This is a genomic window from Kocuria varians, from assembly GCF_006539885.1.
Taxonomy (GTDB): Bacteria; Actinomycetota; Actinomycetes; order Actinomycetales; family Micrococcaceae; genus Kocuria; species Kocuria varians.
The window spans coordinates 1-42,509 of sequence record NZ_BJNW01000025.1 but is presented as its reverse complement, the minus strand read 5'-3'; the positions used below and the strand labels follow the sequence as shown (position 1 = coordinate 42,509).

Annotated in this window: 34 protein-coding genes and 1 pseudogene; 24 read left to right on the top strand and 11 right to left on the bottom strand. The window is 71.3% G+C overall.

Going from position 1 to position 42,509, the window contains the following annotated elements:
- A partial coding sequence (locus KVA01_RS11675; protein ID WP_141270414.1) for a MarR family winged helix-turn-helix transcriptional regulator occupies nt 1-467 on the bottom strand: 467 nt, incomplete at its 3' end.
- A 66-nt stretch (nt 468-533) separates the two neighbouring features.
- On the opposite strand from KVA01_RS11675, the gene KVA01_RS11670 reads away from it, so the two are divergent.
- The 4 genes from KVA01_RS11670 to KVA01_RS11655 all read left to right on the top strand — a co-directional run bounded on the left by KVA01_RS11670 (nt 534) and on the right by KVA01_RS11655 (nt 4,358).
- Nucleotides 534-1,898, top strand: coding sequence for a CoA transferase (locus KVA01_RS11670; RefSeq protein ID WP_170221163.1), 1,365 nt, complete (start codon nt 534-536; stop codon nt 1,896-1,898).
- A 139-nt stretch (nt 1,899-2,037) separates the two neighbouring features.
- Nucleotides 2,038-3,003, top strand: a complete 966-nt coding sequence (locus tag KVA01_RS11665; RefSeq protein ID WP_170221162.1) for a type IV toxin-antitoxin system AbiEi family antitoxin — start codon at nt 2,038-2,040, stop codon at nt 3,001-3,003.
- Complete coding sequence (locus KVA01_RS11660) at nt 2,981-3,814, top strand: hypothetical protein (protein WP_141270408.1); 834 nt, start codon at nt 2,981-2,983, stop codon at nt 3,812-3,814. The genes KVA01_RS11665 and KVA01_RS11660 overlap by 23 nt, the downstream gene beginning before the upstream one ends.
- Nucleotides 3,815-3,974: 160 nt before the next feature.
- On the top strand, nt 3,975-4,358 hold the full coding sequence (locus KVA01_RS11655) for an MmcQ/YjbR family DNA-binding protein (RefSeq protein WP_068470343.1): 384 nt from the start codon (nt 3,975-3,977) through the stop codon (nt 4,356-4,358).
- Between the two features lie 67 nt (nt 4,359-4,425).
- Here the strand turns inward: KVA01_RS11655 and KVA01_RS11650 are convergent, their stop codons facing one another.
- Nucleotides 4,426-5,610: an aminotransferase-like domain-containing protein gene (locus KVA01_RS11650; RefSeq protein WP_068470341.1), complete on the bottom strand. Its 1,185-nt coding sequence runs from the start codon at nt 5,608-5,610 to the stop codon at nt 4,426-4,428.
- Nucleotides 5,607-6,644 carry an agmatinase gene (speB, locus tag KVA01_RS11645; RefSeq protein ID WP_068470339.1) on the bottom strand — a complete coding sequence of 346 codons (1,038 nt, stop codon included), beginning with the start codon at nt 6,642-6,644 and terminating at the stop codon, nt 5,607-5,609. The genes KVA01_RS11650 and speB overlap by 4 nt, the downstream gene beginning before the upstream one ends.
- 217 nt (nt 6,645-6,861) lie before the next feature.
- Here speB and KVA01_RS11640 point away from each other — a divergent pair, with 217 nt between their 5' ends.
- From KVA01_RS11640 to KVA01_RS11630, 3 genes are all read left to right on the top strand, one after another.
- Entirely contained in the window at nt 6,862-8,307 is a 1,446-nt protein-coding gene (locus KVA01_RS11640; RefSeq protein ID WP_068470337.1) for a sodium:solute symporter family protein, read from the top strand.
- Nucleotides 8,304-9,965: a thiamine pyrophosphate-binding protein gene (locus KVA01_RS11635; protein WP_068470335.1), complete on the top strand. Its 1,662-nt coding sequence runs from the start codon at nt 8,304-8,306 to the stop codon at nt 9,963-9,965. The genes KVA01_RS11640 and KVA01_RS11635 overlap by 4 nt, the downstream gene beginning before the upstream one ends.
- A gap of 198 nt (nt 9,966-10,163) precedes the next feature.
- The gene (locus KVA01_RS11630) at nt 10,164-10,649 is read left to right on the top strand and encodes a DUF3800 domain-containing protein (RefSeq protein ID WP_267899947.1); all 486 of its coding nucleotides are present in this window, start codon (nt 10,164-10,166) and stop codon (nt 10,647-10,649) included.
- Nucleotides 10,650-10,921: 272 nt separating this feature from the next.
- On the opposite strand, the gene KVA01_RS11625 is transcribed toward KVA01_RS11630, so the two are convergent.
- The gene (locus KVA01_RS11625; RefSeq protein WP_068470333.1) at nt 10,922-11,485 is read right to left on the bottom strand and encodes a P-loop NTPase family protein; all 564 of its coding nucleotides are present in this window, start codon (nt 11,483-11,485) and stop codon (nt 10,922-10,924) included.
- Between the two features lie 308 nt (nt 11,486-11,793).
- On the opposite strand from KVA01_RS11625, the gene KVA01_RS11620 reads away from it, so the two are divergent.
- Both KVA01_RS11620 and KVA01_RS11615 read left to right on the top strand, forming a co-directional pair.
- Complete coding sequence (locus tag KVA01_RS11620; protein ID WP_141270404.1) at nt 11,794-13,419, top strand: nucleobase:cation symporter-2 family protein; 1,626 nt, start codon at nt 11,794-11,796, stop codon at nt 13,417-13,419.
- Nucleotides 13,403-13,897 (top strand): nucleoside deaminase, encoded by a 495-nt coding sequence (locus KVA01_RS11615; RefSeq protein WP_068470331.1) that lies wholly within the window; start codon nt 13,403-13,405, stop codon nt 13,895-13,897. The genes KVA01_RS11620 and KVA01_RS11615 overlap by 17 nt, the downstream gene beginning before the upstream one ends.
- A gap of 19 nt (nt 13,898-13,916) precedes the next feature.
- Here the strand turns inward: KVA01_RS11615 and xdhC are convergent, their stop codons facing one another.
- The 3 genes from xdhC to KVA01_RS11600 are packed head-to-tail and all read right to left on the bottom strand — an operon-like array spanning nt 13,917 to nt 18,611.
- Complete coding sequence (xdhC, locus tag KVA01_RS11610) at nt 13,917-14,711, bottom strand: xanthine dehydrogenase accessory protein XdhC (protein WP_141270402.1); 795 nt, start codon at nt 14,709-14,711, stop codon at nt 13,917-13,919.
- A gap of 1 nt (nt 14,712) precedes the next feature.
- Nucleotides 14,713-17,091, bottom strand: coding sequence for a xanthine dehydrogenase molybdopterin binding subunit (gene xdhB / locus KVA01_RS11605; RefSeq protein ID WP_141270400.1), 2,379 nt, complete (start codon nt 17,089-17,091; stop codon nt 14,713-14,715).
- Nucleotides 17,088-18,611, bottom strand: a complete 1,524-nt coding sequence (locus KVA01_RS11600; protein ID WP_068470325.1) for a xanthine dehydrogenase small subunit — start codon at nt 18,609-18,611, stop codon at nt 17,088-17,090. The genes xdhB and KVA01_RS11600 overlap by 4 nt, the downstream gene beginning before the upstream one ends.
- A 348-nt stretch (nt 18,612-18,959) precedes the next feature.
- Here KVA01_RS11600 and KVA01_RS11595 point away from each other — a divergent pair, with 348 nt between their 5' ends.
- The 10 genes and pseudogenes from KVA01_RS11595 to lysX all read left to right on the top strand — a co-directional run bounded on the left by KVA01_RS11595 (nt 18,960) and on the right by lysX (nt 30,357).
- Complete coding sequence (locus KVA01_RS11595; protein ID WP_068470323.1) at nt 18,960-20,177, top strand: sarcosine oxidase subunit beta family protein; 1,218 nt, start codon at nt 18,960-18,962, stop codon at nt 20,175-20,177.
- 37 nt (nt 20,178-20,214) lie between these two features.
- Entirely contained in the window at nt 20,215-20,496 is a 282-nt protein-coding gene (locus KVA01_RS11590) for a sarcosine oxidase subunit delta (protein WP_068470321.1), read from the top strand.
- A complete protein-coding gene (locus tag KVA01_RS11585; RefSeq protein WP_141270398.1) occupies nt 20,493-23,405 on the top strand; it encodes a sarcosine oxidase subunit alpha family protein in 2,913 nt (970 codons plus the stop codon). Before KVA01_RS11590 ends, KVA01_RS11585 begins: the two co-directional genes overlap by 4 nt.
- Nucleotides 23,398-24,099 carry a sarcosine oxidase subunit gamma gene (locus KVA01_RS11580; RefSeq protein ID WP_068470317.1) on the top strand — a complete coding sequence of 234 codons (702 nt, stop codon included), beginning with the start codon at nt 23,398-23,400 and terminating at the stop codon, nt 24,097-24,099. The genes KVA01_RS11585 and KVA01_RS11580 overlap by 8 nt, the downstream gene beginning before the upstream one ends.
- 90 nt (nt 24,100-24,189) lie before the next feature.
- Nucleotides 24,190-25,116, top strand: a complete 927-nt coding sequence (gene purU, locus KVA01_RS11575) for a formyltetrahydrofolate deformylase (RefSeq protein ID WP_082810421.1) — start codon at nt 24,190-24,192, stop codon at nt 25,114-25,116.
- Nucleotides 25,117-25,304: 188 nt separating this feature from the next.
- Nucleotides 25,305-26,012, top strand: a complete 708-nt coding sequence (locus tag KVA01_RS11570) for a GntR family transcriptional regulator (RefSeq protein WP_068470315.1) — start codon at nt 25,305-25,307, stop codon at nt 26,010-26,012.
- Nucleotides 26,009-26,626, top strand: a complete 618-nt coding sequence (locus tag KVA01_RS13060) for an alpha/beta fold hydrolase (protein WP_231860683.1) — start codon at nt 26,009-26,011, stop codon at nt 26,624-26,626. Before KVA01_RS11570 ends, KVA01_RS13060 begins: the two co-directional genes overlap by 4 nt.
- A gap of 54 nt (nt 26,627-26,680) precedes the next feature.
- Entirely contained in the window at nt 26,681-26,932 is a 252-nt protein-coding gene (locus tag KVA01_RS13055; RefSeq protein WP_231860682.1) for an alpha/beta fold hydrolase, read from the top strand.
- A 127-nt stretch (nt 26,933-27,059) separates the two neighbouring features.
- Nucleotides 27,060-28,619, top strand: a pseudogene (locus KVA01_RS13050) (phosphatidylglycerol lysyltransferase domain-containing protein); the annotation flags it as partial.
- Between the two features lie 424 nt (nt 28,620-29,043).
- A complete protein-coding gene (lysX, locus tag KVA01_RS13045) occupies nt 29,044-30,357 on the top strand; it encodes a bifunctional lysylphosphatidylglycerol synthetase/lysine--tRNA ligase LysX (protein WP_231860681.1) in 1,314 nt (437 codons plus the stop codon).
- A 32-nt stretch (nt 30,358-30,389) separates the two neighbouring features.
- Here lysX and hchA read toward each other — a convergent pair whose 3' ends face one another.
- Complete coding sequence (gene hchA, locus KVA01_RS11555) at nt 30,390-31,247, bottom strand: glyoxalase III HchA (protein ID WP_068470313.1); 858 nt, start codon at nt 31,245-31,247, stop codon at nt 30,390-30,392.
- A 4-nt stretch (nt 31,248-31,251) separates the two neighbouring features.
- A complete protein-coding gene (locus KVA01_RS11550; protein WP_082810420.1) occupies nt 31,252-32,697 on the bottom strand; it encodes an acyltransferase family protein in 1,446 nt (481 codons plus the stop codon).
- Nucleotides 32,698-32,854: 157 nt separating this feature from the next.
- Here KVA01_RS11550 and KVA01_RS11545 point away from each other — a divergent pair, with 157 nt between their 5' ends.
- The 5 genes from KVA01_RS11545 to KVA01_RS11525 all read left to right on the top strand — a co-directional run bounded on the left by KVA01_RS11545 (nt 32,855) and on the right by KVA01_RS11525 (nt 39,758).
- Nucleotides 32,855-34,771, top strand: coding sequence for a sensor histidine kinase (locus tag KVA01_RS11545; protein ID WP_082810419.1), 1,917 nt, complete (start codon nt 32,855-32,857; stop codon nt 34,769-34,771).
- Between the two features lies 1 nt (nt 34,772).
- Nucleotides 34,773-35,429, top strand: coding sequence for a response regulator transcription factor (locus tag KVA01_RS11540; protein ID WP_141270396.1), 657 nt, complete (start codon nt 34,773-34,775; stop codon nt 35,427-35,429).
- An 8-nt stretch (nt 35,430-35,437) separates the two neighbouring features.
- Nucleotides 35,438-36,934, top strand: a complete 1,497-nt coding sequence (locus KVA01_RS11535; RefSeq protein WP_141270394.1) for a DUF4097 family beta strand repeat-containing protein — start codon at nt 35,438-35,440, stop codon at nt 36,932-36,934.
- Nucleotides 36,935-37,214: 280 nt separating this feature from the next.
- Nucleotides 37,215-38,438, top strand: coding sequence for an MFS transporter (locus KVA01_RS11530; RefSeq protein WP_233438871.1), 1,224 nt, complete (start codon nt 37,215-37,217; stop codon nt 38,436-38,438).
- A 36-nt stretch (nt 38,439-38,474) separates the two neighbouring features.
- Nucleotides 38,475-39,758, top strand: a complete 1,284-nt coding sequence (locus KVA01_RS11525) for a cytochrome P450 (protein ID WP_068469792.1) — start codon at nt 38,475-38,477, stop codon at nt 39,756-39,758.
- A gap of 93 nt (nt 39,759-39,851) precedes the next feature.
- On the opposite strand, the gene KVA01_RS11520 is transcribed toward KVA01_RS11525, so the two are convergent.
- Both KVA01_RS11520 and KVA01_RS11515 read right to left on the bottom strand, forming a co-directional pair.
- Nucleotides 39,852-41,636, bottom strand: a complete 1,785-nt coding sequence (locus KVA01_RS11520; RefSeq protein ID WP_233438870.1) for a M23 family metallopeptidase — start codon at nt 41,634-41,636, stop codon at nt 39,852-39,854.
- Nucleotides 41,637-41,818: 182 nt separating this feature from the next.
- Nucleotides 41,819-42,343 (bottom strand): mycothiol transferase, encoded by a 525-nt coding sequence (locus tag KVA01_RS11515; protein WP_068469789.1) that lies wholly within the window; start codon nt 42,341-42,343, stop codon nt 41,819-41,821.
- Between the last annotated feature and the right edge of the window lie 166 nt (nt 42,344-42,509).

Genomic DNA, 42,509 nt, shown 5'->3' with positions numbered 1-42,509 from the left:
ACGCCCCCGCCCTGCGAGCGGGCGAGCTTGGCGAGCACCGGCAGTGCGGCGTCGAGGGCGTCGAGCTCCCTCTGGGACAGCTCACCCAGCACGTCCGCCACACGGGCGCTGCGGTGCCGGTCCTCCTGGGCGAGGACCTCCGTGCCGTGGGGCGTGAGGCACACGAGGACGGCGCGGGCGTCCGTGGGGTCCGGGTCCCGGCGCACGTACCCCGCCCGGCTGAGCCGGTCCACGCTCTGGGTGGCCGTGGACACCCGCACGCCCATGTTCGCGGCGATCGTGGTGATGCGCTGACCCCCGGAACGCAGCATGGTGAGAAGGCTGATCTGCTGGCTCGTCAGCTCCCGGGCCCCCTCCATGCGCCGCAGGAAGTAGACGCTGTAGCGCATCACCTCCCGCAGGCGGTGGGCGCGCAGCACGGCGCGTGCGCGGTCGTCGTCGGGCGTGGGTCCGGCGCTGTCGTTCATGAGAGCCATTCTAATCGGACGGGAGAGAGTGGACCCCCGACCGGCCCGCGCCGGATAATGAACGGCATGCGGGAGATCTTCACAGCACTCGACGGCGTGGTGGACGGTCTTCACGTCGCCGCCGCCACGGCGGTGCGTGGAAGGGGCACCTTCTGGCCGGGACCCCTGGACCCGCAGACCCTGGCGGTGTCGAGCGTGGGGCTCGCCGCGGCGTCGGCGGAGGAGTTCGCGCGCCGCACCGGGCGGCGTCGTCGCACCGTCACGGCACGCCTGCCCGAGGTGATCGCCACGTTCGGGTCCATCTCCCGGCTGCGGATCGACGGCCGGCCGGTGGCCGGCTTCGCGCCCTGCTCCGGCTTCTTCCCCACCGCCGACGGATGGCTGCGCACACACGCCAACTATCCGCACCACCGGGCGCGCCTGTTCGACGCCCTCGACATCGACGACGACGCCGCGCTGGCTCCGGCACTCGCGCAGCTCTCCTCGCTCGAGGCCGAATCCCGCATCATCCGCGCCGGTGGAGTGGCGGCCGCCGTCCGGGACGAAGCCGAGTGGAGGCGTGACGCCACCACGACACCGGGACCGTGGATCCACGTCCACCCGCACTCCACGGACGTCTCCTCACGCACCATGGCCCCGCGCGCATCCCGGGGACCGTGGCGAGCGGCACCGCCGCCCCGGGACGCTGCACTTCCCTTGAAGGGCATACGGGTGGTGTCCCTGACGCGGGTCATCGCGGGTCCCACCGCGGCCAAGTTCCTCGCCGCGCTGGGAGCGGATGTTCTCCGTATCGACCCGCCGGCCCTGCCGGAGCTCCTCGGCCAGCACCTGGACACGGACCTGGGCGTCCGGTGCACCTCCCGGGATCTCTCTTCGCCGGCTTCGGCCGCCGAGTTCGCGGAGGCCCTCGACTCCGCGGACGTCCTGCTGACCGGGTACCGCCCCGGATCGTTGACCGCACTGGGTCTCGGCTCGGCGCAGATCCGCGAGCGCTTCCCGCCCCTCGTGCACGTGGAGCTCAGCGCGTGGGAGCCCTCCGGGCCGCGCGCCGGGCAGCGGGGTTTCGACAGCATCGTCCAGGCGGCCACGGGAGTGGCCTCCCACTACGGCAAGCACGACGACGACGGCTGGCGGCCGGGGGCCCTGCCCGTGCAGGCCTTGGACCACGCCACGGGCTACGGGATGGCGGCCGCGGCCTGCGCTCTGCTGGCTTCCGTCCGCGCCGGGCATGCGCGACTGTCCCTCGAACGCACTGCCCGGGTCCTGCTCGACGCCGAGCACCCGCACCGGGAGGAAGACGGAGAGGCCGGCCTGGACAGCCCCACGCGGTCGGTGACGCTGAGCTCTGCCCGCGGGACGATCACGTGCGTTCCGGCTCCCGTGCGGGTGGACGGTCGTCGGCCCCCGGTGACCCCGCCCATCGAGTGCTGACGCCTCCCCTGAGGAAGTCTTCGGAACGTCCCCCATACCAGATGTTCAGTTTTTCTAGATGTTCATTTATACTGAACGTGATACAAAAATGAACGGAGGGGCTGTGGAAAGCACCATACGTACCGCGCTGGAGAACCACTTGGCCGAGTACGACCTCGGAGTCGACGACCCCGCCCGGCTTCGCAACCTGGCCTGGGACATCCCCGCGCCTCTTCGCATCAGCCACCCGCTGGGAACCCACAAGTTTCGTGCTGTCTTCACCGACACGCCTACCCTCACCCACGCACTGCAGCTGGAGGTCGGAGCCGGTGAGTCACTTCTCCTGCTCGCCCCGGTGATCCATTCCCGCAGCGCAGATGGCCTGCGGTCAGCGGGCATCCAATTTCTTGACGCCGCAGGCAACGCCTACTTCCGGTTCGACGGGGCCGTCATCGATGTGCGAGGCCGCAGGCCCAGCCCGCCCATTGCGCAGGGTCACCGTCCGCCCCGGTCCTCGGCGGGTCTCCTCACTCCTCGGCGTGCACAGGTCATTTTCGCGTTGCTTTCCTGGCCCGTGCTCCTGGGTGCCCCCGTCAGAGCTCTTGCGGCGGCCGCGAACGTATCGGTGGGGCAGGCTCAATCCACCCTGAAGCTCCTCGACGAGCAGGGATTTCTCGACCGCTACAGCAGGACCCTGTTGCGCACGGAGCGCCTGGCCGAACAGTGGGTGGACGCATTTGCCACGGGGCTCGGCCCCAAAACACTCGCGCACACGTTTCACGGGGATCCCCTGCGCATGGACCTCGCAGACTGTGGACCCGTCTACGTCAGTGGCGAGAAAGCAACCCCGTGGATCAAGCAGCCTGAAACCGCCACGCTCTACATGGCGGAATTCTCACCCAAGGTAGTCTTCAACAACCGCTGGCGAACGGATGGGGTCGCGAACATCATGATCCACACGTCTTTCTGGACTGCCCAAGACCATGACACCCAGCAGCCCCCTCACTTTCCTGCTCCCGCGCCTCCCCTCCTGGTGTATGCCGATCTGAAATCCACAGGAGAAACTCGCCAGTTGGAGGCCGCGCAGCGCGTCAAGGACGACCATGCTCACATTTGGCACCCCTGACCCCCAGATCTTGGACACCGTCCGCGCAGTCGTCGGGCGCCTCGAGAACGACACGGGCATATGGTCATCACAGGTCATGGTGGTGGGCGCGCACGCACGAGATGCCATCCACTCCGGCTTGGGGCGCGCTGGCTTCTTCCGGGCAACGGATGATGTGGACCTTGCTCTGGCGCTCTCCGGGTGGGACGCCTATCAGCCCGTCACGAAGACCTACACCCGCCTGGGCGACAGCGACATGCGCTACGCAGTGGACGGCGTTCCCGTGGACTTCTTGCCCTTCGGCCCCCATATCGAGGAGCCTCCGGGTACGGTCACTCCACCACCGCGCAAAGAGGGGTGGACCGTCGCCGGTTTTCAGGATGTCTACAACCATTCGCAAACCGTCAGGCTGACGCCTCGTGGAAACACCGTCCAGGTTCCCTCGCCCGCTGGCTACACGGCGCTGAAGTTGCGCTCCTGGGCCGACCGAGCAGCGAACTACGACACCAAGGACGCCCGGGATTTGGCTCTGGCGTGCTCCTGGTACACGTCGTCCACGTGGGTTGAGGACCAGCTCTACAACACCGCTCACGGCCAGAAGCTGCTGGAAAACTGCAGCTTCGACCAAGAACTCGCTGCCGTGGGATTCCTGTCCCACGAGGTGGCCGCCGTCTTTTCCCACTCTGTAAAGACAAACTTAGCCAGCGATCTCAGAGCTGCCAATCGGAGTCTGTTTGCCAGGGAATTCACCACCTCATCCAGGTTCTTGGATGAAGAAAACAGGTCTCACAGGGAATCCCTGATCTCGGCACTGTTCTCGGCAATCGTGTGACACTGACCTCGGTCCACGGAGCGATCACGTGTGTTCCGGCTCCCGTGCGGGTGGACGGTCGTCGGCCCCCGGTGACCCCGCCCATCGAGTGCTGATGCCTCCCCCGCCATCAAGGGACGCCGCCGCCCCTACCCAAGACCCACCACCCCGGAAGGACTCCATGAACGGCACGGACATCCAGGAGCAGACGGCGCAGCGCGCCCTGGAGCTGCCGGCCTCGGAACTCACCCACCCCTTCGACGAGCACTGGGACGTCTACAAGGTGCGGGGCAAGGTGTTCATGCTGCAGACGACCCTCGACGGGGAGCCGCTCACCATCCTCAAGGCGGATCCCGCGGAGTCCGAAGCCCTGCGCGCGACCCATCGGGACGTGACCCCCGGATACCACATGAACAAGAAGCACTGGATCACCCTCCGGCAGGGCAGTGACCTGGAACCGGAGGAGGTCCACGAACTTCTCACGGATTCCTACCGGCTCGTCGTCGCCGGACTTCCCGTGTCGCAGCGCCCCGTGGACCCCCGCACGTTCGGGTACCGCCGATAGCCCCCCGGCAGTTCTGCGGGGTGCACCATGCGTGCGCGACAGAACTGCCGAGGAGGCGGCCGCGGCGTCAGCCCGCCTTCAGCACCTCAGCGAACCGTCGGACGCCCTCGGTGATGCGCGCGGGGGCGACGCCCGAGAAGGCGAGCCGCACGGCGTCGGACTCCCGCCCGTCCATGTAGCACGCGGAACCCGGCACGAGCACCACACCGTGGGCCACGGCGTCGGCCAGGATGTCCCGGCCCCGCAGCTGCTCCGCCGTGACCCACGTGAAGAAGCCGCCCGTGGGCGTGGTCCAGGATGCCGATTCGGGCATGTACTGCGTGAGGGCCTCCTCCATGGCGGTCCACCGCTCGCGGTAGAGCTCCACGGCGCGGTCCAGCGCGGGCTGCCAGTGCTCGGACCCCACCCAGGAGGTGACGAGTGACTGCGCCACGTTGGAGGGGTGGATCACCACGGACTCCGCGGCGATCTGCAGCCGCCCGCGCACCTCCGGCGGGGCTGCCATCCACCCGACCCGCAGCCCGGGCGCGAAGATCTTGGAGAAGCTGCCCAGGTGGATTACATGCTTCGGGTCCATCCCGTGCATCGAGGGCACCGGTTCACCGCGGTCGAAGCCGAGCAGCGCGTACGGGTCGTCCTCGACGATCAGCACGTCCCGCTGCGCGCACACGGCTACCAGCTCGCGACGCCGCTCCTCCGGCATGGTCACGCCGGTGGGGTTCTGGAAGCTGGGGATCACGTAGACGAACGGCACGCGTCGACCCTGCGCCGCGAGCTCGTCCAGGGCCTGCGCCACGGCCTCGGGCTGCATCCCGTCGTGGTCCATCTCGACGTGGCGGACCTCGGCCTCGTACGCCCCGAAGACCCCGAGCGCCCCCACGTAGGTGGGACCCTCCGCGAGGATCACGTCCCCGGGGTTGCAGTAGAGCTTGGTCACCAGGTCCAGCCCGGCCTGCGAACCCGTGGTGGGCAGGACGTCGTGCTCAGTCACCGTGGACCCGCCACGGGCCATGAGCTTCACGACCAGCTGGCGCAGCTCGTCCATCCCCGCGCCGGAGCCGTACTGCAGCAGCTCTCCCGCTCGGCCGCGCAGCAGCGTCCCGGCGAGGTCGCCCACGGCATCCGCGGGCAGCACCGAGAGGTCGGGATTGCCCCCGGCCAGGGAGACCACGGAGGGATCGCGCGCCACCTCGAAGACGGCGCGGACGGGAGACGGCCTGAACTCGTCCGCGCGGGACGCGAACGCGCTCACGAGGACTCCCCGTAGCGCGCGCCGGAGATGCCGTAGGCAGGGCCGTCCGCGGCGGCGTCGGCGCCCAGGCTGATCAGGGAGAGCAGCTCGTAGACCACGTGGGCGGCGGCGATGCCCGTCAGTTCTGCGTGGTCGTACGCGGGGGCGACCTCCACGACGTCGCAGGCCACCACGTCCAGGCCGCGCAGCCCGCGCAGGATCTCCAGCACCTCGCGGCTCGTGATGCCGCCGGCCTCCGGGGTGCCGGTGCCCGGTGCGTGGGCGGGGTCCAGGACGTCGATGTCCAGGGAGATGTAGAGCGGGCGGTCGCCCACGCGCTCGCGCAGCGTGCGGACCACCTCGTCCACGCCGGAGCGCAGCACGTCCGCGGAGGAGACGATCTCGAAGCCGAACCGGGAGTCGTCCTCGAGGTCCTGCGTGCCGTAGAGGGGCCCGCGGGTGCCCACGTGCATCACCGCGTCCGTGTCGATGATCCCCTCCTCGAACGCACGACGGAACGGGGTGCCGTGCGTGTACTCGGCGCCGAAGTAGGTGTCCCACGTGTCCAGGTGGGCGTCGAAGTGCAGCAGCGCGACCTTCCCGTGGCGGGAGTGCGCGGCCCGCAGCAGCGGCAGGGCGATGGTGTGGTCACCGCCGATCGCCACGATCTTGGTGTCCTGCCCCATCAGCTCCTTGACCCCGGACTCGATGGAGTCGATGGCCTCGCGGATGTCGAACGGGTTGCCCACCAGGTCACCGGCGTCCGCGACCTGCAGGTTCGCGAAGGGCGAGTGGTTCTGGGCGGGGTTGTACGGGCGCAGCAGCCGCGAGGACTCGCGCACGTGGTTCGGGCCGAACCGCGCACCCGGTCGGTAGGAGACGCCGGAGTCGAAGGGGACACCCACGACGGCCACGTCCGTGTGCTCCACCTGGTCCGTGCGGGGCAGCCGCGCGAACGTGGCGGGCCCCGCCCAGCGCGGCGTGAGGGCGGCGTTCACGGGCCCCACCCGCTGCTCACCCGCGGCATTCGTCTCGACAATGCGTTCCGGTTCCACCGTGTCTCCTTCCGCCCGGGGATCGCCCGGGGAGCTTCCACATGGCCGACGGCGCATCGGCAGGTCACGCCGCGCGGCCTCCGGCGCACCCTGGAGGGACCGGAGTGATATTTTTCTGTGACCTGGTACATAAACCCTAGCGCCAGAGTTCTGCGCGCGGGCACTGCAGCCCGCCGGGCGCACCATCCTGCCGCTTTCCCGTCCGAGGAGATCCCCTGTGAACGTGCTCGTCATCGTGCTCTACCTGGCCGTGATGGTGGTGATCGGACTGTGGGCCGCCCGGCGCGCCCGCAACGCCACCGACTACCGCGTGGCGGGCCGTCGTCTCGGCACGGGGCTCTACACCTCCACCATGGCGGCGGTGGTCCTCGGTGGCGCCTCCACCGTGGGCGGCGTGGGTCTCGGCTACGAATATGGCATCTCGGGCATGTGGCTCGTGGTGGCGATCGCGGTGGGGCTGGCCGTGCTCAGCCTCTTCTTCGCCGCGCGCATCCAGTCCCTGAAGGTCTTCACCGTCTCCCAGATGCTGCAGCTGCGCTACGGCGCGAAGGGCGGTGCCACGGCGTCGTCGTTCGTGATGCTCGCCTACACGCTGATGATCGCGGTGACCTCCACCTCCGCGTACGCCTCCATCTTCTCCGTGCTGTTCCCCATCTCCCGCCCCTGGGCGATCCTGCTGGGCGGCGCCGTGGTGATCGCCTACTCGGTGCTCGGCGGCATGTGGTCCATCACGCTCACGGACCTGATGCAGTTCGTGTTCATGACCGTGGGCATGTTCGCGATCCTGCTCCCCTTCTCCCTCTCCGCCGCCGGTGGCTGGTCCGGAATCCACGAGCGCCTGGACGCATCCTTCTTCGACGTGGGGTCCATGGGGTTCCAGGCGATCCTCACGCAGTTCGTGGTCTATGGCTTCGGCATGCTGATCGGCCAGGACATCTGGCAGCGCGTCCTCACCGCCCGCTCGCCGCGCGTGGCCCGCTGGGGCGGCCTCGCCGCGGCCGGCTACGTGGCCCTCTACGGCGTGGCCGGCGCCCTGATCGGCACCGCCGCCGCGGCCGTGATGCCCGGTCTGGCGATGCCCGAGGAGGCCTTCGCGGCCATGGCCCAGCACCACGTCCCGGTGGGTCTCGGCGGCGTCGTGCTCGCGGCCGGCGTGGCGGCCATGATGTCCACGGCGTCCGGCGCCACGATCGCCGCGGCCACGGTCGCGCGCGTGGACGTGGTGCCCACGCTCAAGGGCCTCTTCGGGGCCTCCGACGACGACGTCGCCCGCGCCCGTTCCGAGGACGCCTCCGTCCTGAAGGACCGCGTCTACGTGGTGGTCGTCGGTCTGGTCGTCACCGTCATGTCCATGCTCGTGAGCTCCACCGTCACCGCCCTCACCATCGCCTACGACCTGCTGGTGGGCGGTCTGCTCGTGGCCGTGCTGGGCGGCCTGGTCTGGAAGCGGGGCACCGCGGCGGGTGCCATGTGGTCGATGGCCGCCGGCGTCGTCGCCACCGTGGTGGGCATGGTGGTCTTCGGCGTGATGGCCAACGCCCCCATCTACATGGGCCTGGGCGCCTCCGCCGTGGTCTACGTGGTGGTCTCGCTGCTCACGCGGCCCACCACCCCCGAGGTCAGTCAGGAATGGAACCGACGCATCCAGGAGTCCAAGGCATGAGCACCGAGAACACCATCACCACGGCACCCGAGACCCCCGGCGCCGGAGCGGGCGGCGAGCGCCCGGAGCGCACCGTGGCCACCGCCGTGCTCGAGACCCTGCGCGGCTACGGGATCGACACCGTCTTCGGCATCCCCGGCACCCACTCGCTCGAGTTCTACCGACCGCTGCGCTCGCTCGGGATCCGCGCGGTCACCACGCGGCACGAGCAGGGGGCGTCCTACGGCGCGGACGGCTGGTCGCAGGTGCGGGGACTGCCCGGCGTCGTCATCACCACCTCCGGGCCCGGCCTGCTCAACTCGCTGTCCGGCGCGGCGACCGCCTACGCCGAGTCCCGGCCCATGATCCTGCTCTCCCCGGGGCGCCCGGTGGGCCACGACTTCCGAGACATCGGCTCGTTGCACGAGACCAAGAACCCCTCCGCCGCGGTCAACGCGATCGTGGGCGTCTCCCGGCGCGTGACCTCCGGCGCCGAGGCCGTGACCATGATCCACGACGCCATGCGCGACTTCGTCCACTCCCGGCCGCGGCCCATCCACATCGAGATCCCGCTGGACATCCTCGAGTCCGCGGCGGACGTCCCGGAGTCGGCCACGGCACCACGCCCCCTGGGCGAGCCCACGCCGGCCCCCGAGCACGACGTCGCCGCGGCCGTTGCTGCGCTCGCAGCCAGTGAGCGACCGGTCATCCTCGCCGGCGGCGGCTCGCTCGCCGCGGGTCCGCGGCTGCTGGAGCTCGCCGAGCTGCTGGAGGCGCCCGTGATCACCACGACCAACGGCAAGGGCGCGATCCCGGAGAAGCACCGACTCTCCCTGGGCGCTGACCTGCGGCTGAGCACCGCCCACGAGTTCCTGCGCTCCGCGGACGCGCTGCTCGTGATCGGATCCAAGGTGGGCGAGGCCGAGCTGTGGGGCGGGGACATCACGCCCCAGGGCCCGATCGTGCGCGTGGACATCATGCGGGACCAGATGCTGTGCAACCTCTCCCCGGACGTGGAGGTCCCGGGCAACGCGTCCGCCGTGGTGCCCCAGCTGCTGGAGGGGCTGCGGGCCGCGTTCGACGCCGCCGGCGCCCCGCCGCGCCCGGAGCGGGACCTGCGCTCGGTGTTCGAGGCGATGGACGAGGAGGGACGCCAGTGGGCGCCCGATCTCGCGGCGCTGAACGAGACCATCATGGAGGTGGTCCCGGACGACACCATCCTGGCCGGGGACTCCTCCCAGGTGACCTACATGGGCTCCACCACGTTCTTCCGCGCGCCCCAGCCGCACTCGCTGCTCTACATGGGCACGTACGCGACCCTGGGCTACGGCCTGCCCGCCGCGGTGGGCGCCAAGCTCGCCGCACCGGAGCGGCCGGTGGTGTGCCTCGTGGGCGACGGCGCGCTGATGTTCTCCGTCCAGGAGCTCATGACCGCCGTGGAACTGGGCCTGGACCTGCCCGTGATCTGCGTGGACAACGACGGCTACGGCGAGATCCGGCAGAACATGCTGGACCGGAACATCGACCCCCTGGCCGTGGACCTCGTGCAGCCGGACTGGGTCAAGCTCGCGGAAGGGTTCGGCGCCACCGGGTACTCCGCGACCATGGACACCCTGGCCGAGACCGTGCAGAAGGCGCTCGCGACCACGGGGCCGAGCCTGGTGCACCTGAAGATCTGAGGCGAGAGCGAGTCAGGAACCAAAATTTAGCGCCGAGGGTTAAGAAAAAAAGTACCATCTCAGGCAAAATTTTTTGAGTAGTACGCACAGTCTGAGCCGAAGAATTTCGTACTAAATAAGTCATTACGTATAACGTAAGTTGGTATCATTTCAGTTGTAAAAATTAATTGAATCAGCCGCAAAAGAGAGGTGTGTTCAATGTTACTCGCCTACGTGGATGAGTCTTCTCGGACATCCGTGACAAACGGTGAAAAAATTTACGCGATGGGGGCTTTAGTAGTAAACGAAAGTCAGACTAGAGCCATAGAGAATGGGTTTGACAACATCTGTTCAATTGCTCTCGAAGAAATTGAGAAAATCTTGACCCGCGCCCACCTGGGTAGGGATTTGGCGCTAGTGTTAGCTGACGAACATCATACTGCACCAGATTCCCGCACTCGATTTAAGAGCCTCCGCCAGCATGCCGCCTCGGGACAGACAAGTATACCTCTGAATCATTTGATGGATACAATTTACTTCGGCCCATCGAATCACTCCAGGATACTTCAAGCGGTGGATGTTGCAACATTTTTTAAACTAAAATACAATCATTCTACGGAGAGCCATCCGGCTGCAAAGAAATCCATGATTAAGATTAAACAAAATATAAATAAGGTGTGCTGCTTTGATTATATTTGGCCCTAAAGCACAAGGCCCCGCATGTCTGCGGGGCCTTGGATGTGCGGGAGGCCTTCCGGCGTCCTGCTAGATTAATTATGCGGGGGTAGTGCCGTGACCTGCAACCCCATGCTCTCGCTCGTGCCTCCCCCGGCGAGCTTTCGTTCCAAATCTGAGCGCGGTTCTCAGCAGGACACAGCGTCACCGGGTACGCCTCTACCATGGACACCCGCGCGGAGACCGTGCAGAAGGCCCTCACTCGTCCGTGTGCCCCGTGCCGGGTGCTGGTGGCAACGGGTTCAGTCGGCCGCACCGGGACGGTGCGGCCAGGTGGCCGCGAGCCACGCCCTCGCCTCCCGGGAACTGTGCAGCCCCACCATCCGCAGGGGCGGGGTTGTCCGGGCTAGCGCGGGGATGCGCTCCCGGTAGACGTGCCGGGTGACGAGCGCCCAGCGGAGGATGTGCTCCGGGTCCGTGAGGATGCTGCGTAGCGGGGCTTCCCTGTTGCCGTTCCACAGCACCTCGCGGCACAGACTGCGCCGCACAGTCCGGCGCACGACGCGCGGGAACGTCACCGCCCAGAAGGGGAAGTCGAGCCACAGGAGCCTGTCGGCGTGCTCGGCGAGAAGGGGCCGTGCGGCGTCGTACTGCCACTCCGTGACCCATGCGTCCTGGGCTGCCAGGCACTTCACCTCCGCTGCGAACTCGGGGCGCGGCGTCCAGCCTGGGCCGTGGAACAGGGCGTCGATCTCGGTGTGCGGGATCCCGGACCGCCGCGCGACCTCCCGGCAGAGCGTCGTCTTGCCCGCGCCGCTGACCCCGGCCACCAGGATGCGGCGGGGAGGAGGCAGCTGGTGGGTCATGGGGGTGAGCCTACGGGCTGGCGAGGATCGGAACCGCTGCCGGGTCGAGCAGTGGCGAACCACTGGGCGGGAGCCCGCAGAGACTCCACCTGCTTCCGCATCCTGGAAGTCACCCGCCTCGATCCGAAAAGCGGGCGTGTTGCACCTCACACTCGCAGCCGGTTACGCTCAACTCCCTCCACGTCGCCGCGGTCCACCCTCGGGACGCGGATCCACCAGACCGGTTCCGGGTCGGAGGACGCGCAGGTAGGGACCACCACCGGCGTGTGCACCCGGCCCAGCGGCTCAAGAATGAGGGGTCGATCGCTGTGAAGCGCCTCCCGAAGACCAGCACCGCACCAGATGCAGCGGGTGCGCCCCGCCGCCCGGAGGACGCCTACCTGGGGGTCGGCAAGTCCCTCGCGTACGGGCTCCAGCACGTGCTCACCATGTACGGCGGGGTGATCGCCGTGCCGCTCATCATCGGCAACGCCGCCGGCCTGGACGCCACGGCCACGGGGATCCTGGTGGCCGCCGCCCTGTTCACCGGGGGCCTCGCCACCATCCTGCAGAGCGTGGGGGTGCCGTTCCTGGGGGCGCAGCTTCCCCTGGTGCAGGGCGTGTCCTTCGCGGGCGTGGCCACCATGCTCACCATCCTTCAGGGCACCCCCGGGGAAGAGGGACTGCGCGTGGTCTTCGGTGCCATCCTCGTGGCCTCCGCCCTGGGGTTCGTGCTCGCACCGTTCTTCGCCAAGATCATCCGCTTCTTCCCGCCCGTGGTCTCGGGCGTGGTCATCACGACCATCGGCGTGACGCTGATGCCCGTGGCCGCCGGATGGGCCCTGGGCCCCCAGGACAGCCCCGAGCACGGCTCCGTGGGCAACATCGGGCTGGCCGCGTTCACCCTGCTGGTGGTGCTGCTGCTGTCCAAGGTGGGCTCCGCCGCCATCTCCCGGCTGTCCATCCTGCTGGCCATCGTGATCGGCACCGTGGTGGCCGCCGTGACCGGTCAGGCCTCGTTCTCCGGCGTGGGAGAGGGGCCCGTGGTCGGGTTCCCCACCCCGTTCGCCTTCGGGACCCCGCTGTTCGTGGCCTCGGCCGTGCTGGGCATGTTCGTGGTGATCATCGTGACCATGACCGAGACCACCGCGGACATCGTGGCCGTGGGCGAGGTGGCCGAGACCCGCGTGGACTCGAAGCGCATCGCCAACGGGCTGCGCGCGGACATGCTCTCCTCCACGGTGTCCCCCGTGTTCAACTCCTTCACCCAGACCGCTTTCGCGCAGAACGTGGGGCTCGTGGCCATCACGGGGATCCGCAGCCGCTTCGTCGTGGCGGGGGCCGGCGTGATCATGGTGGTGCTGGGCCTGCTGCCCGTGCTCGGCCGCGTGGTGGCCGCGGTGCCCTCGCCCGTGCTGGGAGGTGCCGGCATCGTGCTGTTCGGGACCGTGGCGGCGTCGGGAATCCGCACGCTGGGCGGCGTCGACTACCGCTCGGGGCTGAACCTGGTGGTCGTGGCGGTGGCCATGGCCATGGGCCTGATCCCCGTGGTCTCCCCGGGCTTCTACGAGCAGTTCCCCGCGTGGACCCAGGTGGTGCTGGGCTCCGGCATCAGCGCCGCCGCACTCACCGCCGTGCTGCTGAACATCCTCTTCAACGAGATCACGTGGGGCTCGCGGCCGGACTCCTCGGTGTTCGCGGCCGCTCCGCCCCGCGTGCTGCCCCGCTCCTTCGTGCAGGGCCTGGAGGAGGGCGACACCGTGGTGGGCGGCCGCCTGGTGGCCGGGGACGGTCAGGAGGTGGCGGTTGTCGAGGACCACCTGGTGGAGGACGCCCGCCGCCGCGTGGAGAGCGGCGAACTCACGGAGACCGGCCAGATCCACCGGGTCTACGCCCAGGACGAGCACCGGGGCGAGCCCGGTGCGGAAGGAACCCGCCATGACGAACGACCCTGAGCAGGACAGCGTCCACCGGCACCTGCGCACTACCATCGACGCCGCCGCGCGCAACGCGGCCGCGGACGGCGGCCCGTTCGGCGCCCTGCTCGTCACGGCTGACGGGCGCGAGTTCACCGCCGTGAACCGCGTGACCGCGGACAACGACCCCACCGCCCACGCCGAGGTCTGCGCCATCCGCGCCGCATGCTCCGCGCTGGGGACGCACGACCTCGGCGGCGCCACGCTCTACTCGAGCTGCGAGCCGTGCCCCATGTGCCTCTCCGCGGCCCTCTGGGCGCGCCTGGAGCGGGTCTTCTTCGCCGCGGACCGGCACGACGCCGCGGCGGGCGGTTTCGACGACGCCGCCTTCTACGACTTCTTCACCGCCACCCCCGAGCAGAAGGACGCGCTGCTGCCCGTGCGCCACGTGGCCCTGGACACCCGCGCCGAGCCCTTCGAGCGGTGGGCGGCGAACGCGCAGCGCACCACCTACTGACCGGCCCGGTCAGGGACCCCTACAGCCCGAACTGCTCGAGCAGCGCGGCCGCGACGCTCACCGCGATCGCCGCGGGGGACTTGCCCGGCACACCGGGGAGCCCGATGGGGCACGTGATGGCGTCCACCGCGGCCGCCGGGTGCCCCTCGGCCACGAGCCGTTTGCGGAACCGCGCCCACTTGGCGGAGGACCCGATGAGTCCCACGGTGGCCAGGTCCCCCCGGCGCAGCGCGGCGTCGCACAGGATGAAGTCCTCGGCGTGGTCGTGGCTCATGATCAGCGCGTGCGCCCCGGCAGGGAGCTCGCCCAGGGCGTTCTCGGGCGCTGGGCTGTGCCGCGGCTCCAGGCGCGCCGGACCGTCGGTGAGCCCCTCGAACCGGGCGGGCGCCACGTGCTCGGCGCGGCTGTCCACCAGGTGCACGCGCACCGGGAACCGGGACAGCACGTGCGCCAGCTCCCAGCCCACGTGCCCCATGCCGAAGACCGCCGCCACGGGGCGGGCGCGCTGCGGTTCGAGCAGCACCTTCACCACGCCTCCGCAGCACTGCCGCGCGTGCTCCACGGGCGCGTGCTCGGTCAGGGAGAACTCCAGGGTCTGCGATTCGTCCGTGTCCGCGGCGATCAGGGCCCGTGCCCGCTCGACCACCGTGGCCTCGAGGTTGCCGCCGCCCACGGTGTCCCACGTGCGCTCGGCCGCCACCACCATCTTGGTCCCGGCCCGTCGTGGCGCGTGGCCCCGCACGTCCGTGACGGTCACGAGCACGCCCGGCGAGCCCTCCTCGCGCAGCAGCTGCAGGGCGTCCAGCCAGTCCACGTCAGACGGCTGCCGGGGCGTCCGGCGACCGGGCGGGCTCTGCGGCGTCGGCGGCCTCCCGCGCCTCCTGGACGGCCCAGAACACGGCCTCGGGGGTGGCCGGGCTCGCGAGCCGCGCACTGTGCCCCTCCGGCCCGAACGACGCCGCCGCGTCGCGCAGCGCCTCGCGCACGCTGAACGCGAGCATCAGCGGCGGTTCCCCCACGGCCTTGGAGCCGTAGACGACGCCGCTCTCGGTCGCCCTCTCGAAGAGGTGCACGTTGAACTCCTCGGGCATCTCGGAGAAGCTCGGGAGCTTGTAGGTGCTCGCCGCCTGGGTGGTGAGCCGACCGCGGGCGGGCCCGTCGGACTCGTCCCAGCGCAGGTCCTCCAGGGTGAGCCACCCGGTGCCCTGCACGAAGCCGCCCTCGATCTGTCCAACGTCGATGAGCGGGGAGAGGCTGTCTCCCACGTCGTGGACGATGTCCGTGCGCAGCAGCCGGTACGCCCCGGTGAAGCCGTCCACCTCCACCTCGGACACGGAGGCCCCGTAGGAGAAGTACTTGAAGGGCTCGCCCTGCATCCGCTGGGCGTCCCAGTGCAGCCCGTCGGTGCGGTAGTAGCCCGCGGCCCACAGGGAGATCCGCTGGAAGTAGGCCGTGTGGGCCAGTTCCGCGAACGTCATCTCGCGGTCGTGGAAGCCGAGCCCGGTGACGATCCCGTCCACGAAGCGAACGTCGTCCGGGTGGATGGTGAACTCGCGGGCCGCGACCTCGGCGAGCCGTTCCCGGATCTGCTCGCACGCGTTCTTCACGGCCCCGCCGTTGAGGTCCGAGCCGGAGCTGGCGGCGGTGGCCGAGGTGTTGGGGACCTTGTCGGTGCGGGTGGGGGCGAGCCGCACGGCCTCCAGCGGGACACCCAGTGCGGTGGCCGCCACCTGGCGCATCTTGGTGTGCAGCCCCTGGCCCATCTCGGTGCCGCCGTGGTTGATCAGCACGGACCCGTCCCGGTACACGTGCACCAGGGCCCCGGCCTGGTTGAAGGCGGTGAGGTTGAAGGAGATCCCGAACTTCACGGGCGCCACCGCGAGCGCGCGGCGCACGTCCGGGTGGGTGGCGTTGAACTCATCGATCTCCCGACGCCGCCGGGTGATGTCCGCGCGCCGGTGCAGCTCGTTCCAGATGGCGCTCAGGCGCTCCGCGTGGCGGACGGGCTGCCCGTAGGGGGTGAGCTGGCCGGGGGTGTAGAGGTTGCGGCTGCGCAGCTCCGTGGGGTCCAGACCCAGCAGCGGCGCGCAGCGGCCCAGGACGTCCTCGATCACGAGCATCCCCTGGGGTCCGCCGAAGCCGCGGAAGGCCGTCTGAGAGGTCTTGTTCGTCCGTGCGACCCGGCCGTGCACCTCGATGTCCGGGATCCAGTACGCGTTCTCGATGTGGCACAGGGTGCGCTGCAGCACCGGCTCGGACAGGTCCAGGCTCCACCCGCCGTCGGACGTGACGGTGGCCCGCAGCGCGAGGAGACGGCCGTCCTCGTCGAAGCCCACCTCCCACTGCGCGTGGTACGGGTGACGCTTGCCGGACAGGGTGATGTCCTGGTTGCGCGTGAGCCGCACCCGCACGGGCCGGCCGGTGAGGGTGGCGCCCAGTGCTGCGACCGCCGCGAAGCCGTGGGGCTGCATCTCCTTGCCGCCGAACCCGCCGCCCATGCGCAGGCACTGGACCGTCACGTCGTGGTTGTGCAGGCCCAGCACGTGGGCCACGATCTCCTGGGTCTCGGTGGGGTGCTGCGTGCTGCACTGGATGAACACCTGCCCGCCCTCGTCCACGTGTGCGAGGGACGCGTGCGTCTCCAGGTAGAAGTGCTCCTGTCCGCCGAACTCGAACTCGCCGCTGAAACGGTGGGGCGCACCCGCGAGCCCGGCCTCTGCGTCCCCCCGGCTGACCGTGGGCTGCCCGCCCTGGAAGCTCCCGGCCGCGATCGCCTCCGTGAGGGTGACGATCGACTCCAGGGGCTCGTACTCTACGGCCACGGCCTCCGCCCCGAGGCGCGCGGCCTCGAGGGTCTCGCCCAGCACCCAGCACACCGCCTGGCCGTGGAACATCACCTCGCGGGGGAACAGGGGCTCGTCCCCCTTGATCCCGGAGTCGTTGGTCCCGGGGACGTCCTCCGCCGTCAGCACGCGCACCACACCGGGGACCTGCAGCGTGGGAGCGGCGTCCAGGGACGTGATCCGCGCGTGGGCGTGCGGGGCCTGCACAGGCCACGCGTGCAGCACGTTCTGGCTCCGGTGGATCAGGTCGTCCGTGTACAGCGCCTCGCCGGTGGCGTGCTCCGCCGCGCTGTCGTGGGCCACGGCGCGGCCCACCACCGGGTTCTCGGGACGATCCGCGAGCGACGTCATGAGCGCACCTCCTGGGCCTGCACGGGCTGCGCACCAGCCCAGAACTTGAGCATGGACTGCTGGAGCATGGCCGAGCGGTAGCGGGAGCTCGCACGCATGTCGTCGATCGGGGTGCCCTGCCGGCTCAGGGCGAAGGCCGCGACCACCGCCGTCTCCCGGTTCCACGGCCTGCCCGTCAGCTCCTGCTCGACCTCCCGCGCCCGCAGGGGCGTGGCGGCGACGCCGCCCAGGCCGATCCGCGCGCCGGTCACGGCGGCGTCGTCGACCTGCAGGGCGATGGCCACCGAGACGCTGGAGATGTCGTCGAAGCGGCGTTTGGCGATCTTGTGGAACGCGGCCGTGTTCGCGACCGGCAGCGGGATGCGCACCGCGCGGATGATCTCGTCCGGGCGGCGCACGCTTTCTCGGTACCCGGTGTAGTACTCGTCCAGCGGCACCTCCCGCTCCCCGGACGACGACGCCAGGGCCAGTGACGCGTCCAGGGCGAGCAGCACCGGGGCGGAGTCGCCGATGGGCGAGCCCGTGCCCAGGTTGCCGCCGAACGTGGCGGCGTTGCGGATCAGGCGGGATGCGAACTGGGGGAACAGCTCGTCCAGCAGCGGCACCCGGTGCTCCAGTGCCCGCTCAACCTCGGAGAGGCTGAGCCCGGCGCCGATCTCGAGCCGGTCCGCGCTGACGGTGAGATCGCGCATCTCCTCCAGCCGGTCCACCGCCAGCACCGTGCGGGGCCGGACGTGACGGATGTTGACCTCCACCCCGAGGTCCGTGGAGCCCGCGACGAGCCGTGCCTCGGGATCCTCGGCGAGGGCCTCGAACAGCTCCGCCATGCGTGCGGGGCGCACGAAACGGGCGCCGTCCACCTCGAGCCGGGTGGGGCGCGCTGCAGGGGCGGGATCCTCCTGGCGACGGCGCAGCAGGTCCGTGTCCTCGGGCCGGCCCAGGGCGTAGGCGGCGTCGCGGATGGGCCGGTAGCCGGTGCAGCGGCACAGGTTGCCGCTCAGGGCGTGGAGGTCGAAGCCGTTGGGGCCGCACTCGTGGTCGGTGGCGTGCTCCTCGCCCACCGCCTCCGTTCCGGTCTCCCCCGCCCCGCTCTGCGACGCCGGTTCTGCGGGCGCGCAGCGTTCGGGGCGGTAGTACTCGGCGGCCATGGCGCACACGAAACCGGGGGTGCAGTACCCGCACTGGGAGCCGCCGCGCGTGGCCATCTCGCGCTGGACGGGGTGCAGGGTGCCCGGACCGCGCGGGCCAGGAGCCGTGCCCAGCCCCTCGGCCGTGACCACCTCCTGGCCGTCGAAGGCCGCTGCGGCGGGCAGGCATGCGTTGACGGAGGTCCACCGGGTGCGGTCGTCACCGTCGGGCCGGGCCACGAGCACGGCGCACGCCCCGCACTCCCCCTCGGCGCACCCCTCCTTGGCCCCGGTCAGGCCCTGCTCCCGCAGCGCGTCGAGCAGTCGCGTGTGCGGGGCGAGCGCGGAGAGTTCCCGCTCCCGTCCGTTGACGGTCAACCGGATGTCGTTCATGGCGCTGGCTCCTCGTGACAAGCCACCGGGTGCAGCGCGCAGCGGATCAGTGCCCAGCCGTACCGGGAGCTCGCTGGCGCGGAACCAGTGCAGTGCCTGTGTGCTCGCCCGGTAGATAGTCCGATCCGGACCCGCCGTAAGCTGTTGGGCTACGTTAACCAGATCACATGCTCTGCCGCAAGGCAGTGGACCACCCCGTTGACGGGGGTGACACGGCTCACATACCGTGTACGGACAACAGATATATCAGATGCCGACAACCGGCAGCCGAGCCCGGGCAGGCCCTTGCCGCGGCACCGCGCTCGTCCCCGCCGCCCGATCCCAAGCCGATCCGAACGGAGTCTCCCGATGGCCGACCTGCTCCCGGAGCACCCGGACTTCCTCTGGCACAACCCGGACCCGAAGCCCTCGTACGACGCCGTGATCGTGGGCGGCGGCGGACACGGGCTCGCGACCGCCTACTACCTGGCGAAGAACCACGGCATGACCAACATTGCGGTGCTGGAGCGGGGCTGGCTCGCGGGCGGGAACATGGCCCGCAACACCACGATCATCCGCTCGAACTACCTGTGGGACGAGTCCGCGGCCATGTACGAGCACTCCCTGAAGCTGTGGGAGCAGCTGCCGGAGGAGCTGGAGTACGACTTCCTGTTCTCGCAGCGCGGCGTGATGAACCTGGCCCACACCCTGCAGGACGTCCGCGAGTCCGTGCGGCGGGTGAACGCGAACAAGCTCAACGGGATCGACGCCGAGTGGATCACCCCGGAGCAGGTCAAGGAGCTGTGCCCGATCATCAACACGTCGGACGAGCTGCGCTACCCGGTCATGGGTGCCACGTACCAGCCGCGCGCGGGCATCGCCAAGCACGACCACGTGGCCTGGGCGTTCGCGCGCAAGTGCGACGAGATGGGCGTGGACATCATCCAGAACTGCGAGGTCACTGGGTTCGTGAAGGACGGCGAGCGCGTGGTGGCCGTGGAGACCTCCCGGGGCCGGATCAACGCCGGGAAGGTGGGGCTGTGCGGGGCGGGGCACAGCTCGGTGCTCGCGGAGCTCGCGGGGTTCCGGCTGCCGATCCAGTCCCACCCGCTGCAGGCCCTGGTCTCCGAGCTGCACGAGCCGGTGCACCCCACGGTGGTGATGTCCAACCACGTGCACGTCTACGTCTCGCAGGCGCACAAGGGCGAGCTGGTCATGGGTGCGGGCGTGGACGCCTACAACGGCTACGGCCAGCGCGGGGCGTTCCACGTGATCGAGGAGCAGATGGCCGCGGCGGTGGAGCTGTTCCCGATCTTCGCGCGGGCGCACGTGCTGCGGACGTGGGGCGGGATCGTGGACGTCACCCTGGACGCCTCCCCGATCGTGTCCAAGACCCCGGTGGGGCAGATGTACGTGAACTGCGGCTGGGGCACCGGCGGGTTCAAGGGCACCCCGGGTGCCGGCTACGCCTTCGCGCACACCATCGCCAACGACGCCCCGCACCCGCTGAACGAGCCGTTCTGCCTGGAGCGCTTCGAGACCGGTGTGCTGATCGACGAGCACGGCGCCGCCGCCGTGGCCCACTGACCGTTCCCCGCCGCTTCCACCGAGGAGACGAACCACGATGCTGCTGATCGAGTGCCCCTACTGCGGGCCGCGTGACGAGACCGAGTACCACTACGGCGGGGAGGCCCATGTGCCCTACCCGGAGGACCCCTTCGAGCTGACGGACCGGCAGTGGTCCGAGTACCTCTTCTACCGGAGCAACCCCAAGGGGCTGCTCAAGGAGCGGTGGGTGCACACCGTGGGGTGCCGCCGCTGGTTCAACGTGGTGCGCGACACCGCCACGTACGAGATCTCCGCCGTCTACCGCATGGGCAAGACCGCCCCCGGAGGTGCCCGATGAACGCCCCGTTCCGTCTTCCCGCCGATACCTGGCGGGCCACCGGTGTGGACCGCGACGCCGCCCTGGCCTTCACCGTGGACGGCCGCGAGTTCGCGGGCCACCCCGGGGACACCGTGGCCTCCGCGCTGCTCGCGGGGGGTGTGCTGCGCTGCGGGGACTCCATGTACCTGGGCCGCCCGCGCGGCATCCTGACCGCCGGGGTCGAGGAGCCCAACGCCCTGCTCAAGGTGGCTCCGCGCACCGCGGTGGACGTGGCCGAGTCCATGCTCCCGGCCACCACCGTGGAACTCACCGACGGTCTGCGCGCCGAGTACCTGCGCGGGCTGGGGCAGCTGGACCCCGCCCGGGACGAGGCCTGCTACGACGCGAAGTACGTGCACACGGACGTGCTCGTGGTCGGTGCGGGCCCGGCAGGGCTGACGGCCGCCCAGCGGGCCGCCGCTTCCGGGGCGCGCGTGGTGCTCATGGACGAGCAGCCCCTGCCCGGCGGATCGCTGCTGTCCGCCCGCGAGGAGACCGTGGACGGGGTGCCCGGCTGGCAGTGGGCCGCGCGGGTCGAGGCGGAGCTGCTGGAGAACCCCGAGGTCACGGTGCTGCAGCGCACCACCGCGTTCGGCAACTACGACAGCAACTACGTGGTGGCCGTCCAGCGCCGCACCGACCACCTCGCGGCCCCGGCCGGACCGGGCCTCTCACGGGAGCGGATCTGGCACGTGCGCGCCCGCCAGGTGGTCCTCGCCACCGGCGCCCACGAGCGGCCCGTGGTCTTCGCGAACAACGACCGCCCCGGCATCATGCTCGCCGCGGCGGTGCGCACCTACCTGAACAGGTTCGCCGTGGCGGCGGGGCGGCGCGTGGTCGTGGCGACCACCAACGACTCCGCCTACGCCCTGGTGGGCGACCTGCGGTCGGCGGGGATCGACGTCGTCGCCGTGGTGGACAGTCGACCCGAGCCGGGCGACGCCGCCGCGCGGGTCGCGCAGGCCACGGGCGTGCGCGTGTGCCCCGGCAGCGCCGTGGTGGACACCCTGGGTGACGGCCCGGACGGACGGGTCAGCGGCGTCGTCGTCAGCCCGATCGACGAGGACGCCCAGCCCACCGGCCCGTACGACACGCTCGACGCGGACCTCCTGGCCGTCTCCGGCGGGTGGAGCCCGGTGGTGCACCTGCACAGCCAGCGCCAGGGAAAACTCACCTGGGACGACGCCCTGGCCGGGTTCGTGCCCGTTGCCGGGGTGCGGGACCAGCAGTGCGCGGGCGCCCTCACCGGCACCCTGGACCTGGTCGGCTGCCTGGCCGAGGGCGCGACCGCCGGCGCACAGGCCGCCCAGAACGCGGGCTTCCCGGGCGAGGTGCGGGTCCCCGCGGCCACGCCCGAGCAGATCGCCCCGGCCCGGCCGCTGTGGCTCGTGCCCCGCGAGGCCGGTGACGAGCAGGACTGGAGCCGGCACTTCGTGGACCTGCAGCGGGACCAGACCGTGGCGGACGTGCTGCGCTCGGTGGGCGCGGGCATGCGCTCGGTGGAGCACATCAAGCGCTACACCTCGATCTCCACGGCCAACGACCAGGGCAAGACGTCCGCGGTGAACGCCATCGGCGTGATCGCCCAGGCGTTGAAGACCGGGGACGTGGCCGGGATCGGCACCACCACCTACCGCGCGCCGTACACCCCCGTGGCCTTCGCCGCACTGGCCGGACGCCGCCAGGGAGTGCTCTTCGACCCCGCCCGCCTGACCTCGATCCACCCGTGGCACGTGGCCCACGGGGCGCTGTTCGAGGACGTGGGCCAGTGGAAGCGCCCGTGGTACTACCCGCAGCCCGGGGAGGACATGGAGGCCGCCGTGCTGCGCGAGTGCGCGGCCGTGCGCAACGGCGTGGGGTTCATGGACGCCACCACCCTGGGCACGATCGAGATCCGGGGCACGGACGCCGGGGAGTTCCTCAACCGCGTCTACACGAACGCGTTCAAGAAGCTGAAGCCCGGCATGGGCCGCTACGGCGTGATGTGCACCCCGGACGGCATGGTCTTCGACGACGGCGTGACGCTGCGCCTGTACGAGGACCGCTACCTGATGACCACCACCACGGGCGGGGCCGCGAAGGTCCTGGAGTGGCTGGAGGAGTGGTCGCAGACCGAGTGGCCCGAGCTCGACGTGTGGTTCACGTCCGTGACCGAGCAGTGGACCACCGTGGCCGTGGCCGGCCCCACGTCCCGTGCCGTGATCGCGAAGCTCGCCCCGGACCTGGACGTCTCCCAGGACGCCTTCCCGTTCATGGCGTTCCGCGAGACCGTGCTCGCCTCCGGGATCCCCGCGCGGATCTGCCGCATCTCGTTCTCCGGTGAACTGGCGTTCGAGATCAACGTGGCCAGCTGGTACGGCCTGGCCGTCTGGGAGGACGTCTTCGCGGCGGGTCAGGAGTTCGGGATCACCCCGTACGGCACCGAGACCATGCACGTGCTGCGCGCGGAGAAGGCCTTCCCCATCGTGGGGCAGGACACGGACGGCACCGTGACCCCGCAGGACCTGGGCATGGAGTGGGTGGTGTCCAAGACCAAGGACTTCATCGGCAAGCACTCCTACGCCCGCGCGGACACGAGCCGGGAGGACCGCAAGCAGCTCGTGGCGGTGCTCCCGGTGGAGCAGGACGTCCTGCTCCCCGAGGGCGCGCAGCTCATCACCGCGGGCACACCCGTGACCCCCGAGCTGGGCCCCGTTCCCATGGAGGGCCACGTGACCTCCAGCTACCGCAGCGCGGCGCTGGGGCGCACGTTCGGCCTCGCGCTCGTCAAGAACGGCCGCGCCCGCGTGGGTGAGACCCTGCAGGCCCCGCTCGACGGCCGCCTGGTGGACGTTCTCCTCGCCGAACCCGTGCTCTACGACCCCGAAGGGAACCGCCGAGATGGCTGAGACCCAGCACCCCGACATCACGCCCCTGCGCCACAGTCCCCTGGAGGCCTGGGCCACGAAGCTGCAGGACGCCGCGGTGCCCGGCCCCCGCGGCGTGGCGCTGCGCGAGATCCCGTTCCTCACCATGGTGGGGCTGCGGGCCACGCCCGGGACGACGACGGCGCGTATCCTGAGCGACGTCGTGGGCCTCGAGCTCCCGGCGGGCCCGGGACCGGTCACGGGAACTCCCGAGGGCGTCGCGATCCTGTGGCAGGGCCCGGACGAGTTCCTGCTCGTGGGCCCCGACGAGACCGAGCTCCCCGCGGGTCTGTCCGCCGGAACGTCCGACGGCGAGCGGGAACCCGGTGCTCTGCCCACCCTCTCCACGAGCCCCCTGGCGCAGCGCCTCGCGGACGCGCTCGTGGCGGACGGCGGTCCGGGGCAGGTGGTGGACCTCTCCGCGAACCGCACCACGCTCGAACTGAGCGGTCCCTCGGCGCGAGCGGTGCTGGAGAAGGGCTGTCCCATCGACCTGCACCCGCGGGTCTTCGCGGTGGGATCCGCGGTGTCCACGACGCTCGGCCTCGTGCAGGTGCTGCTGTGGCGCACCGGGGAGCAGACCTGGCGGATCATGCCGCGGGCCTCCTTCGCGCAGTACACCGCGCAGTGGCTCCTGGACGCCATGACCGAGTTCGCCTCCCTCGAGGTCGCCTGAGCAGCACACCCGACGCCCCTGAGCACCGGCCCAGGGCGGCGTCGGGCACGGACCCCGCACCATCCCAGCGCAAGCACGAGGAGACCCACCATGGTTCCCCAACCCACGTCCTCCACACCCGGCCCCGCACCGCGGCCCGGGAGCACCGACCCCGCGGACAACGGACCCGAGCTGGTCCTGACTCTCGACTGCCCGGAGCAGCTCGGGATCGTGCACGCGGTCAGTGGGGTGCTCCTGGAACACGGAGCGAACATCGTGGAACTCACCCAGTTCGACGACCGCCGTGTGGGCCGGTTCTTCATGCGCGTGCACGTGGCCCCCGGCGCGCCCGGCGGGCTGGACGAGGACGCCCTGCGCGCGGACCTCGCCCCGGTGGCGGAGCACTTCGAGATGCGGTGGGAGCTGCACCGCCACAAGGAGAAGCGCCGGGTGCTGGTGATGGTCTCCAAGTTCGAGCACTGCCTCAACGACCTGCTGTTCCGGGCGCGCACCGGTGAGCTGCCGGTGGACATCGTCGCGGTCGTCTCCAACCACCTGGACCACCAGCGGCTCGTGGAGTGGCACGGCATCCCGTTCTTCCACGTCCCCGTCACCCGGGACACCAAGCCGGAGGCAGAGGCGCGGCTGCTCGAGCTCGTGGACCGCTTCGAGGTGGACCTGGTGGTGCTCGCCCGCTACATGCAGGTGCTCAGCGATTCCCTGGCCACCCGCATGGAAGGCCGCGTGATCAACATCCACCACTCGTTCCTCCCCTCCTTCAAGGGTGCGAAGCCCTACCACCAGGCCTACGAGCGCGGGGTCAAGACGGTGGGCGCCACGGCCCACTACGTCAACGCGGAGCTGGACGAGGGCCCGATCATCACCCAGCAGGTCGTCGAGGTGAACCACGCCTACGGCCCGGAGGACCTCGTGGCGGCGGGCCGGGACACCGAGTGCAAGGCTCTCTCGGACGCCGTGCGCTGGCACTGCGAGGGGCGCGTGATCCTGCACGGCGCCAAGACGGTGGTGCTGCGCTGAGAGGACCGGCGGCGTGGGCCAGGCTATGCCCGGACGACGACGCCGCCCCGCCGCGTGCCCGCCGGGCCTCGCCTCCGCGGCGCCGGCCCCGCTGACCGCGCCTGCCTGCCTGCCGAGTGGTACCTTCCCGACTGCGCCCGCTCTTGACCGGGCTGCCCGATCGAGTCGAAAGCTACAGTGTTCCCACCATGACCCCTCACCCTCCCGCCGCTGCATCCCCCGCGCCCGAGACGTCGTCGGCCCGTGCTCAGGCTCCCGGCGAGCAGACCTCCCTGGCGGACCGTGCCTTCCGCCAGCTGCGGGACAGGCTGATCTTCATGGACATCGTCCCCGGCATGCCGCTCAATGAGGGGCGGCTCTCGGTCGAGATGGAGATGGGGCGCACGCCGGTGCGGGAGGCCATCAAACGCCTGGAGTCCGAGCACCTGGTGGTCACCTACCCGCGCCGGGGGACCTTCGCGAGCACCGTGGACATCACCACCCTCTCCGAGATCTCGCAGGTGCGGGAGGTGCTGGAACCGCTCGCCGCCAAGCTGGCCGCCGAACGACGGGGCGGGAGGGAGCGCGAGGAGATCGAGGTCCTTGCCGCGAAGCTGAGCGTCGTGCGGCAGGACGAGCTACGGCACAACGGCGCCCTGCGCTGGGACAACCAGGTGCACCGCGCGATCTACGCCGCCGCCGGCAACTCCCATTTGGAGGACACGCTGGTGCGCTACAGCAACCTGGCCACCCGCATCTGGTGCATGGTCGCGGACCGGATGCCGCAGCTGCACGGGCACATCGAGGTGCACACCTCCCTGCTGCACGCCGTCCTGGACGGGGATGCCGACGCCGCGCAGGAGATCATGCGCCGGCACGTGCAGGACTTCGAGAACCACATCCGCCAGGTGCTGTGAACGACTCAACCCAGCCCAGCTGCCCCACGCCGGATGAGCGCGTGGTCCCCCTGGACGGCGCCCGGTTCATGTGCGTCCGCCTGGACGGTCCTCCCGACGGCGCACCCGTGGTGCTGCTCACCGGCCTGGGCTTCGACCTCACCACGTGGCCGGACACCCTGGCGCACGGGCTGACCGCCCTGGGCCACCGGGTGATCCGCTTCGACAACCGCGACGAGGGTTGGTCCTTCCGCGCGCAGACCCCGCCACCGACCGCCCGGCAGCTGCTGAACGGCCGCCTGCCGGAGGGCCAGTATGCCGTGGAGGACATGTCTCAGGACGTCGCGGACACCCTGGGTGTGCTCGGCGTGGAGCGCGCGGACGTGCTGGGCTTCTCCCTGGGGGGGATGATCGCCCAGTCGCTGGCGAGCCACCACCCGGAGCTGGTGCGGCGGCTGATCTCGCTGTGCTCCACCACCGGGGACCCCTCCGTGGGAACGGTCGCCGCGTCCACCGCAGCCATGCTCGTGCTGCCCGGGGCGAGGACACGACGGATGTACGTGCGTACCCGTCTGGTGATGTCCCGACACCTGGCAGGGCCAGGGCTCCCGGCGGACCTCGCCCACGAGAGGTAGCTCGCACAGACCCACTGGGACCGCAGCCTGGACCCGCGCCACGAGGCCGCCGGGATGCGTCGTCAGATCGGGGCGATCCGGGCCTCCGGCAACCGCACCGCGGCGCTGGCCCGCATCACCGCACCCACGCTCGTGATCCACGGCGACCACGACCGGATCGTGCGCCCGGACGGCGGTCCCGCGACCGCCCGCGCGATCCCGGGGGCGCGCTTCGTCTCGATCCCCGGGATGGGGCACCAGGTGCACCCGCTCGCCGTCCCCCGGCTGCTCCCGCTGATTACGGAGCACCTGTCCCGGCCGGCGTAGCGGCAGCTCACCCGGGGCCCGCACCCGCCGCCCAGCACGGCCCGTCGTTGATAGACAAGGGGGCGGTGACCCACCCCGGACGCTCCCGTGTCCGCCGCCGCGCCGCCGATCGGAGAAAGTGACCTCGATGAAGCCATCCCGTGACCTCCTGCCACGCCTGTCGAGCACGCTCGTGCTGCTGGCCGCACTGTGGTCATTCGTGTCGATCCCGTTCGCGCACCAGCACGGTGTGCCCCTGGTGGACGACATCTTCACCACCCTGGGCGTGCCCTCGGGGCCGAACCTGTTCCTGGCGCTGAGCCTGCTCATCGTGGGCACCTCCCTGCGCCGGGGCCTGCGCTTCGCGTGGGTGATCGCACTGGGGACCCTGGTCCTGGAGCTGCTGGTCTTCGCCGCGGCGATGGTCGTGATGCTACTGGACGGGTTCGAGGACGAGCTCAGTCCCCTGGACGGCGTCCTTCTCGCGGCCGGAGTTCTCATCACCGTGGCGTGGACGGTCGCGTTCATCGTGCGGCGCAGGGACTTCCCGGCGCGCATGCGCCACGGCGCCCTGCGGCGCGCTCTGCTGACCCTGGCGGCCGGGCTGCTGCTGGCCATCGCGCTCGTCTTCGCCGCCTCCTGGCTGGTTCCGGGACACCTGCACGGCGTGGAGCACCTGTGGTTCTCGTTCCGCAGCGTCACGGGTCTGTCCCTGCCGCGCAGCATCTCGGACGGCTCGCCCGGTCCGCACTGGCTCGCGACCCTCGGCGGCGTGCTGGGTGCGGCCGCCCTCTTCTGGTCCGTGTGGCAGTTCACGCAGTCCGCGCAGCGTTCCGAGCTCGTCAGCCCCGAGGACGAGCTGCGCATCCGCCGGATGCTCGCCACGAACGGCAACCAGGACTCCCTGGGCTACTTCGCGACCCGCCGCGACAAGTCCGTGATCTTCTCCCCGGACGGTCGCGCCGCGGTCTCCTACCGGGTGCTCGGCTCCGTGTGCCTGGCCTCCGGCGATCCCCTGGGCCCCCACGACGCGTGGCCCGAGGCGATTGCCGCGTGGAAGCGCGAGTGCCGTGAGCACGCGTGGCGCATGGCTGTACTCTCCGCGTCCGAGACGGGCGCCGAGGCGTACGTGGCCGCCGGTCTGCGCGCCCGTCCCCTGGGCGACGAGGCCGTGCTGGAGACCGACTCCTTCACCCTGGAGGGCCGCACCATGCGCCCGGTCAAGCGGGCCGTGGCGCGCGTGCGCGAGGCCGGCTGCACCGTCACCGTGGAGCGCCACAGCCAGCTGGACGCCGCCACCATGCAGCAGATCATCGAGCTGTCCGAGAAGTAGCGCGGGGACGAGGCGGACCGCGGCTTCTCCATGGCGCTGAACCGGCTCGCGGACCGCACGGACGGCCGCTGCGTGGCGGTGCTGGTACGTGACGCCGTCGGCGAGATCGTCGCCCTGCAGTCCTACGTCCCGTGGGGCACACGGGGTCTGTCCCTGGACCTGATGCGGCGCTCCCCGGACGCCCCCAACGGCGTCAACGAGGCCATGGTCGCCGCGCTCGCCGAGGAGGGCGGGGACCTGGGCGTGCGGGAGGTCTCGCTGAACTTCGCGATGTTCCGCTCCGTCTTCACCGGCGCGGACAAGGTGGGAGCCGGCCTGGGCGTGCGGATCGCGGACCGGGTGCTCTCTTGGGGCAACCGCTTCTGGCAGCTCGAGTCGCTCTACGAGGCCAACGCCAAGTACCTGCCCCGCTGGGACAGCCGTTTCCTGTGCTACGGCAACGCCGCGGACCTGCCCGTGATCGGCATCGCGACCGGCCGCGCGGAGGGCTTCCTGCCCGGTCCCGCGCCGCATGCCGGTCACGACGGCGAGACGCTCGTCGCCGCGCCGGACGGCACCATGACGCCGCTCGCGGACCTGGCCATCGCCCAGGACAAGGAGCTGCTCACGCCCTCGCGCCCCGTGCGCCACCTGAACGAGCAGCAGCGCGTGCGCCACGCCAAGCTGGACGTCCTGCGCGAGGCGGGCATGGAGCCCTACCCCGTGGAGGTCCCGTACACCATGCCCCTCACGCGGGCGCTCGAGTTCTTCGCGGACGACGACGCCGCCTCGGCCGGCGTGGTCTCGCTCGGGGGGGCGCGTGCGCGCCCTGCGCGACTTCGGCGGCGTCGCCTTCGCCGTGATCGAGGAACGGGACGTTCGGCTGCAGGTGATCCTGGAGGCGGATGTCATGGACCCGGAGCTGCTGCGGCTGTGGCGGCGCACGGTGGACGTGGGCGACCAGATCTCCGTGACCGGCATCCTGGGCCGCAGCCGCAAGGGGGAACCGTCCCTGCTGGCGACGTCCTGGGCCATGGCCTCCAAGTCCCTGCGCCCGGTCCCCAGCGACCACACCGGCTTCACCAACCCGGAGGCCCGGGTGCGCCAGCGCTACCTGGACCTCATCGTGAACAAGGAGTCCTCGGCCCTGCTGCGGGCCCGTTCGCGCGGCATCGCGGCCATGCGCCGCTCCTTCATGGACCGCGGCTACATGGAGGTGGAGACCCCCATGCTGCATGCAGTGCACGGTGGTGCGAGCGCCCGCCCGTTCCTCACGCACATCAATGCGTACAACGCGGACCTCTACCTGCGGATCGCGCCGGAGCTGTACCTGAAGCACCTGTGCGTGGGTGGCATGGACAGGATCTTCGAGCTCAACCGCAACTTCCGCAACGAGGGCGCGGACGCCACCCACAACCCGGAGTTCACGTCCGTGGAGGCCGACGCGGCCCACGGGGACTACAACACCATGCGGGTGCTGACCCGGGACCTCATCCTGGAGGTCGCCACGGCGATCCACTGCGAGCCCGTCGCGGTCCGCCCGGACGGGAAGGGCGGCGAGACCCGGATCCCCCTGGACCACGAGTGGCCCGTGATCCCCGTGCACCAGGCCATCTCCGAGGCGACCGGCACGCTGCTCACCTCGGACACCCCCGTGGAGGAGGTGCGGCGGGTGGCCTCGGCGCACGACGTCCACTGGACCGAGACCATGACCGCCGGTGAAGTGGTCCTGGAGCTCTACGACGAGCTCGTGGAGGGCCAGACCACCCTGCCGGTGTTCTACACGGACTTCCCGCTGGAGACCTCCCCGCTCACGCGCACGCACCGCACGGACCCCAAGCTCTCGGAGCGGTGGGACCTCGTGGCGTTCGGCGCGGAGATCGGCACGGCCGACTCGGAGCTCGTGGACCCGGTGGACCAGCGCAACCGCCTGACCGAGCAGTCCTTCAAGGCGGCCGCCGGGGACCCGGAGGCCATGGAGGTGGACGAGAACTTCCTCACGGCACTGGAGTACGCGATGCCTCCCACGGGCGGTCTGGGCATCGGCGTGGACCGGCTGATCATGATGCTCACGGGCACCAACATCCGCGCCACCCTGGCCTTCCCGTTCACCCGCCCGAACGAGCAGGGCTGAGCCGGGAGAAGACCGGGGAGGACGAGGAGTGCTCAGTCCGCGTAGGTGGAGCCCGTGAGGGTCTCCACCGCGAGGCGGCCCAGCGCGTTGGAGGCCAGGGGGCTGTCGCCGGTGAGCAGACGGCGGTCCTTGTGGACCTTGCCGGTCATGTCGTCGTTGAGCACCGTGAGCCCGGCCTTGGTGAGCCCGTCCGCCACGAGCCAGGTCATCCGGCCCGGGAGGTAGCCGATCTCGATGTTGGGCCCGGAGTCCAGGGCGTCCGGGAAGACCGTGACCTCGTAGCCGGCGAACAGGTTCTTGCCGTCCGGACCCACCGCCGAGAGCAGGGCGGCCGGACCGTGGCACAGGGTGATCACGGGCCGCTCGTTCTCCAGGGCCCAGGCGAGCACGCGGCCCACCTCCGGGCTGTCCGCGAGGTTGATGGTGGCACCGTGGCCGCCGGGGATGAACACGGCGGCGTAGTCGCTGTCCTCGCCGAGGCCGTCTGCGATCTCCGAGAGCGTCTGCGGGCGCTCGAACTGCGGGCGCAGCTCCTCCCAGGCCTGCTGCACGGCGTCGTCCTTCTCCGGCATGGCCCACAGCTCGAACTTGGCGAGGTTGCCCGAGAAGGTGGCCACGTCCGTCTCGTAGCCCGCGGCGCGCAGGTGCATGAGCGGGAGCAGGGTCTCCACCGGGTGGTTGCCCGTGGAGAAGTAGATGTCGTCCTGCAGGGGCAGGTAGCGCTCGTCCGTGAGGACGGTCAGGATCTTGCGCGGTCCGGACGAGACCGTGGGGACGCCCTTCGCGCCGTCGAAGTCCGTGGTGGGGGCCACGTACTGGCCCAGCGAGTACTCGGACGGGAAGTAGGCGTTGTGCTCGGCGCTGTCGCGCACCGGTTCCTTGGAAGCCATGCGATCATCTCCTCTTCGCGGGGGTGTGCCCCCGGTCGATGTCACCGTGGCCGCCCGCACGAGGTCCTCGCAGGGCACCACGGGACGATGGCGGGCCCGATCCTACGCCGCGGGTCTGACCGCCCTCCGGGTGCACCTGCCCGGAGCGCAGCACGACGACGGCGAGCACCGCCCCCAGCGCCCCCGCCACCACGAGCGGCATGTTCAGCCACGTGACGATCTCCACGAGCGGGGGCACCACCCCGCACACCACCGCCAGGAACACGGCGGTCCCGGACAGCGGGCGCGCGCCCCACGGCTCGACCGACGCCGTCTCGCCCCGGCGCAGCGCCGTGGCCACGAGCAGCACCACCACCCAGCACACGAGGCCCAGGGGGATCCGCAGCAGCCACCACGCGGCGGAGCCGGGGACGGGGTCGTGGCCGCCGGCGAAGAACCACGCGGCCATGACCGCCACGACCACGGGCAGGTGCCACAGGTAGATGGTCATCGCGCGGGTGCCCACCACGTGGGCGACTGCCCGGGCGGCTGGCGCGCGCATGAGCCGGGCCAGCGCGGGTGAAGCCACTTCCAGCAGGGAGGCCTGCGAGAAGCCCAGCAGCACCATGCACACGGTGGGCGGGTTGAGGTTGGTGAGCATGTCCGGGGCGTAGTCGCCGGAGGCCACGCACACCCCGAGCAGCGCGTAGCCGGCCGCCGCGAGCGCCACGAGGGTGAGGCGGGAACGGGCCGCGAACCACCCGTCCGCGCGGAAGAACCCGAGCTGCTGCACGAGCGGCCACACGAAGACCATGTTGAGCAGCCCCCACCAGGGCTCCCCGGTGGTGATCGGCAGGATGTCCACCGCCACGGTGCACGAGAGCAGCACCCAGCACCACACCCACCCCATGCGCTCGTGCAGGGCGAGGAACGCGGGGGTGACCGCCTGGCAGATCAGGTACGCGGCCAGGAACCACAGCGCCATGCCCATCCCGGACAGCGCGAACGTCACGAGCTCGGGCCCCACGCCCGCCGCGAGCGCGGCACCCGCCCCGAGAGCGAACGCGCACCACAGCAGGGCTGCGGGCTGCACGAGCCGCAGGGCGCGCTCGCGCACGTACTCCGCCGATTCCATGCCTTCCGCACGACGACGCCGCCACGCCCCCGCCGCGGACGCCCCACCCACCACGAAGAACAGGGGCATGATCTGGAAGATCCAGGTGGCCCACCAGTACCAGGACTGCCGCGTGGGCACGAGCACGGAGCGCAGCTCACCGCTGGCCGGGTCCGCGGTGAGCGTGACCATGAGGATGTGGATGCACACGACCGCGATCACGCACCCCACACGGGCGGCGTCCAGGGCGGGATCGCGCTCCACCTGAGGCCGGGGCGGCGCAGTCGGGTCCTCCGTGCCGGTGGCCAGCACCTCCTGCCGACCGGGCTCCCCGGCGGCGACGAGATCGTGCTGCATGAGGCTCACTCTAGGGCGGGAGTGCGCTGCGTCACGGGCGGGACGCGCGAGCGTGGAGGGAGGTTGCCGCGCGCGGGCCACGGTGCGGAAAACCCCACCCGGACCCGGTGGACAGCTCTGGCGCGCCACGGCCCGGGTTGTCCGTAGCGTGGAGGCCATGAGCACACCAGCCTCGCAGCCCACCCCGCCGTGGGACGCCACCGAACCGCTTCCCCCGGCCACGGACGAGACACAGCCGCTTCCCCCGGTTGACGGCAGGACCCGCCCGCTCCCCGCGGCATCCCGCGAGGACGACGACGCCACGCAGCCCATACCCTCCGCCTCCGAGGCGACGCGCGCCCTGCCGTCGAGCACCGAGGGCACGCGGCCGCTTCCCCCGGCCTCGGACGAAACGCGCCCCCTTCCCCCGGTCGGTGGAGCCGGCTACGGCGCCCTGCGCGGCGCGCAGAGCCCGCCCCACACCCGGGTGCCGGGCGCTCCGATGTCTGCCACCCAGGCCCCGGCCGCGCAGGCTCCGCGCGCCCAGCAGGCCCTGCGCGGCGTCGGCGCCAGCACGGCGTCGGCCGGCCGCGACCTGGCCCCGGGCACCGGCGACGGCGCGGTTCGCGAGTGGCGCATGCTCTCCCCCAAGACGCTGATCTTCGGCGGCCTGGACCTGGTGGTGGACGCGGTGCTGAACTTCGCGCTGCTCACGCTGATCGGCGCGATGGTCGTGGCGGGCGTCATGACCCTCCCGGTGCTGGGCCTCGGGGTGCTGGTGCTCGCCGCGACCGTGTACGTGATGGTGGCGGCGGTGTGGCTGGAACGGCGGCGTTCGGCATCGTCGTTCGGTCTGGACATCCGGGACCCGCGGCGCCGCCGCAGTCCGCGCAGCGACTGGCTGCGGATCCCCCACCAGGTCTGGCTGGACCTCAGCGACGGCCCGCTGTGGCTCGGGATGCTGCACCTGGTGCTCACGTGCGCCCTGGGCTGGGTGGCCCTGCTGCCGTGGCTGGTGGTGGGCGCCGGGATCGCCGGGATGCTCGCCCCGATCTTCATGCCGAGCGACTCCGTGGTGGTGCACGGGCTGGAGCGCGCCGGGAACCTTCCCGTGTGGACGCTCGTGGTCGGGGCCGTGCTCGCCGTGGTGCTGAGCATCCTGCTGGGCGTGCTCGTGACGCTCGCGCACCGGGGGCTGTCCGCGGGTCTGCTGCGCCAGAGCGAGGCCGTGCGGCTGCGTCGTGAGGCCGCGGAGTCCCGGCGCCGCGCCGAGTACGAGTCCGCCGCCAAGGAGGCCGCAGTGCGCGGTTCGGAGACGGAGCGCTCGCGCATCGAGCGGGACCTGCACGACGGCGTCCAGCCCCAGCTGGTCTCGGTGGCCATGAACCTCTCGATGGCCAAGTCCAAGATCGACACGGACCCCGCGGCCGCCAAGGAGCTCGTGGCGGAGGCCCACGGCACCACCAAGGCCGCGATCACCGAGCTGCGCCGGCTGGCCCGCGGCTTCCACCCCGCGGTGCTCGAGGACCGGGGACTCGACGCCGCCCTGTCCGCCGTGGCCGCGCAGGCCCCCTTCCCCGTGGACGTGGCCGTGACCGTCCCCCGCCTGGAACCGCGCACGGAGGCGGCCGTCTACTTCGCCGTCTCGGAGAGCCTCACCAACGCGGTCAAGCACTCCGGTGCCCGTTCCGCGGAGGTCGCCGTGTCCCTGCAGGACGGTCCCGTGCCCGGCACCACGGTGGTGGTCGCGGGCGTCCGGGACACCGGCCGCGGCGGCGCCCGCGTGGTGCCCGGCGGGGGCCTCTCGGGGATCCAGGACCGGATCCGCTCCGCCGGGGGACGGTTCTTCGTGAACTCCCCCGTGGGCGGTCCCACGGAGGTCGTCGTGGAGCTGCCCCTGGGCAGCGCGGCAGGCCCCGGGACGACGACGCCGCGCGGCGGCTCCTCGACGCCCCGCACCACCGCCGCGGAGCACGACCCCGAGGGACGCGCCCCCGGGACGCAGCGCGAGGACGGTCCCCGCGCCCACAGTGGGCCGGGGCGGACAACGGGCGGTCCGGCGTCGTCGTACCCCGGCGCAGGAGAGGAGAACTGAGATGCGGATCGTGATTGCCGAGGACGCCGTCCTGCTGCGCGCGGGGCTCGTGCGCCTGCTCACGGACGCCGGGCACGAGGTGGTGGCGGAGACGGACACCGCCGAGGGCCTCGTGAAGGCCGTGGAGGGGCACCACCCGGACTTCGCCCTGGTGGACGTGCGGCTGCCACCCACGTTCAGCGACGAGGGCATCCGCGCCGCCGTGCTCATCCGCTCCGCCCACCCGCAGGTGGCGGTGCTGGTGCTGTCCCAGTACGTGGAGGAGCGCTACGCGTCCGAGCTGATCGCCTCGCGCCGCGAGGGCCTGGGCTACCTGCTCAAGGACCGCGTGGCGGACGTGGAGCAGTTCCTCGAGTCCGTGCAGACCGTGGGCTCCGGCGGCACCGTGCTGGACCCGGAGGTGCTCACGCAGATCCTGGTGCGCTCGCGGCACCGCAACGACATGGAGCTGCTCTCACCGCGGGAGCGCGAGGTGCTGGGGCTCATGGCGCAGGGACTCTCGAACGCGTCCATCGCCGCGAACCTGTACCTCACCGAATCGGCCGTGGAGAAGCACATCGGCTCGATCTTCGCCAAGTTGGGCGTCACCTCGGAGACCGGCAACCGCAGGGTTCTGGCCGTTCTCAAGTACCTCGGCTACTCGGACCACTCCCTCTAGGACCTGACATGACCTCTCGCACCCCGGATCCCGTCCCTCCCACGCCCGAGAACCCCGCGTTCTCCGCCGCCCCCTCGCAGGGCGCGCCCTCCACCCACCCCGGCACGACGACGCCGCCCGGCCGGCCCCCGAGCGAGCCGCACCCGCCGTTCGGGCCCGGCGAGATCCAGCCGGACCAGTCCCAGCCCGGCCGGTTTCAACCCCACCAGTTCCAGGACCACCAGACGGAGGGTCAGCAGTTCCCGGGCCACCCGCCGCAGGGCCGCCCCGTGGGCCGCGGCGAGCGCCGCGCGTGGAACACCGCGACCGCCGTGGTGGGCGGCGTGGGCGCGCTCGCCCTGCTGCTGGGTGGTGCGGGGACGGCGACGGCACTGGCCATGACGCAGGAGCGCACGGGGTCGTGGACCGCGGACGCCGCGGTCTCCCAGATCCGGGTGGACGCGGCCACGTCCTCGGTGGACGTCTCCACCAGCCCCACGGTGGACCACGTGGAGGTCACGTGGCACGAGACCGGCTGGGGTCTGTCCGACCGGCAGCCTGCGCCGGAGCTCTCGAACGGTGTGCTCCGGCTGGAGCCGCCCACGAGCGACTCGCGGTGGGGCAACCGCTCCCTGGGCGTGTCCGTGGTGGTGCCCCAGAAGGCGCCCGCGGCGTCCCTGGACATCAGCGGCTCCACCGGATCGGTGAACGTGTCGGGGACGTTCAAGACCGTCCAGGCCACCACCGAGGTGGGCAGCATCAGCGCCCACGACGTGGAGGCCGCCGTCCTGGACGCCCGCGCCACCACGGGCCAGGTGCTGCTGGACGGCGTGCGCGTGAGCGACCGGCTGGACGCCCACGTGAACCAGGGGGTGGCCATCGTGAACGCCCACGGCTCCGCGCCGAAGCGCACCTCCGTCACGGCCTCCACGGGGACCTACGGCGCCGCCATGCCGGGTGCCGACTACTGGTACCCGGAGGCCAGCCAGAAGGACTTCCCGGACCCCCGCCACCCCCGCACGGCGGACCCGTGGTCCTCGGGGGATCCGTCGTCCTCGTCGGACACCGAGTCCTCGACGCCGCCCGACCCGTCGGAGTTCTCGGCGCTGTCCCCGGCGCCGTCGTTCTCCGCGTTCCCGGCGCTCACCACGGCCGACGACGCCGCGCACCAGGCCACCGGGGCCACTCCCTCCGGAGCCGGGCACCGCGCCGTGACCGCGGCCGGGAAGAAGGACCCGGAGCGGACGTCCTCCGTGGACGCGGACACCGTGTGCTCCGCCGCCCCGAAGGGCTGGCCGTGCCTGTTCCTGCAGGGCATGCCCGTGGACATCCAGGACTCCGGGTACACGGACGAGTGGGGTCAGGCGTGGCGGGAGCGCAACTCCGCGCACGAGGAGGACGGTCCTCGCCACGGCTCACCGTCGGCCAGCGCCGCCCCGAGCTCACCGTCCGCGAGCGGGTCCGCCAGCAGGTCCCCGAGCAACCCCGCGGCGAGCGCCTCCCCCACTTCCTCCCGGGAGCAGTAGATCTCCCGTCCGGGGCGTACGGGCCCCGGACGGGCGCCCCGCGGCACCGCTGACCAGGCGGCCGCGGGGCCCTTTCCTGTGCCGGGCAGGGCGGGCGACGGGTAGGACGGGCGACCGGGCAGAAGGCGCGGCGGGGCAGGGAGCACGCGGGCGGCGTCGTCGTCCGGCGGGGACCTGGCAGGGCACGAGAGAGCCCGGCGCACGCGTGCGGGAACACGTGGGAGGTCGCGTGACGACGCCGTGACAGGCCCGCTCCGGCCCGCCCCGTAGCCTGGGGGACGTGTCTGTCCCCGCCGCCTCCCCGCCCATGGACCCCGCGCGCATCATCCGCGCGCGGATCGCCGCGTCCCTGCTGTTCCTCACGAACGGCGCGATCTTCTCCAACCTGCTGCCGCGGCTGCCGGAGATCAAGGACATGTTCGAGCTCTCCAACGCGATGTACGGGCTGGCGGTGATTGCGTTCCCGATCGGCGGTGTGGTGGCCGGGCCACTCCCCGCGCCCATCCTGCGGCGCTTCGGGACCGCCCGGACCGCGGCCGTGGGATCCGTGCTGCTGGCCACCGCGGTGTTCGTGGCAGGCTCCGTGCCGGTGCTCGCCGTGTTCGGGGCGGGGCTCTTCCTCGCCGGGATGCTGGACGCCGTGGTGGACACCGCCCAGAACGCCCAGGGGCTGCGGGTGCAGCGACTGGCCGGGACCTCCATGATCAACTCCATGCACGCCCTGTGGAGCGTGGGTGCCGTGATCGGCGGGCTCATGGGCACAGGTGCCGCGGCGCTGCACGTCCCGTTCGTGTGGCACTTCCTCACCAGTGCGGTGCTGTTCGCCGCGGTTGCCGTGCTGGCCATGCGCTGGGCCGTGCCGGACGACCCGGACTCCCACGCCGCCGCCCAAGCCGAGAGCGTTCCCCTGGACACCGCCGGGCTCCCCCGGCTCCCGCGCGGCACCGGTGCCGCGCTGCTCGCCCTGCTGCCCATTGCCGTGATCGCCATGTCCGGGGTGCTCGTGGAGGACGTGGGGTCCAACTGGTCCGCCGTCTACCTCCGGGACGTCCTCTCCGCCCCCGTGGGCATGGTGGGCCTGGGCTACGTGAGCCTCGTGGGTGCGCAGTTCGTGGGTCGCCTCCTGGGCGACCGGCTCATCGACGCCCTGGGCGCGGTGCTGGTCACCCGCATCGGAGGTGTGCTGATCCTCGTGGGCCTCGGCGCCGTGGCCCTGGCCCCCGCCCCCTGGGTGGCTCTGGGGGGTTTCGCGCTCGCGGGCTTCGGCTGCGCCACCATGGTCCCGAACGCCTACGCCGCCGCGGACCGCGCACCGGGGCTGAAACCGGGCACCGGCCTCACGCTCGTGAGCTGGTGCATGCGCATCGTCTTCGTGATCTCCCCGCCCCTGGTGGGCCTCTTCGCGGACGCCGTGGGGCTGCGCACCGCCCTGTTCGTCTTCCCCTTCATGGGCGTGCTGGCGTTCCTCTTCGCGGGCGCGCTGCGGGTGCGCGGCCGTTCCTGAGCACAGCCCGTCAGCGTCCGGCCCCATACTGGGGGCATGACTTCACAGATCGGCCAGACACGTTCCGAGCAGGGCCTCTCCCTGCTGCGCTCCGGCTACCTCTTCGCCTCCCGCGCACGACGCCGCGCGGGCCTGTCCGCGGACTCGGGCTGCCCCGTGCGCATGCCGCTGCTGGGCAAGCAGACCGTCCTGGTCCGTGGCGAGGAGGGCGTCAAGCTCTTCTACGACACCTCCCGCGTGCAGCGCGACGGCGCCATGCCCGGCGTCGTGCAGGGACCCCTCTTCGGGGCGGGCGCGGTGCACGGCCTGGACGGCGAGGCCCACCGGGTGCGCAAGAACCAGCTCGCGGACATGGCGTACGAGGACGAGCGCGTGGCCGCGTACAAGCCGTTCTTGGCGCAGGAGCTCGAGGACCTCGTGACGCGGTGGAAGGACGGCGACAACGTCTACGACAGCACGGCCATCGCGTTCGGCCGCGCGTCCTTCCGGTGGGCCGGGATCCCCTGGAGCACGCAGGAGATGGACCGCTGGGCCCACCGCATGAGCCGCCTGCTGGACACCTTCGGGCGCCCCGCCACCCACCTGGTCTCCCGGCTGGACCGGATCGCCCTGGACCGCCGTTTCGCCGCGCTCATCAAGGACGTGCGCTCGGGCAAGGTCGCCGCGCCCGAGGACTCGGTGCTCGCGCACATGGCCGGTCTCGTGGACGAGAACGGTGAGCTCGTGGACGCCAAGACCGCCGGCATCGAGCTGCAGAACCTCACGCGCCCCAACGTGGCCGTGGCCCGCTTCGCGGCGTTCGCGGCCACCGCCCTGGCGGAGCACCCCGAGTGGATCAAGCGCATCCGCGCGGCCTCCGAGCAGCGGGGTGGCACCCTCCTGGACGTGCCCGAGGCCGTGGCCTTCGCGCAGGAAGTCCGCCGCGTGTACCCGTTCGTGCCCATGCTCCCGGCCGAGGTCACCACGGACACCGAGATCCAGGGCTGCCCCGTGCACAAGGGCGAGCGGGTGGTCCTGGACATCCTGGGGACCAACACGGACCCGGCCACCTGGGACCGGGCGGCCACGTTCGACCCCGAGCGCTTCCTGGGGGTGGAGGATGCCGAGGCGATCCCCACCTTCATCCCCCAGGGCGGCGCGGACGTGCGCACCGGTCACCGCTGCCCCGGTGAGAAGATCGCGGTCACGTCCCTCTCCGCCGCCGTGGTGGCACTCTGTCGCCCCGAGGTGCAGCTGCCGAGCGACCAGGACGACCTCACGTTCTCCTGGACCCACATGCTGACCCGCCCGAGCACCGGTGTGCGGGTGCGCAGCGCCTGACGCCCCCCTTGTACGGCCACGGGCCCCGCACGGCGATGATGCGCTGTGCGGGGCCCGCGGTGTCCGAGGGTGCCTGTGGGCGGAGGCCTGCGACTACTTCGCGGGAGCCGCAGGAGCGCCAGCTCCGGGCCCGGCAGGGGCTGCGGGCGCGGCTTCCCCGGGTACGGCAACGCCGGGGTTCGTCCCGGCGCCCGGACCCGCCACAGCGGCAGGCTGATAGGCGGGCGCCTTGAGCGCTTCGGTCTGCAACGCCCCCAAGGCATCCGTCGCGGCCTTCGTGAGCGCGGGGTCCACGGGCTTGGCGCTCCCGGCGACCGGCGACGCCGCCGTCACCGCGTTGCTCGCCGCAGCCAGCTTCTTCCTGTACGGATCGGAGACGGGCACCCCTAGCGCCTTGCCTTGAAGCAGGAGAGCCTGGAGCTCCTGGTCCAGAGGGGAGCCGACGGCGTACGCCTTGACCTGCTGATCCGAGCGCAGAGCCAGATGCGCACCCACCGTGGCCTGGGTCCGCTGCTGTAGCTGCACCAACGTGGTCAGGGAGGTGACGGGTGCCGTGCGGGGGTCCACCGGTGCAGGGGGTTGCGTGGGGAGCGTGGTCGAACCAGGGGTGCCGCTCGGCTTCCCCGTGGCCGGCTGCGTCGGCTTCGGGGTCGACCCCGGGGTGCCGCTCGGCTGTGACTTGGTCGGCTGCGTGGTCGTGGTGCTCGGAACCGGCCTCGGCGTCTGCTTGTCCTGCTTGTCCTGCTTCTTGTCGCCAGTGCCCGTCGACGGCGGCGGGGTCTGCTGGCCGCCCGCGGTCAGAGTCCCCTTCGAGTTGTCCTTGCCCTGGGAGTTCCCGCCGGAGCCGCCCTTCCCCCCCGGGTTCCCGCCGCTGTGGCCGGTGCCGGGCGTCGTCGTCCCCTTGCCGTCCTTGCGGGCGAGCGCGGCAAGGCGCTCGCGCTCCGCGCTCGACAGACCCGCCGGGTCCGGCATCGGGCCGAGGTCCGTGCCGGGCTTCGCGTTCGGGTCCGTCTTGGGCTGCACGGAGTTCTCGTCCTGCGTGGTGTACGGCGCACGGGAGGCCTTGATGATGCCCGCGCAGGTCTCCCAGTCGAAGGACTGGGCGTCCACGACCTTGCCGTCCACCCACGTCTCGAAGTGCAGGTGCGGCCCGGTCACGCGCAGGCCGGTCTGGCCCACCTCGCCGAGCTGCTCCGAGGCCTTGAGCGAGTCCCCCACCCGCACCATGACCTTGCTGAGGTGGTTGTAGGTGGTCTTCATGCCGTTCGCATGGGAGACCTCCACGCGGTTGCCGCCCCACACGTCCCAGAACACGGCGGTCACGGTGCCGTCGAGCGCGGCCACGGCCGGGCTGCCCTCGGGTGCGGCGATGTCCGAGCCGTTGTGGAGCTCGTGCTGACCGGTGTCCGGGGCGGTGCGCCAGCCGAACTCGCCGCCCTTCAGCACGATCACCGGGTGGGCGGGAGCAATCAGGGTGTGGACCGCGTGCTTGCCGTCGAACGCCGAAGTGGCGCACGAGGCGAGCTTCCCCGAGGACTTCCCCTGCCCGGCGCCAGATCCACCACTGGCCGTTCCGAGGGTTCCGAGGGTGCCGATGCCGCCCGTCGCATTGGGGGCGGAGCTGCCGGCCACCGACAGGGACGCCGGAACCGCCTGGGCCTTCGAGATCTCGGCGGGGTCCGCCACGGAGGCGAAGAGGGAGGCGCGGGCGGGCTGCGCGGCGTCGTCGCCCTGGGTCTGACCAGCGGGGACCGCCTGGTGGGGGCCCTGCGCATCGTGCGCCATCGCGGGCTGCCACGGAGCCGTGGCGGTGCCGTTGCTCAGGGCCACACTCACGGCCACGAGCACGGAGAAGGAGGTGAAGGCGGTCAGAGCCATGGAGGGCTTCCTGGCCGCGGCAGAGCGAGCGCGTGAACGAGCCATGTGAATGATCGCTTCTTCGGGGGGGGGGAGGAGGGGGCTGCCGGAGCCGTGAGCCCGCGGGACCGACCGTCGGTGACGGCCATTCTAGGCGGATTCTCGGTCTACATGTTCATGCATGGACCTTGTGACAGCAGGTGTCAGTACTTCCCGGTCCAGTCGTCGTCCACGAGCCCCCGCACGTAGGCCGCCTGGCCCACGTGCTGGTCCGCGTCCATGACCGTGGAGACGATGCGCATGCCCCTGGTCACGGGCGGGTCCCACGATTCGTCCACCACCTCGTCGAGGTCCTCGTCCGAGAGACCTCGCACGTACGACGCCGTGGCGCAGCACACCGCGCGCAGGTAGCCGAGCAGCAGGCCGGGGTCCGAGACGCGCACCTTCGCCACGTCCTGCGGGGTGTCCCCGAAGCCGAAGTCCTTGTTCGGGCGGTCCAGGCCGAAGCTGTTGCACCACCCCTGGGAGGTCCAGATCTGCTCGCCGTCGCACAGCTCCGCGATCTGCACGTCCTGCTGCCGCGCCGCATGCCACACGAGCCAGGCGATCGAGTTGTGGGTCTCCCCCGGCATGCGGTTCAGCACGGCAGGGGTGATCCACTCCAGCGCAGCTTCCGCCGCCTCGACCGGTCGCCGTGCGGCGTCCGCCATCAGATCCTGAGTGCTCATAACTGGTACCTCTCCGTCCCGCCGGGGTGTGCTGTGATCTGCACCCCACTCTACGGATGCTGTCGGCGGGATGGCAGTGCTCCCGCCCCGCTCGAGGCCTTCATCGGCGCGAGAGCCCGTGCCCACGCAGCAACGGCGCGGCGGCCCGCCCCGGGTTGCCCCGGGA

Bases quoted from the DNA above. Each gene is read 5' to 3' on its own strand.
- KVA01_RS11635 (WP_068470335.1), top strand. From the start codon at position 8,304: ATGAGCACCGAGAACACCATCACCACGGCACCCGAGACCCCCGGCGCC.
- KVA01_RS13055 (WP_231860682.1), top strand. From the start codon at position 26,681: ATGCGTCGTCAGATCGGGGCGATCCGGGCCTCCGGCAACCGCACCGCG.
- KVA01_RS11630 (WP_267899947.1), top strand. From the start codon at position 10,164: ATGTTACTCGCCTACGTGGATGAGTCTTCTCGGACATCCGTGACAAAC.
- KVA01_RS11545 (WP_082810419.1), top strand. From the start codon at position 32,855: ATGAGCACACCAGCCTCGCAGCCCACCCCGCCGTGGGACGCCACCGAA.
- KVA01_RS11550 (WP_082810420.1), bottom strand. From the start codon at position 32,697: ATGCAGCACGATCTCGTCGCCGCCGGGGAGCCCGGTCGGCAGGAGGTG.
- KVA01_RS11655 (WP_068470343.1), top strand. From the start codon at position 3,975: ATGAACGGCACGGACATCCAGGAGCAGACGGCGCAGCGCGCCCTGGAG.
- KVA01_RS11660 (WP_141270408.1), top strand. From the start codon at position 2,981: ATGCTCACATTTGGCACCCCTGACCCCCAGATCTTGGACACCGTCCGC.
- KVA01_RS11585 (WP_141270398.1), top strand. From the start codon at position 20,493: ATGAACGCCCCGTTCCGTCTTCCCGCCGATACCTGGCGGGCCACCGGT.
- KVA01_RS11670 (WP_170221163.1), top strand. From the start codon at position 534: ATGCGGGAGATCTTCACAGCACTCGACGGCGTGGTGGACGGTCTTCAC.
- KVA01_RS11525 (WP_068469792.1), top strand. From the start codon at position 38,475: ATGACTTCACAGATCGGCCAGACACGTTCCGAGCAGGGCCTCTCCCTG.
- KVA01_RS11580 (WP_068470317.1), top strand. From the start codon at position 23,398: ATGGCTGAGACCCAGCACCCCGACATCACGCCCCTGCGCCACAGTCCC.
- KVA01_RS11535 (WP_141270394.1), top strand. From the start codon at position 35,438: ATGACCTCTCGCACCCCGGATCCCGTCCCTCCCACGCCCGAGAACCCC.
- KVA01_RS11595 (WP_068470323.1), top strand. From the start codon at position 18,960: ATGGCCGACCTGCTCCCGGAGCACCCGGACTTCCTCTGGCACAACCCG.
- KVA01_RS11615 (WP_068470331.1), top strand. From the start codon at position 13,403: ATGACGAACGACCCTGAGCAGGACAGCGTCCACCGGCACCTGCGCACT.
- purU (WP_082810421.1), top strand. From the start codon at position 24,190: ATGGTTCCCCAACCCACGTCCTCCACACCCGGCCCCGCACCGCGGCCC.
- KVA01_RS11600 (WP_068470325.1), bottom strand. From the start codon at position 18,611: ATGAACGACATCCGGTTGACCGTCAACGGACGGGAGCGGGAACTCTCC.
- KVA01_RS11520 (WP_233438870.1), bottom strand. From the start codon at position 41,636: ATGGCTCTGACCGCCTTCACCTCCTTCTCCGTGCTCGTGGCCGTGAGT.
- KVA01_RS11540 (WP_141270396.1), top strand. From the start codon at position 34,773: ATGCGGATCGTGATTGCCGAGGACGCCGTCCTGCTGCGCGCGGGGCTC.
- KVA01_RS11590 (WP_068470321.1), top strand. From the start codon at position 20,215: ATGCTGCTGATCGAGTGCCCCTACTGCGGGCCGCGTGACGAGACCGAG.
- KVA01_RS11625 (WP_068470333.1), bottom strand. From the start codon at position 11,485: ATGACCCACCAGCTGCCTCCTCCCCGCCGCATCCTGGTGGCCGGGGTC.
- KVA01_RS11515 (WP_068469789.1), bottom strand. From the start codon at position 42,343: ATGAGCACTCAGGATCTGATGGCGGACGCCGCACGGCGACCGGTCGAG.
- hchA (WP_068470313.1), bottom strand. From the start codon at position 31,247: ATGGCTTCCAAGGAACCGGTGCGCGACAGCGCCGAGCACAACGCCTAC.
- xdhB (WP_141270400.1), bottom strand. From the start codon at position 17,091: ATGACGTCGCTCGCGGATCGTCCCGAGAACCCGGTGGTGGGCCGCGCC.
- KVA01_RS11570 (WP_068470315.1), top strand. From the start codon at position 25,305: ATGACCCCTCACCCTCCCGCCGCTGCATCCCCCGCGCCCGAGACGTCG.